61 protein-coding genes and 2 pseudogenes (2 of these 63 only partly in view) are annotated in these 56,390 nt (G+C 39.2%); 52 read left to right on the top strand and 11 right to left on the bottom strand.

The features are described from left to right. The 6 genes from AC27EF_RS01145 to AC27EF_RS01120 form a co-directional block, all read left to right on the top strand. On the top strand, positions 1-1,157 hold the 3' portion of the coding sequence (locus AC27EF_RS01145) for a single-stranded-DNA-specific exonuclease RecJ (RefSeq protein ID WP_487108332.1). Its footprint begins 328 nt before the window's first position; 1,157 of the gene's 1,485 nt are visible here — the last part of the coding sequence; the start codon falls outside the window, past its left edge; it ends in the stop codon at positions 1,155-1,157. A 131-nt stretch (positions 1,158-1,288) separates the two neighbouring features. After that, complete coding sequence (locus AC27EF_RS01140) at positions 1,289-1,426, top strand: hypothetical protein (RefSeq protein ID WP_487108331.1); 138 nt, start codon at positions 1,289-1,291, stop codon at positions 1,424-1,426. Positions 1,427-1,480: 54 nt separating this feature from the next. Then, positions 1,481-2,218, top strand: coding sequence for a hypothetical protein (locus tag AC27EF_RS01135; protein ID WP_487108330.1), 738 nt, complete (start codon positions 1,481-1,483; stop codon positions 2,216-2,218). A 59-nt stretch (positions 2,219-2,277) separates the two neighbouring features. Continuing rightward, positions 2,278-3,684, top strand: a complete 1,407-nt coding sequence (locus AC27EF_RS01130; RefSeq protein ID WP_487108329.1) for a CAP domain-containing protein — start codon at positions 2,278-2,280, stop codon at positions 3,682-3,684. A gap of 176 nt (positions 3,685-3,860) precedes the next feature. Next, complete coding sequence (locus tag AC27EF_RS01125) at positions 3,861-4,127, top strand: hypothetical protein (protein ID WP_487108328.1); 267 nt, start codon at positions 3,861-3,863, stop codon at positions 4,125-4,127. Next, positions 4,124-4,582, top strand: coding sequence for a hypothetical protein (locus tag AC27EF_RS01120; protein ID WP_487108327.1), 459 nt, complete (start codon positions 4,124-4,126; stop codon positions 4,580-4,582). The genes AC27EF_RS01125 and AC27EF_RS01120 overlap by 4 nt, the downstream gene beginning before the upstream one ends. 33 nt (positions 4,583-4,615) lie before the next feature. Here AC27EF_RS01120 and AC27EF_RS01115 read toward each other — a convergent pair whose 3' ends face one another. Further along, positions 4,616-4,936: a hypothetical protein gene (locus tag AC27EF_RS01115; protein WP_487108326.1), complete on the bottom strand. Its 321-nt coding sequence runs from the start codon at positions 4,934-4,936 to the stop codon at positions 4,616-4,618. 122 nt (positions 4,937-5,058) lie between these two features. Between AC27EF_RS01115 and AC27EF_RS01110 the strand changes: the two genes are divergently transcribed. The 5 genes from AC27EF_RS01110 to AC27EF_RS01090 all read left to right on the top strand — a co-directional run bounded on the left by AC27EF_RS01110 (position 5,059) and on the right by AC27EF_RS01090 (position 12,336). Beyond that, the gene (locus tag AC27EF_RS01110; protein WP_487108325.1) at positions 5,059-8,361 is read left to right on the top strand and encodes a hypothetical protein; all 3,303 of its coding nucleotides are present in this window, start codon (positions 5,059-5,061) and stop codon (positions 8,359-8,361) included. A gap of 109 nt (positions 8,362-8,470) precedes the next feature. Then, positions 8,471-9,727, top strand: a complete 1,257-nt coding sequence (locus tag AC27EF_RS01105) for a preprotein translocase subunit SecY (RefSeq protein ID WP_487108324.1) — start codon at positions 8,471-8,473, stop codon at positions 9,725-9,727. Between the two features lie 18 nt (positions 9,728-9,745). Continuing rightward, positions 9,746-9,904 carry a hypothetical protein gene (locus AC27EF_RS01100; RefSeq protein ID WP_487108323.1) on the top strand — a complete coding sequence of 53 codons (159 nt, stop codon included), beginning with the start codon at positions 9,746-9,748 and terminating at the stop codon, positions 9,902-9,904. A 10-nt stretch (positions 9,905-9,914) separates the two neighbouring features. Further along, positions 9,915-12,077, top strand: a complete 2,163-nt coding sequence (gene secA / locus AC27EF_RS01095) for a preprotein translocase subunit SecA (RefSeq protein WP_487108322.1) — start codon at positions 9,915-9,917, stop codon at positions 12,075-12,077. Beyond that, positions 12,067-12,336, top strand: a complete 270-nt coding sequence (locus tag AC27EF_RS01090; protein WP_487108321.1) for a hypothetical protein — start codon at positions 12,067-12,069, stop codon at positions 12,334-12,336. Before secA ends, AC27EF_RS01090 begins: the two co-directional genes overlap by 11 nt. A 179-nt stretch (positions 12,337-12,515) precedes the next feature. On the opposite strand, the gene AC27EF_RS01085 is transcribed toward AC27EF_RS01090, so the two are convergent. Continuing rightward, the gene (locus AC27EF_RS01085; RefSeq protein WP_487108320.1) at positions 12,516-12,818 is read right to left on the bottom strand and encodes a type II toxin-antitoxin system RelE/ParE family toxin; all 303 of its coding nucleotides are present in this window, start codon (positions 12,816-12,818) and stop codon (positions 12,516-12,518) included. Between the two features lie 3 nt (positions 12,819-12,821). Beyond that, positions 12,822-13,070 (bottom strand): type II toxin-antitoxin system prevent-host-death family antitoxin, encoded by a 249-nt coding sequence (locus AC27EF_RS01080; protein WP_230399268.1) that lies wholly within the window; start codon positions 13,068-13,070, stop codon positions 12,822-12,824. A gap of 309 nt (positions 13,071-13,379) precedes the next feature. On the opposite strand from AC27EF_RS01080, the gene AC27EF_RS01075 reads away from it, so the two are divergent. The 6 genes from AC27EF_RS01075 to AC27EF_RS01050 all read left to right on the top strand — a co-directional run bounded on the left by AC27EF_RS01075 (position 13,380) and on the right by AC27EF_RS01050 (position 18,934). Further along, positions 13,380-15,554, top strand: a complete 2,175-nt coding sequence (locus AC27EF_RS01075) for a type IA DNA topoisomerase (protein ID WP_487108319.1) — start codon at positions 13,380-13,382, stop codon at positions 15,552-15,554. A gap of 40 nt (positions 15,555-15,594) precedes the next feature. Continuing rightward, complete coding sequence (locus AC27EF_RS01070; RefSeq protein ID WP_487108318.1) at positions 15,595-15,849, top strand: extracellular matrix/biofilm biosynthesis regulator RemA family protein; 255 nt, start codon at positions 15,595-15,597, stop codon at positions 15,847-15,849. Beyond that, positions 15,846-16,454 (top strand): hypothetical protein, encoded by a 609-nt coding sequence (locus AC27EF_RS01065; RefSeq protein ID WP_487108317.1) that lies wholly within the window; start codon positions 15,846-15,848, stop codon positions 16,452-16,454. The genes AC27EF_RS01070 and AC27EF_RS01065 overlap by 4 nt, the downstream gene beginning before the upstream one ends. 73 nt (positions 16,455-16,527) lie before the next feature. Continuing rightward, positions 16,528-17,025, top strand: coding sequence for a type II toxin-antitoxin system HicB family antitoxin (locus AC27EF_RS01060; protein WP_487108316.1), 498 nt, complete (start codon positions 16,528-16,530; stop codon positions 17,023-17,025). A gap of 116 nt (positions 17,026-17,141) precedes the next feature. Next, positions 17,142-18,605: a flotillin family protein gene (locus AC27EF_RS01055; protein ID WP_487108315.1), complete on the top strand. Its 1,464-nt coding sequence runs from the start codon at positions 17,142-17,144 to the stop codon at positions 18,603-18,605. 26 nt (positions 18,606-18,631) lie between these two features. Beyond that, the gene (locus tag AC27EF_RS01050) at positions 18,632-18,934 is read left to right on the top strand and encodes a hypothetical protein (RefSeq protein ID WP_487108314.1); all 303 of its coding nucleotides are present in this window, start codon (positions 18,632-18,634) and stop codon (positions 18,932-18,934) included. Between the two features lie 81 nt (positions 18,935-19,015). Here the strand turns inward: AC27EF_RS01050 and AC27EF_RS01045 are convergent, their stop codons facing one another. Beyond that, complete coding sequence (locus AC27EF_RS01045) at positions 19,016-19,300, bottom strand: hypothetical protein (RefSeq protein WP_487108313.1); 285 nt, start codon at positions 19,298-19,300, stop codon at positions 19,016-19,018. Between the two features lie 170 nt (positions 19,301-19,470). On the opposite strand from AC27EF_RS01045, the gene AC27EF_RS01040 reads away from it, so the two are divergent. The 4 genes from AC27EF_RS01040 to AC27EF_RS01025 all read left to right on the top strand — a co-directional run bounded on the left by AC27EF_RS01040 (position 19,471) and on the right by AC27EF_RS01025 (position 22,106). Further along, positions 19,471-20,235 carry a hypothetical protein gene (locus AC27EF_RS01040; RefSeq protein WP_487108312.1) on the top strand — a complete coding sequence of 255 codons (765 nt, stop codon included), beginning with the start codon at positions 19,471-19,473 and terminating at the stop codon, positions 20,233-20,235. A gap of 72 nt (positions 20,236-20,307) precedes the next feature. After that, a complete protein-coding gene (locus AC27EF_RS01035) occupies positions 20,308-20,430 on the top strand; it encodes a type II toxin-antitoxin system CcdA family antitoxin (protein WP_487108311.1) in 123 nt (40 codons plus the stop codon). Beyond that, positions 20,427-20,867, top strand: coding sequence for an AAA family ATPase (locus AC27EF_RS01030; RefSeq protein WP_487108505.1), 441 nt, complete (start codon positions 20,427-20,429; stop codon positions 20,865-20,867). Before AC27EF_RS01035 ends, AC27EF_RS01030 begins: the two co-directional genes overlap by 4 nt. Positions 20,868-21,059: 192 nt before the next feature. Beyond that, a complete protein-coding gene (locus AC27EF_RS01025; protein WP_487108310.1) occupies positions 21,060-22,106 on the top strand; it encodes a hypothetical protein in 1,047 nt (348 codons plus the stop codon). A gap of 353 nt (positions 22,107-22,459) precedes the next feature. On the opposite strand, the gene AC27EF_RS01020 is transcribed toward AC27EF_RS01025, so the two are convergent. Then, the gene (locus tag AC27EF_RS01020) at positions 22,460-23,053 is read right to left on the bottom strand and encodes a hypothetical protein (protein WP_487108309.1); all 594 of its coding nucleotides are present in this window, start codon (positions 23,051-23,053) and stop codon (positions 22,460-22,462) included. Between the two features lie 191 nt (positions 23,054-23,244). Here AC27EF_RS01020 and ku point away from each other — a divergent pair, with 191 nt between their 5' ends. The 13 genes from ku to AC27EF_RS00955 all read left to right on the top strand — a co-directional run bounded on the left by ku (position 23,245) and on the right by AC27EF_RS00955 (position 35,168). Next, positions 23,245-24,039, top strand: coding sequence for a non-homologous end joining protein Ku (ku, locus tag AC27EF_RS01015; RefSeq protein ID WP_487108308.1), 795 nt, complete (start codon positions 23,245-23,247; stop codon positions 24,037-24,039). Positions 24,040-24,068: 29 nt separating this feature from the next. Next, a complete protein-coding gene (locus tag AC27EF_RS01010) occupies positions 24,069-24,962 on the top strand; it encodes an ATP-dependent DNA ligase (protein WP_487108307.1) in 894 nt (297 codons plus the stop codon). 147 nt (positions 24,963-25,109) lie between these two features. Beyond that, a complete protein-coding gene (locus AC27EF_RS01005) occupies positions 25,110-25,373 on the top strand; it encodes an AbrB/MazE/SpoVT family DNA-binding domain-containing protein (protein ID WP_487108306.1) in 264 nt (87 codons plus the stop codon). A 371-nt stretch (positions 25,374-25,744) separates the two neighbouring features. Further along, positions 25,745-25,951, top strand: coding sequence for a hypothetical protein (locus tag AC27EF_RS01000; protein WP_487108305.1), 207 nt, complete (start codon positions 25,745-25,747; stop codon positions 25,949-25,951). 122 nt (positions 25,952-26,073) lie between these two features. Beyond that, positions 26,074-26,736: a thermonuclease family protein gene (locus AC27EF_RS00995; RefSeq protein WP_487108304.1), complete on the top strand. Its 663-nt coding sequence runs from the start codon at positions 26,074-26,076 to the stop codon at positions 26,734-26,736. Positions 26,737-26,832: 96 nt separating this feature from the next. Then, a complete protein-coding gene (locus tag AC27EF_RS00990; RefSeq protein ID WP_487108303.1) occupies positions 26,833-28,095 on the top strand; it encodes a hypothetical protein in 1,263 nt (420 codons plus the stop codon). After that, positions 28,095-28,277, top strand: coding sequence for a hypothetical protein (locus tag AC27EF_RS00985; protein ID WP_487108302.1), 183 nt, complete (start codon positions 28,095-28,097; stop codon positions 28,275-28,277). The genes AC27EF_RS00990 and AC27EF_RS00985 overlap by 1 nt, the downstream gene beginning before the upstream one ends. 247 nt (positions 28,278-28,524) lie before the next feature. Then, positions 28,525-30,213: an AAA family ATPase gene (locus tag AC27EF_RS00980; RefSeq protein ID WP_487108301.1), complete on the top strand. Its 1,689-nt coding sequence runs from the start codon at positions 28,525-28,527 to the stop codon at positions 30,211-30,213. A gap of 13 nt (positions 30,214-30,226) precedes the next feature. Next, positions 30,227-32,455 (top strand): cobaltochelatase CobT-related protein, encoded by a 2,229-nt coding sequence (locus AC27EF_RS00975; protein WP_487108300.1) that lies wholly within the window; start codon positions 30,227-30,229, stop codon positions 32,453-32,455. A gap of 13 nt (positions 32,456-32,468) precedes the next feature. Continuing rightward, positions 32,469-33,083: a hypothetical protein gene (locus tag AC27EF_RS00970; RefSeq protein ID WP_487108299.1), complete on the top strand. Its 615-nt coding sequence runs from the start codon at positions 32,469-32,471 to the stop codon at positions 33,081-33,083. A gap of 125 nt (positions 33,084-33,208) precedes the next feature. After that, positions 33,209-33,901 carry a DUF4046 domain-containing protein gene (locus AC27EF_RS00965; RefSeq protein WP_487108298.1) on the top strand — a complete coding sequence of 231 codons (693 nt, stop codon included), beginning with the start codon at positions 33,209-33,211 and terminating at the stop codon, positions 33,899-33,901. Then, positions 33,877-34,389: a hypothetical protein gene (locus AC27EF_RS00960; protein ID WP_487108297.1), complete on the top strand. Its 513-nt coding sequence runs from the start codon at positions 33,877-33,879 to the stop codon at positions 34,387-34,389. The genes AC27EF_RS00965 and AC27EF_RS00960 overlap by 25 nt, the downstream gene beginning before the upstream one ends. Beyond that, positions 34,386-35,168 (top strand): PP2C family protein-serine/threonine phosphatase, encoded by a 783-nt coding sequence (locus tag AC27EF_RS00955; RefSeq protein ID WP_487108296.1) that lies wholly within the window; start codon positions 34,386-34,388, stop codon positions 35,166-35,168. The genes AC27EF_RS00960 and AC27EF_RS00955 overlap by 4 nt, the downstream gene beginning before the upstream one ends. A gap of 9 nt (positions 35,169-35,177) precedes the next feature. Here AC27EF_RS00955 and AC27EF_RS00950 read toward each other — a convergent pair whose 3' ends face one another. Beyond that, on the bottom strand, positions 35,178-35,516 hold the full coding sequence (locus AC27EF_RS00950; RefSeq protein WP_487108295.1) for a hypothetical protein: 339 nt from the start codon (positions 35,514-35,516) through the stop codon (positions 35,178-35,180). Positions 35,517-35,632: 116 nt separating this feature from the next. Between AC27EF_RS00950 and AC27EF_RS00945 the strand changes: the two genes are divergently transcribed. From AC27EF_RS00945 to AC27EF_RS00930, 4 genes are all read left to right on the top strand, one after another. Then, complete coding sequence (locus tag AC27EF_RS00945; RefSeq protein ID WP_487108294.1) at positions 35,633-36,727, top strand: 5' nucleotidase, NT5C type; 1,095 nt, start codon at positions 35,633-35,635, stop codon at positions 36,725-36,727. Between the two features lies 1 nt (position 36,728). Beyond that, complete coding sequence (locus AC27EF_RS00940) at positions 36,729-37,721, top strand: RHS repeat domain-containing protein (protein WP_487108293.1); 993 nt, start codon at positions 36,729-36,731, stop codon at positions 37,719-37,721. A 35-nt stretch (positions 37,722-37,756) separates the two neighbouring features. Further along, entirely contained in the window at positions 37,757-38,179 is a 423-nt protein-coding gene (locus AC27EF_RS00935; protein WP_487108292.1) for a hypothetical protein, read from the top strand. A 113-nt stretch (positions 38,180-38,292) separates the two neighbouring features. After that, positions 38,293-39,207: a hypothetical protein gene (locus AC27EF_RS00930; protein ID WP_487108291.1), complete on the top strand. Its 915-nt coding sequence runs from the start codon at positions 38,293-38,295 to the stop codon at positions 39,205-39,207. A gap of 380 nt (positions 39,208-39,587) precedes the next feature. Here the strand turns inward: AC27EF_RS00930 and AC27EF_RS00925 are convergent, their stop codons facing one another. Next, entirely contained in the window at positions 39,588-40,244 is a 657-nt protein-coding gene (locus tag AC27EF_RS00925) for a tyrosine-type recombinase/integrase (protein ID WP_487108290.1), read from the bottom strand. A gap of 414 nt (positions 40,245-40,658) precedes the next feature. Here AC27EF_RS00925 and AC27EF_RS00920 point away from each other — a divergent pair, with 414 nt between their 5' ends. The 5 genes from AC27EF_RS00920 (at position 40,659) to trpS (ending at position 44,774) form a co-directional block, all read left to right on the top strand. Then, on the top strand, positions 40,659-41,066 hold the full coding sequence (locus tag AC27EF_RS00920) for a hypothetical protein (RefSeq protein WP_487108289.1): 408 nt from the start codon (positions 40,659-40,661) through the stop codon (positions 41,064-41,066). 175 nt (positions 41,067-41,241) lie between these two features. Next, entirely contained in the window at positions 41,242-41,760 is a 519-nt protein-coding gene (locus AC27EF_RS00915; protein ID WP_487108288.1) for a phosphatase PAP2 family protein, read from the top strand. A 61-nt stretch (positions 41,761-41,821) separates the two neighbouring features. After that, complete coding sequence (locus AC27EF_RS00910) at positions 41,822-42,040, top strand: DUF6465 family protein (RefSeq protein ID WP_487108287.1); 219 nt, start codon at positions 41,822-41,824, stop codon at positions 42,038-42,040. 190 nt (positions 42,041-42,230) lie between these two features. Continuing rightward, entirely contained in the window at positions 42,231-43,622 is a 1,392-nt protein-coding gene (locus AC27EF_RS00905) for an MATE family efflux transporter (RefSeq protein WP_487108504.1), read from the top strand. A gap of 90 nt (positions 43,623-43,712) precedes the next feature. Continuing rightward, on the top strand, positions 43,713-44,774 hold the full coding sequence (gene trpS / locus AC27EF_RS00900; RefSeq protein WP_487108286.1) for a tryptophan--tRNA ligase: 1,062 nt from the start codon (positions 43,713-43,715) through the stop codon (positions 44,772-44,774). Here the strand turns inward: trpS and truA are convergent. Beyond that, a complete protein-coding gene (gene truA / locus AC27EF_RS00895; RefSeq protein ID WP_487108285.1) occupies positions 44,766-45,530 on the bottom strand; it encodes a tRNA pseudouridine(38-40) synthase TruA in 765 nt (254 codons plus the stop codon). The two genes, trpS and truA, sit on opposite strands and share 9 nt — an antisense overlap. Before the next feature lie 157 nt (positions 45,531-45,687). On the opposite strand from truA, the gene AC27EF_RS00890 reads away from it, so the two are divergent. The 5 genes and pseudogenes from AC27EF_RS00890 to AC27EF_RS00870 all read left to right on the top strand — a co-directional run bounded on the left by AC27EF_RS00890 (position 45,688) and on the right by AC27EF_RS00870 (position 50,665). Then, positions 45,688-46,818, top strand: coding sequence for a DUF362 domain-containing protein (locus tag AC27EF_RS00890; protein WP_487108284.1), 1,131 nt, complete (start codon positions 45,688-45,690; stop codon positions 46,816-46,818). A gap of 494 nt (positions 46,819-47,312) precedes the next feature. Then, positions 47,313-47,399 (top strand): annotated as a pseudogene (locus tag AC27EF_RS00885) (DNA-binding response regulator); the annotation flags it as partial. Positions 47,400-47,593: 194 nt separating this feature from the next. Next, positions 47,594-48,967 (top strand): aldehyde dehydrogenase, encoded by a 1,374-nt coding sequence (locus tag AC27EF_RS00880; RefSeq protein WP_487108283.1) that lies wholly within the window; start codon positions 47,594-47,596, stop codon positions 48,965-48,967. A 14-nt stretch (positions 48,968-48,981) separates the two neighbouring features. Continuing rightward, a complete protein-coding gene (locus AC27EF_RS00875) occupies positions 48,982-49,236 on the top strand; it encodes a hypothetical protein (protein ID WP_487108282.1) in 255 nt (84 codons plus the stop codon). 28 nt (positions 49,237-49,264) lie between these two features. Continuing rightward, positions 49,265-50,665: a uracil-xanthine permease family protein gene (locus AC27EF_RS00870; protein ID WP_487108281.1), complete on the top strand. Its 1,401-nt coding sequence runs from the start codon at positions 49,265-49,267 to the stop codon at positions 50,663-50,665. Between the two features lie 24 nt (positions 50,666-50,689). On the opposite strand, the pseudogene AC27EF_RS00865 reads toward AC27EF_RS00870, so the two are convergent. Then, positions 50,690-50,929 (bottom strand): annotated as a pseudogene (locus AC27EF_RS00865) (metallophosphoesterase); the annotation flags it as partial. Positions 50,930-50,944: 15 nt separating this feature from the next. Here AC27EF_RS00865 and AC27EF_RS00860 point away from each other — a divergent pair. Then, the gene (locus tag AC27EF_RS00860; protein WP_487108280.1) at positions 50,945-53,059 is read left to right on the top strand and encodes a DNA topoisomerase III; all 2,115 of its coding nucleotides are present in this window, start codon (positions 50,945-50,947) and stop codon (positions 53,057-53,059) included. 90 nt (positions 53,060-53,149) lie between these two features. On the opposite strand, the gene AC27EF_RS00855 is transcribed toward AC27EF_RS00860, so the two are convergent. Further along, complete coding sequence (locus AC27EF_RS00855) at positions 53,150-53,719, bottom strand: TVP38/TMEM64 family protein (RefSeq protein WP_487108279.1); 570 nt, start codon at positions 53,717-53,719, stop codon at positions 53,150-53,152. 167 nt (positions 53,720-53,886) lie between these two features. Between AC27EF_RS00855 and AC27EF_RS00850 the strand changes: the two genes are divergently transcribed. Next, entirely contained in the window at positions 53,887-54,528 is a 642-nt protein-coding gene (locus AC27EF_RS00850) for a glycoside hydrolase family 25 protein (protein WP_487108278.1), read from the top strand. Positions 54,529-54,582: 54 nt separating this feature from the next. On the opposite strand, the gene AC27EF_RS00845 is transcribed toward AC27EF_RS00850, so the two are convergent. Continuing rightward, positions 54,583-54,903 (bottom strand): helix-turn-helix transcriptional regulator, encoded by a 321-nt coding sequence (locus tag AC27EF_RS00845; protein ID WP_487108277.1) that lies wholly within the window; start codon positions 54,901-54,903, stop codon positions 54,583-54,585. 153 nt (positions 54,904-55,056) lie between these two features. On the opposite strand from AC27EF_RS00845, the gene AC27EF_RS00840 reads away from it, so the two are divergent. Further along, positions 55,057-56,067 (top strand): GGDEF domain-containing protein, encoded by a 1,011-nt coding sequence (locus AC27EF_RS00840; protein WP_487108276.1) that lies wholly within the window; start codon positions 55,057-55,059, stop codon positions 56,065-56,067. Positions 56,068-56,228: 161 nt separating this feature from the next. Beyond that, a protein-coding gene (locus AC27EF_RS00835; protein WP_487108275.1) for a PRD domain-containing protein crosses the window boundary here: on the top strand, positions 56,229-56,390 show its 5' end (the start). The gene runs 1,926 nt beyond the window's last position; the window shows 162 of its 2,088 coding nt (coding positions 1-162); it begins with the start codon at positions 56,229-56,231; its stop codon lies beyond the right edge, outside the window.

The raw sequence follows: 56,390 nt of genomic DNA, 5'->3' as shown, positions 1-56,390 counted from the left end.
TTAACGATGGATTTTTGTTAACGGTTGACAATGGCATTGCGGCTTATGAAGCAATCAAAAAAGCAAAAGAAAAGGGCTTATCTGTTGGCATTATTGACCATCATTTGAGTCGTATAGGGGAAGACGGAAGCCTTCTTACTCCGCCTGCTGATGTTATTGTAGATCCAAATGCCGAAGGACTTGGAGGAGACTTCAATGGATATTGCGCATCCGGATTGATCTATAAGCTGGCCCAGCATATGGGCATCAGTGGTAAAACTCTTGAATATATCCTTTGTTATGCAGCCATTGGAACTGTCAGCGATGTCATGGATTTAGTCCAGGATAATCGTAAGATTGTCATTGATGGACTGTCTGTGATCAATGATTTTCATAAGCGGCCAATGGCACTAGGTGTCTTAATGCGGGAAATGTTTTGTAAAACTCTAACCGCACAGGATATCGGATTTAAGATCGGACCAGTCATCAATGCCTCTGGTCGTCTGTATGACGACGGAGCGAAACGAGTTCTTGATTACTTTATAAGTGAGGAAAAATTTCCGTCCCTGGTCGAGAAAGCGAAAGAATTAGTTGAGATTAACCAAGAAAGGAAAGCGCTTGTTCTCGAAACGATGAAGCAGGTATCAGAATACATCACTGATAACTGCATGTTTTATGAAAAACCAATGATTATCCAAATGGACGATATCAACGAAGGGATTGTTGGTATTATTGCTGGCAGACTGGCAGAAGAATGGAAGACACCGGCTTTCGTTCTTACGAAAAGCCGATCAGGAGAACTAAAAGGCAGTGGAAGGAGTTACGGAGGGGTCGATTTAAAAGACCTCATGGATCACTGTAAGAAAGCTTTATTAAGTTATGGTGGTCATAAGGCTGCTGGAGGAATTAAACTTGCAGATGAAAAACAGCTAAATCTGTTTAGAGAACTTAGTTCTAACTATCTGGCAGATAAAAATTTGGAAGAAGATATCGAGATTTATTATGATCTCGAACTTCATGATGATGATAATCTAAAAGAAATTTTAGAGGAACTAAAGAAATATGAACCTTTTGGACAGGGCAACCCGGCAATTACTGTCCTTATCAAAGAAGTTTCTCTAATTCCAGTGCACGGAAAATTTTATGAAGCCTTTGGGGATTCTAATGACCCTCTCTAATTCCAGTGCACGGAAAATTTTATGAAGCCTTTGGGGATTCTAATGACCCTCATTTAAAATGCAATGGAAAAAACATTTCCATATTAGGATTTCGGAAATTTAATCAATTTCAAGAGGAGGGATTTCCGCGCGTGATGAATGTATATGGACAGCTTTTGCCTTCTGCGAATGGAGGGCGATTTAAATTAGAGGATTTTGAAGCAGTGCACACAAAGAAAGAACAATCCGCTCTTTCTAAAGCACTTGCACAGCAACTTTTGAATTTTTAGCAGACCTACGACAAACTTCTTTATTTTTCTGCTACAAAAAATAAGGAGGAAAACATGCAGTATCCATCGCAGATTTATAAGAAAGTAAGCTCATTACCAAAATCGGAAGGCAGAGGAACCCGAATACTGGCTTTCGATGATAAACTGAAAACCTCAAACAGGGAAACACCTTTATCTTTTCATGATTCTTCATCAAGAATTGACATTACTGGAATTGTCAAAAGAGAAGAAAAAGATGAGGAAACCATGATTTTTTACTCCAACATTAAGGGAGATAACATTGGATTCTTTAAGGAATGCTGCCAGAATTCACTGGCATTCCAAATGAATCCAATATGTGATAAGTGCAGTACCTATGAGGTTTATCCAAGAATTCACAAAAAGAATGCAGATGGGACCTTCGGGGACATTTCAGACTTTCGTTACCGTTCAAAAGAAGAAGGGGGATTTGGAATACATAGAATTCATGATATCATGATTCTTTATAATAACTCTTCTTATGAATTCGTAATCCGTAACGGTTACGCAAAATTAATGAAAGATTCGGTTGGGAAAAAGGTTATTGACCCGGCAACGGTTACGGATTTAATGGAGTTTCGATTTCCGCTAAGCATAGCGGACTTTTGCAACATGGTAAACGATATATGCGATTATGTATTAGTTTTTAAAAACAACTTATACATAAAACAGAAGAAGATCGCAACAGATGCCTTAAGCAGAATCTTAAATGACAAAAAAGGCAGTCCGCCACTTGTGGGGGAACCACTTGTGGGGGAACCGCCAATTCATTAAAAAGAGCCTTCGGGCTCTTTTTTTCATACTATAAATGAAAAAGAAAAGGAGGGTTATTGGTGAAAAAAATAAGAATTCTATTTTACTGTCTTTTCCTGACCTTTGTGATCAGTTGGACGGTAAAAGCAAAAAACCCGGCAGACCGGCCGCAGGCATCGAACGCCGAGGAGCAAAAAGATAACTGGTATAATGCAAGTGGAACCATTCAGGCAGACTCTGAATACGTGCTTGATCATGAGATTCCGGAAAACTATGTGCCCGTTCCGGGAAAGAATGAAACTTATATGGTTGTAGACGAAAAGGGAAACATTACGAAATACCGGCAACGAACAAAACAGGCGGATGGGACATGGGTCTGGAAGGATGTAAATCCTGATATTCCTGATAATTATGAACTGGTCAAAGGAAAAAAGGATTTATATAAAGTAACAAACGAAGACGGCAGTGTTACTTATATGAAATACATCAGAAATGATGATGATACCTACGCTTTTGTTGAGTGCGATAAGAAAGGAACCCCTCTTGCAGATAAAAAAGTAAAAGGTGATAAGATTCCAGATAATTACATCCATATTCAACGAAATATCTATGCCGTATACAATGAACATGGAGTTGTAATTGGATATAAAGAGCGTAAGGAAAAAAACGGATCCTATTATTGGGTAAATGTCGAGAAACCAAAAGAAACAGCTGAAAAGGACCAGAACGTCGTAAATGGAAATTCCAAAAAAAGCAAGACATCTTCTCAAAACGGTTCTTCTCAAAACAGCAGGAATGGATCTGCTCCTTCTGTTACACAAACCAACGGGGGCAGCACAAAAAAGAAGAACAGCGATGGAGGATATACACAGACCGAGAGTTATACAGAAACGAAGACAAACGGAAAGTATAAAATTGTGTATAAAACAACCATAACAAAAAAATATGATTCTAAGGGGAATCTGCTTTCTACAAAAAAAGATGGACCGCATCAGATAAGTAAAACGAAGCTATCCGATGGCGGGGGTTCTAATACTCCGGATAAAAGTCTGGTAAAAGGCAGCCTAGATAAAGAGGCGGCACGTATGAGCGCAAAAGTTTCCTACCAGACATCCATGGAAGCGAAACTTCTAACGATGCTGAACGCTGAACGCCAAAGTGAAGGGGTTGGTACTTTGTCAAAAAGCTCCAATGCGTATAAGATTGCAAAATGCAGAGCTGCAGATATGGCTCTATATGATTATGCAGATTATGACAGCTATCTGTATGGCAGTCTTGATGCTATGCTAAAGAAGTATGGCATCCGCTATGAAAGTTCAGGAATGAATATCTGGAAGACAACCAGCAAAGATGTGGACAGTATCAACACAAGATTCCAGGCAGTCAGCGGATCAAGGAAAACAAGGATGTCTAAGAATGCATCCAGTGTTGGAATTGCCATTGTCAAAAAGAATGGATATTATTATGTCTGCGAAGTGTTTTTATGAAAAAGTATGAACTTTCTTCATACTATAAATGAACAAATAATTCATAGAAGATAAGAGAAAAACGAGAGGAGAATCTTATGGATATTATAATTAATGTTCCCAAAAAAGGGGAAGAGCAAAATCAATTTCTGACTGAACGGCAAATCGAAGCTTCAAAGAAGGTTACGGAGGAGTTAATGAAGAAAAATATTCCTTTTCATTTTGAGGCGATCAAAAAGGATTCCTTTTTCGCAGGAATCACCATTCGCGATATAAAAACCGGTGAATTTCTGACACTTAAAATGGATCCTGCTATGCAAAACGTGAGTGAAGTATCTGCTTCCTTGTTGTTAGAGAGGATATTAAGGGAATTTCTAATAAACAGGGGAATTAAAAACCCTTCACAAAAAGATATTGAGGAACATTTTTCAAGGGTCAGGCAGAGCAGAGGGGGGTACCGATGAAATATAAGATCTTTATGGGATTGATGCTTGTCTGCGTCACAGCATCAATGGTTGGATGCGAAAAATCAAAGGATCGTTTTGAAGATCAATCTGACATAAGGATATCTGCCGGTGACGAAGAAACTGACAGTAAAGCAAAAAGAAACATAAAAATGGAAGACGCGAATTCCACTCAGCAGAAAAAAGATGAAGCCGATTTAACTGCGGTTTACATCGCAACAAAAGAGGATGAATCTATGAAAGCGCTTCATGGAGTTGGAACGCTTGGTTTCATTTCCGGGAGTGAAGTGAAAATTGAAATGTCAGAAGGAGCGTATCAGACATTTGTTATAAAAAAATCTCTAAAGAAAAAGATCAAGAAAATGAAACAAGGCATGAAGGTTTCCTTTCAGTACAAATACCTGGAAGGAAGTGCTGCCATGCAGATTGTTTCTATCTCAAAGAAATCCTCTTAAGAAGAGCCAAGCCGCATATAAATGCGGCTTTTCTTATGAACTATGATTGTTGCGCCATTCTTGAATCGTGACATCTCCGTGTATTGTTCGAATATGGCTTTTGTCTGCTGTCAGGTAAACGACTCTTCCTATGAGTTCTTTCCCGGTTATCACGTCAATTCCCCGGACCTTCTGACCCATTGGATGGACTTTTTGTCGTGTTAGATTGCCGGTTACCCGAATCAGGTTCAAGTCCTGGATATCTTTTGCGTCTCTCTGGCGTTCCTTGGTACAGATGAACACATAATCGCCTGGATTTATGAAACTTCGTTTCTGGCAGTCAGGTGTCCGGTCTTTAAAATAGTCTTTTTCCATAGAATCCTCCTTTTAATCTAATCATAGATCAGGTGCGGTCTATTTGACAACCTTTCTTTATGAAAGATCTTTTCTTAACTTTTTGCATACTAATTATGAACGAGTTGAAAGGAGAATACTTTATGAAGAAATTAAAGCGCATTATGGCATTCATGCTTACGCTTTCCTTTTCTTTCCAGTCATGTCTTATAGGGGGAATCCCGGTCATGGCTAAGGAGGGGGAAGAGGGGGACAAGAATGGGACTGTGATTGTCCAGTATTTGGAAGAGGGGACAGATAAAGTTCTGCTGCAAGAATATGAAGAAACAGGAGAGGAAGGAGAGGCGTATAAGGGTCCCGATGGGGATGGGAACTTAAGCCATGTTTCTATTGATGGATATGACTTTGTAAAAACCCAGAAGCCAGAAGATCTGGCAGCCGGCGAAGACGGTGATCCCATTTGGGATGACGACACCTGTAACAGTAGATTTTTGGCCGGAAAAACACAGATCATTACTCACTATTATGAAAGCAATCAGGGAAGCATTAAAATCCGATTTGTTGATGCTGATACGAAGGAGGAAATTCCGGCGAAAGACAGTGATGCATGGACATCTTATCAGGAAACTGGAAAAGATGGAGATGCCTACAAAGGAAAGAATCATGACGGATATATGGGGAAGGTCTCCATTCCGGAGTATGTTTATTATCAAACAAAAAAACCAAATAAGATCGCAACAGATGAGGAAGGGAAGCCCATTTGGGAGGAAGATACCTGCAACAGTGTATTTATAAAAGGGGAAGAGCAGATCATTACCCATGAGTATGTAAAAAGAGATACTACCGTCACACATCATTTGGATTTTTCTAAAAACAGTGTAGGAAACGGCTGTGACATAACTTTAACCGCAGATATGAATTATCTTGGAAATGTTGATGCTGATTCCATTAAGATGGAAATTTCCATTCCAAAAGAAATGAAAGCAAGAAACTTAAAAATACCTGCCGCAAAAGAAGCCGAAGGTGTGCAGTTGAAAATCTCTTATGTAAAAGAAGGAGAGACCGTGGTCTTAAGGAAAGAACACGACGCCACAAAGCCTTTGGAAATTTCAATCCCATCAAAGGCCTCAAAACTAACATTCCAGTATAGTGGTAGCATTAAAAACGCTGGTTTCTACAGGGAAGAGCAAAGCAAGGCTTTTTCTGTCACCCAGATAGAGATCTTAGGGCAAGCAATCTATGAAGGAAAGAAAGAGTTAAAAGAAGAAAATGCAACGTCAATGGTGTTTGTAACGAAAGATGGTCAGGAAGATAAAAAAGGTGAAGAAACAAGCACTTTCCAGATCTTTGCCCCGTCATCCACTACTATGGAACTATTCGCTCCAGATTATGTACATCGGTATGACCAGACGCATGTTGATTTTGGTGATATCACATATCATGGACCGGCTATCCCTGCGTTTCAGGTTAGAATTTCATTTTCTGATGCAGATGTGATTTCTGTAGATCTTCCGTCTGTTGAAGAAACAAAAACAATTGACGCTAAAATAAGGACGAACCAAAGGACGCTTTCTTATGAGGGGTTAAAGGGCGGTGGCACTTTGGATCTCAAACGTCGTCTGGCTGCAGGAGAGAAGGTTACCGACATCATTCTTGAGTTTCAACATATGAAAAGCCTAACAACGACCAAAAGAGGGTCTGTGACCTTTCGTCCATCTTACCATTCAATGAAAGATGGTGACAAGGCAGTGATTAAGGCTTTTACAAGGGCATATACGACAAAAGAGGGGTACGATAGGGAACCGTATTATCGTTCTTCTGAAAACGCAGATGCCAAAGTCAAAGTCTCTAGTGCGAAGATTGCAGGAGCTAGCCTTTCTATGCCGGATAAGGTGCTAAGAGGGGAAGATTTTGTTCTTACAATGGGCGGGTTTCTAAACATGAGTACTGCTCATGTAGACGGAATGCAATCCACCGTTAAGTTTGGTGCACCGGTTGTCGTTGAATCCTTTGAAAAGGGGGAAAGCGGGCAATCTGACGGCACGACCTATGAATATTATGATGGGACATGGAAGATCTATGACGGAGGGAAGGTAAAAACAACTGGACTTCGTATCACCGCCGTAAATCCCGCCAAAGGCTTTTATGTTGAGCCGAAACTTACTCTTCGTCAGGCTGAAGAAGAAACCGACGCAATAGAGGCGACAGTGACCTCAAGTGTCTATGATAACAAAAAAACATATATGGAAGAGCGTGCAAATGCCAAAATCCATTTCTACGATATGGAGGGGACATTTTCCTTTTCCCAGGGAAAAGATACTTTAGTATCTGGGGAAACCAGGCAGACGTACCGTATGGCATTTCACAAGGACGATCATCCTTCTGCATTTTCTCAAGTAAAAATCAAAGTTTCTCTTGATGAAAAATTTCTTGCAGAGACTCTTGACCTCGGAACATGGTCTGGGTATAATGGGCCGCTTAACGTTATCTGCCGCATGAAGGATGGTTCAGAAAAAAAGATCGGGACTTATCATAAAGGAGATCGGGTTTCCTTAAAAAACTACAGTGAAACTTTAAAGGAAATTCAGATCAGGACAGGCGGAAATCTTGGAAATGAGTCATATGCAGAGAACATTACGATTACGGGAACGACACAGAAACGTCCAAAATCTCAAAAGGTCCTTGCAACAGCAACCTTTGATGCGGTTTATGGACCGTATCAAAAAAAGATTCATGATGAGAAGTCTCTGGAATCCAAAGTGTATTACTATACAATTACGGTTCCTGTTATGAAGATAAAAAGAGATGAACTATATTATGGGGATCAGACGATCATTACCCTTGGAAATGTTGCTACTTTAGGAAACTGCAGCGCAAAGAAACTTGATGCATCCATCCTGCTTCCGCAGAAGGTGTCCGTAGAAAAGATCCTGCTTCCAAGTTTTCAGGACTCTTCCAACGTAAAACTGGTCTTTGTCTTTGATAACCGATTATCAAAGACGGTAGCGGTGAATGACGATCATTACATTCCAAATAAGACAATGAAGAAATACATTCGGGAGATTCACTTTGTAAAAGATCAGGCCCCGGGAGGGACGAAGATGGAAAAGGGAGTTACCGTAGCAATTAAAAACGAAAGCAAAGTGAAAAGAGCGTTTTTAAGTAATGCCTCTCTTAAAGCTGAATTTGGAAATGGGTTAGAGATTTCTAAGAAGAGTGACATCTATAACGTCAAGCTTCTTGCAAAAAAGGAAGATATGGTTGTAAACAATGATCAGGTTCAAAAGGTACAGGAAATCGAGGACGCATCTGGTGCTGATGACAGGCCAACAAATAATCTTCCTTATCTTCTTGGTGCTATTGGACTTTGTTCCATCGGAGGCGGTATCGTATACTGGCTTCGTAAGAGAAGAAAAGAGAATCATAAGGAAATAAATCCATCATAGCTCAGACCGCCTGGGAAACCGGGCGGTTTTCTGCATTTAAACTCTATGAGGGAATTTAAAGCTTCCTCATACTATAATGAAAGATAAATTTTATATAAAGGAGGACTTTATGAGTAAGACAGATTTTTGGAAGAAACTTGGGATTACGATGGGGGCACTACTCCTGGTGAGGATCGTTGCGCACATTCCGGTGCCTGGGGTGCAGATTGATATGTACAAAATGGCCATTACACAGTATACGAATACAGCCTTTTCTTTGATGAACCAATTCACTGGAGGTGCATTATCAAATATGACCCTGTTGGGGATCGGGATCTCACCGTATATCAGTGCAAGCATCATTGTAGAACTTTTATGCGTTATATCAAACCGCTTAGGAGATTTAAGCAGGGAGGGATATTATGGACACAAGAGGATCGAAAGGATGAATGTCATGTTTGGGATCTTTTCCAGTGTCGTTGTTTCATCCGCTGCGGGCTTAGGATTATGGAAGCTTGGATTTTTACAGAAATCAACGCTGCTTTACGCTTTGCTTGCAGCAGGAAGTTTGTGCGTAGGAGCAATCTTTTTGATTGGCATGGGAAAACTGATTGATAAAAAGGGAATTGGAAACGGAATCTCTCTAATTCTTTTTGTCAACATTGTCAGTACCTTTCCTCAGGACATAGGAACCGTGATGACTTCAAAAAAGTATATCGCTATTCTTGCGGTTGTCATTACGGCAGTCATTCTCGGTATTGTATTGTTTATGGAACTTACTAAAAAAGAGATTAAGGTTCTTGGCAGCAAATACTTAGAAGACGTACCGCAGGCAAAGGGTTTATCAAATATTCCGATCAAACTTGCTATCTGTGGCGTTATGCCAATCATCTTCGTATCTTCGTTTCAGCAAATGGGAGGATTGATCAAAGCATTTGAATTAAACAAAGGAATACTTCGTCCTATCTGCCAGCTGCTTTCTTCGGATGCATGGTTTGTGAGCAGAAGCCCCTATGCGATCGCAGGGATTGTTCTGTATCTATTAACATTGACGGGATGCACATTTTTATACGCCGACATCGTGTTTAACCCAGTGAATGCAGCTATCGCATTAAAAGAAAAAGGAAGTTTCATTCCAAATGTACGGCCCGGGAATGAAACCGTAGCATTTCTACGAAAGGAACGCCGGTCTATGGTGATCGCCGATGCCGTTTTGCTGTCTATTATTTCTGTCACGCCGATTTTTTTGTCCAATATGTGGTCCCTTAAGCTCCTTCAATTAAGCGGTACGTCCATCGTTATCGCCGTGGGGGTTCTCATTGAAACCAGTCGAGAAATTAAGGCTGAATTTTCAGGGGTGCTTTATGACAAGAAAAATTGGTTTTAACTAAGAAAGGGAAAAGATATGAAAAGAAAGAAAAGAAATGAGTTTGTTAACATTGTCATGCCGCGTCCACTCCGTTATGCGGTATCTTATTTAACGACTGCGTTAACCCTTACGGCTGTTGGAGTGTTATATGAAATTAATCTTGCAATCGGAAAACTGGCGTCCATGTTATTTTAAGGAGGGAACCATGAAGAGCAAAGCAGTTCAAAACAAAACAGTTCAAAAGATATTGTCTTTTGAAAAGGAGATGGAGAATTTAAAGAATGAGGATTTTGCGCAAAAGACGCAGGAATTCAAACGGTGCTTAAAAAAAGGCAGAAAACTTTCCAGTATTTTACCAGAAGCGTTTGCCTTAGTCCGGGAAGCCACATGGAGGGTGCTTAAAATGAAGCATTATCCAGTACAAATTCTTGGCGGCATTTGTTTGTTTAAAGGCGGGGTTGCAGAATTGAAAACTGGGGAAGGCAAGACCATCGTTGCGCTGCTTCCTGCATACTTATATGCCCTAGAAGAAAAGGGAGTTCACGTTGTAACCGTCAATGACTATCTGGCCAAAAGAGATGCTGAATGGATGTCTCCAGTCTACCGGCTCTTGGGGCTTAGTGTCGGATCCATTACTTCAGATACAAACCAGAATGCGCGCAAGGAAGCTTATGACTGCGACATTACTTACATTACAAACAATGAGCTTGGCTTTGACTATCTGAGGGATCATCAGGCACTCTATATGGAGCAGAGAGTCCAACGAGGGTTTCATTATGCCATCGTAGATGAAGCTGATTCTGTCTTCATTGATGAAGCAAGAACCCCGCTGATTCTTGCTTATGAAAAGAACGACTCCGTAAAATTTCAATCGTTATGCGATAAATTCGTAAAGACCTTAAAAAAGAGTAAAAAGGAAAAAGAGATTCAGGCAAAGGATCTATACCTTGGAGAAATTCCGAAAACAGATGGGGATTACATTGTGAACCAAAAGAACAAAACGGTCACAATTACCGAAAACGGGCTGGCAAAAGCAGAAAAATACTTTGGAATCAAGAACATCGGAGAGAGCAGCAACAGAATCTATATCCATTATATCAATCTCGCACTTAAAGCGAATTATATAATGAAAAGGAACGTTGATTATATTGTCCGGAAAAAAGAAGTGCATATCGTTGATGAATTTACCGGAAGGGTAATGCCGGACCGCAGGTATTCCGACGGACTTCATCAGGCGATTGAAGCAAAAGAGAAGGTTCCCGTAAAGCAGGATACGGAAACGGCGGCCTCTATCACCTTTCAGAGTCTTTTTTCAAAATATGAAACGTTAAGCGGCATGACCGGTACGATTGCAACAGAAAGAAAGGAATTAAAAGAAATCTATGGACTAAAAGTCAGTGTGATTCCAACCAATCTTCCGGTTAAGAGGAAAGATCTTGAGGATCGTTTGTTTGCCACAAAGGAGGATAAATACTCCGCTATTACAAAAGAGGTTCTGGAGGCAAATCAGAAAGGCCAGCCCGTGTTGGTTGGAACCGCATCTATCGAAACGTCAGAAGAATTAAGCCGGATCTTTAAAAAGGCAGGAATTATTCATTGCGTTTTGAACGCTAAAAACAACGAAGAAGAAGCGGGGATCATAGCCAAGGCCGGATGCGCCAAGGCGGTGACCATTGCGACCAATATGGCGGGCAGAGGGACAGATATCCGGCTTGACCGTAAAGCGTTAGAATGCGGTGGTCTTTATGTCATAGGGACCGAACTTTACGAAGTAAGACGAATTGACAATCAGCTCAGGGGACGTTCTGGAAGGCAGGGAGATGTTGGAAAGAGCAGATTCTTTATCTCTTTAGAAGATCGTGTTTTGAGTCCTTATTTTTCGCCGCAGACAGTTGCATTTTGCAAAAAATCAGCAGATGTATTTGGTGAAATTAAGGCTCAAACAGGGAAAAGGGGTGTAAGAAAGGCACAAAAAAGGAAAGAGATTGAAAACTTTGGATTTCGAAAAAGAATCTATGAATATGATAAGGTGGATAATAAACAGATGGAGATCCTTTACAAAGAAAGGGATCGTATTTTAAAAGGAGAAATTACGGTTCTTTCCTCTTCAACGAAAAAGAATGAAAAAGAGGTTCAAATAAAATCTGTGGATGAAAAGATCTTTTTACTGAAAACACTGGACCGCTTTTGGATAACCCACTTAAGAGTGTTGGAAGAACTTAAGCAAAATGCTTCTTTCCAGAGCCTTGGACAGATTAACCCAATCCCGTCATATAAACTGGAAGCATATAACCTTTTTCAGCAAATGATCTGCGAAATAAAGGAATCTTGTCTAAGAGAATCTAAGGAGATTGGACATGAGGATTGATCTCAAGAATACAGAGATTCGAATGACCCAGAAAGAATTTGACGAGATCTGCGATATCATTTCATCTATGGAGTATCAGTGTGGAACATGGTACCCATCCATGGAGCGGACGAAAAAAATCATAAAACACCTGACTCCGGATGGAGTAGCCTTCTTGTTATGGATTTCTGATACTTCTGAAGATTCCTACGAGAAGGAAGGAAGGGAAGTTATCCAAATGATTCGGAGGTTCCTATATAAAAAACTAATCATCGAATAATCTGTGATCTGAGCACGCCGTTTCGGGCGTGCTCTTTTGTGAGAGAAAAGGAAATATCCCCACACTATAGTTAAAAAGATAATGCAAAACTAGCAAATCAGGTTCTGTCTGTTTGGGTAATTGTAAAAGTCGTAGCATAAGAAATTGCCATACCGCAATTCATCCAAATCTATCTAAATCTATCTAAATAATATATTCGTTATATCTTGGTATCTGTTAATCACACGATATATCTCCACGCAATCCTTTTTGATAAGATATAGTGTGATGTAATTCCCATGAACCAGATACTTATAATCTGTCTTGAAACTCACTCGTGTTGACAAACCGGCTCCCATCGTAGGAAACTGCTGTAAATTCTCAAAACTCTTGTAAATTTCGTCTACGGTCTTTCTGGCAGCTTCTGCATTGTCCTCTGCAATATAATCTTTAATCGCTTTTAGATCAGCTACTACAAGAGGGTTAATCCTTAATTTCATCAAGTATTATTCCTCCATAGCTGATTTCAATTCATCAAGGCTCAACCACCCTGTGCCGTCTGCAACGGCTTCTTCCGCTTCCTGCAGCTTTGCCAACAGCTTTTTCTCTGCTCGATCTTTCTCATAGTCCTCAATATCAAGCACTACAAACCTTCCTCTACCATTCTTAGTTAAAAAAACCGGTTCTCCAACTTGGCAGTTCTTGAGAACTTCATTATAATTTCTCAAATCAGATACTGGTAAGATACTAGACATATAATCAACTCCTTCTGATAATATTGTTTCTGTTTACTTCTCTATTTTACGCAAAAATGCTGTAAAATTCAACTTAAAATTTTACAGCATCCTTTATATTCATGAAAAAACCTCCTGCTGTGCATCGTGAGTACAGTGTCATTTTACTATAAAAATAATGCATACAAGAATTGAAAATTATGGACCTCTGTGGCTAACAAGTAGGGGGATGTTTTCTGTGCCTGCCACGGGAGATTTTTCTCGTGAGAGAAAAGGAAGTGTCTCCATACTATGGTTAGAAAGAAAAGTTACAGAAAGGAAGTAAAAATCATGATTGTTATATTTGCAGAAAAGCCAGATATGGGAAGCAAAATCGCCGCCGCATTGGATGCGATTCATTTAAACGGGGGAACGAATATCACGTTTACACAGCTTGAAACAAATGGAACTCTTCAGCGTCAGGTTGTAGCACAAAGGAGCAGAGACCTGTATCATAAGATCACTTATCAACAGGACGAATGTTACGTTATCTGGGGAGCCGGTCACCTCTGTAGTCTTAAGCAGGCCGTAGATTACGATCCCGCTTATAAGAATTGGAGTAAAATTCCTGTCCCATTCATCCCGGGATATGAAATCAAGGCGGAAAAAAGTACGATGAAATTGTATCAAAACGCAAAAGATTTTTTCCATAAAGCGAATCTTATTATCAATGCCACCGATGATGACCGGGAGGGAGAGTTGATTTTTCATTATGTTTATCAGCTAAGCGGGGCTAAAACACCGTTTCAACGAGTTATTCTGGATGAACAGACAGAATCTGGATTCCAAAATGCGTTTCTGCCTAGGAATCTTGTCGATGCGAAAGATGTTAAGAATATCGCTCTGGCTGGATGTGCCAGGGCAAATGTTGACGCTCTTTACGGGTGGAACCTTACCAAGGATATGACCCTAAAATTCGCCCCTTATAAAGAGGTCTATTCCGTCGGAAGGGTACAGACTGCGGCTCTTAATATCCTGGTTGAACGGGAAAAAGAGATATTAGGATTCAAACCGGAAGATTACTTTGTAATTGGCGCCACATTTACAACCCATCAGGGGAAGACTTATGAAGGAATTCATGAATCAAAGAAATTTGATAAGAAAAGTGATGCGCAGGCTGTCATAAGCAAGATTACGGGACACCGGGGAAACATTACCTCCGTTGTAACAAACGATACGCTTAGGGAAGTTCCTCTTCTTTATGATTTGTTGACCCTGCAGGGGGATGCCAATAGTCTGTATGGGTTTTCAGCGGCTAAAACCCAGCAGATTGTACAATCTCTCTATGATAAGGGATATTCCTCTTATCCGCGTACAGATTCCAGGTACTTAAGTAACGGCATGGAAAAATCTATGGATGCAGCTCTTGCTATGCTTCAAAGGCAGCCCAAATTTGCAAAGTTAGTATCCGGAGCAGTCAAAAAAGCAGGAGGGAGTCGATTCTTTGATTCTTCAAAGGTTACAAGCCATTATGCCATCGTTCCGACCGGTGCAGACATCTCCAAAGGAAAAGGAATGAGTGCAGACGAAGAAAAAATTTTCGAATTGATCGCTCATTCCGTTATTCGCATGGTATATGACCAAGCTGTCATTTCGAAGACCGAAATTTGTACGAATGTATGTGGAGAGAACTTTTATACAAAGGGACAGTCCATTAAATCAAAAGGCTGGATGGCTGTAGGAAATGTCGTTATGAAAGAAAAATTGATTCCATATGCCGTAAAAGGAGAGGACGTGGATGGAACTTATCGGATTGATGCAAAACAGACGAAACCTCCCAAAAGATATACTGAAAAAACAATGTTGGTTGCCATGCAAAATGCAGGAAGTCGATTTATTAAAGATGCGGGACTTAAGAAGATCATGAAGGATCTGGAGGTTCAGGGAATCGGGAGGTCTTCTTCCAGAGCGGGCGTCATCGAACGGATTATTCAGGTCGGATATGTAAAGCGGGCAAAGGGAATCTTAAAGCCCACAAGCCTTGGAATACATCTCATTGACATTCTCCCGGTAGATGATATTAAGTCCGTCGATATGACGGCTAAAATGGAAGCAAAACTTGATGGAATTGCAAAAGGATCCTATGGTTTTAATCAATTTATGAGGGAAGTGGAGGATCAAATTGCGATCTGGTCAAAGCAGATTCAAGGAATCTCTTACCAAAAACCTTCAAAAAAATCTACAGCAAAGACAACAGCATTTCTTTGTCCGGCTTGTGGGAAACCACTAAAAGAGTTTCAATGGGGGTATGGCTGCTCTGGATATCAGGATGGCTGCAGGTTTTCTATCAGCAAAAACATCGGGGGCCGGTTCCTTCGCCCATCTGAAGTGGAAGCTTTATTAAAGAATGGAGAGACAGAAAAACTTGACGGATTCTTTTCTTCCAAAACAAAAAAGAAGTATTCTGCAAAATTGGTTCTTAGGCAGGAGAATGGACAGTTTTCTGTAAAATTTTCATTCCATTAAGATCCCCATACTATTATCGAAACCAAAAAGGAGGAACAATATGCAATTAAACGTTTGTAAAGGAGTTTTCGTTAATACAGATAATGTCGATTTCATTTGCGCAGCAACTGGTTCACGGCCGCTTGTCAGAATGATCGAAGGCTATAAAAAGGAAGATGAACTTTTTAATCTATGTGGCGGAAAGGCCATTAAATCTTATGTTTTTTTGAAAAGCGGGCGAGTTTTATGCAGCGATGTAAATCCAGATACACTAAGAGCCCGTATGGAAAAAACAGAGAAAGGAGGTCCCTTATGAAACATTCAAAAATCATCATTTCACTTATCCTCGGAAGTTTTGTGATGCTGCCCTTTCATTTTACATGGGCGGCCACGGTTTCGGAGGAGACACCGGTCACAACGGAAGATATGCAAACTTCTCAATCCACCGAAACGCAGATAACGGGAGATACGCAGAGTGGTTTGTCTAATGAAGCATCTGATTGGCTGTCACAAAACCTCAAGGATCAAGATTACAGCTGTTTTGGAGTGGATACCAGCTATTTTACTCTTGCATCAAAGCCGGATGGCATTGGAGCCGTAAATCAGGAATATACGGCCTTATTAGAGCAATTTACAAAAGAGGGATACGGAGAGGCAGCAAAACTTGATGAAGCAAAACTAAGTGAATACACGAAAGATGCGCAAAGCATATTTACGGATACTTATGGGAATCTTGCGGAGAAAATGAAAATCACGACTCCAAAAATTCCTAAAAGCGTAAATTCATCTTCTTATTTAAAAAAAGCAAAGAAAGCAAGGGATAAGGCTTATAAAAAACAAAAGAAAAGCAGTACATATAAAAAGGTAAAGAAAGGAGTCAATTCTTCTGCTTCATTGAAAAAAGCAAAGAACAAAATATGACAGAAATCGACGCTCAAATATGATAAGATAAATGTGTGTTTTAAGTCCACCTGCAGAGAGAAGGGAAGTACAAATGATTTATTACCCAGCGATATTCGAACTGATGAAGGGGGATGGTTACCTGGTGTCATTTACGGACTTTGAATACGACACACAGACATTCACGGATTCGATTGAATATGCTATGAAAAGAGCAGGAGATGTCTTATCTATGCATATGTATCAATTAAGGCAGGATGGAGTAAGGATCCCCGCTCCTTTCGAAAACTCACCAATTGCTTTACGTGCTTCAAATGAAAAGAAACACTTTTATAGTGTCGTCCGGATTGACGAGGGAGTCGGGGAGAAAATTTTATCCCCTTCTGAATTCGAGATGGAGATAGACTTTTTTGAGGAAGACGAGCAGGAAGATGAGTACGAGGAAGAGCAGTATGCGATGCAGTTCGATGAAATGCTATATGAATTACTGGAAGAAGCTACGTGCAACGGGAAGGACATGAGCGGTTTGTCAATTAAAGCAGAGAATCTGGAGGAAATTTTCTGCAAGTTTGGTATCACAATCCAATATTAAAAAGAGTGCTGGCACCCCAAAAAGGAAAACTTTTTGGGGTTTCTCTTTTTTTGCCTGAAAAAATTCTGTTTATCATACTATGAATGTAACCATTCATTTTTAAAAGGAGGATATTTATGTACATTCCTATTGTTGTAGCATTTTTCATCATCATCGCCCTGACGGGGTATTTAAAGGCTTCACCGGATACTGCACTGATCATTTCAGGAGTTCGAAAGAAGCCAAGATTTTTAATTGGAAAAGCGGGAATCAAGATTCCTTTCTTCGAAAAGAAAGACGAACTTTGTTTGAAACTTGTCTCCGTTGATGTAAAAACATCCAGTCCGGTACCTACCGCGGATTATATCAATATCAATGTGGACTCAGCAGTCAATGTAAAAATCGGAGTATCGAATGAGATGCTGCAGAGGGCAGCGCAGAACTTCTTAAACTGTAAGACAGACAAAATCGGTGCAGTCGCCAGGGAAGTTCTGGAAGGCAATATGCGTGAGATCATTGGACAGATGGAATTAAAAGAGATGGTATCTGACCGCCAGAAGTTTGCGGAGAAGGTCAGGGACAATGCGGTTCCGGATCTTGCGGCCATGGGACTGGAGATCATTAGTTTTAATGTCCAGAACTTCATTGACAACAATGAGGTAATTGAGAATCTTGGTATCGATAACATTTCCAAGATCAAGAAAACGGCATCCATCGCAAGAGCAGAGTCAGAAAAAGAAGTAGCTATTGCAAAGGCTCAGGCGGACAAAGAGTCCAATGACGCCAGAGTCGCCTCTGAGACAGAGATCTCCATTAAGAATAATCAGCTGGAAATCCGAAAAGCAGAGCTGAAAAAAGAAGCAGACGCTAAAAAAGCCGAGGCAGATGTAACCTACCGGATCGCAGAACAGGAGCAGAGGAAGCAGTTGGAGATTACCAGTGCTAATGCTGATATCGCCAAACAGGAAAAAGAAGTTGAATTAAAAACCAAAGAGGTAGCAGTAAAAGAGAAGGCATTGGACGCAGAAGTCCGCAAGCAGGCGGAGGCGGATCGGTTTGCCAGGGAACAAAAGGCCCAGGCAGAATTGTTTGAACGCCAGAAAGAAGCGGAAGCGAAGGCATATGAAGCACTCCAGGAGGCAGATGCTTTAAAAGCCACCGCAGAAGCTGACCGGTACCAGGCGGAACAGGAAGCCTGCGGAATCAAGGCAAAGGGAGAAGCGGAGGCAGAAGCTATCAAGGCGAAGGCACTCGCAGAAGCGGCCGGTATTGAGAAGAAAGCGGAAGCTATGGCCAAGATGGGTGAGGCGGCAATCATGGAAATGTATTTCAAGGCATATCCAGAGGTCGCTAAGAGCATTGCAGAACCTTTGTCTAAGGTGGATTCCATTGTTATGTATGGGGAAGGCAATTCTGCCAAGTTAACAGAAGATATTGTAAAATCTGTAACACAGGTAGACGAAGGATTGCAAAAATCCATGGGAATTGATATCAAATCCCTGTTAGCCGGAGTGATCGGTGGTAAAGTGGCGGGAAACAGTGTAAGAAATAGTGAAAGAGACAGGATGGAATCAGATTCAGACGAAAAAGACAATGATTAAAGTAAAATGTGAAGGGAGTGAGGCTTTTGGAAAACATTGTTTATCAGGAAGCAGAATTCGTTATCATGGAAGTGGACAAGGGATATATCGTCGTAAACATCCGCCTGGGCTTTTCGAAAGGACATACCCACATTGATCATTATCAAACGGCAAAATACTTAATTCATTTGTCAGCAAAGAAAGCGCTTCCTCATGATCTTCCAAGGTATCTTCTGGTAAGCCTTAAAAGGATTTCCTCAGATGAGATTTATCGAAAAAAGATTTCTGAATTATTGTCCAATAAGCGAAAGAAGCTGGGGTATTATAATAAACGGAATTTTTATGCATAAGTTTTGTCTGAAGTAATCGCTTACCAATCATAAAGAAAGAAGGTGTCTTTCGAGTCGTAATTGACTTTAAGACACCTTCTTTTACTGCATAACAGGAAAAGGCAATGAAAATAATTCGTTGGCATGATCACTAATAAACCAGGAATCTTTTCCGTAGTAAAATCGGATGGCATAGGTACGGAATTGTCCGAACCGGTTAATTGGAATCCGGACTTTATATTCATCAAATTCCTGTTCTTTTCCAGAATGATCAGGGGAGCTTCCATGTCGAATAAATAAGATTTCGTTTATGCTATATTTTCGCAATCCATCTTTAAAACAAATCTGAAAACTCATTTTGTCAGCAGCCATATTGATTCGTTTCATTTCCTCACCCCCTTGTTTTTTTAGTATATCAAAAGAACGTATGTTTGTAAAGCTTGTGAATGTGGAAATAGAGAAGGGAAAATTTGTTATAAAATTTAATGTGAAATATAATGTTTTTTCATGGTGATCATACTATTTATGCAGGCAAAAAGTAAGGAAAGGAGAGAAGTATGTACGAAATGAAATCTGGATACAATGAGATACCCGTCATCCCGGCTAAAGCACCGTCTTTTGGAATCAATGTAATGAAACCATATGCCCTTTTTTTTGGTAAAGAAACTTATGATACAATAAAAGAAAAAAAAGGCACGGAGGAAAGCGAAATGTCATTTGTAGGTGCGCTGTGTACGGTAGATGGATTGATCGCCTTTGCCGATACAAAATCTACGATAAACAACCAGAACAAAATGTCAGAAGAAATCGGGCGGGAAGCAAAAAAGATATTCCCCTATCGGAATGGAATCCTATTGACGTATGGAAGCAACGAAGTTTTTGATCGAAAGAAGCGGCATTATTTTTTAGAAGAACTACTGGATGACTTTTTTGATCATTGGAAAGGGAGGGATCTTAAACATGAGCTTTTCCATTTTTTGCTTAAGAAAGGAGCGTTCTTTTTTCAGGAGCAAAGTTTTTACTTTATTGATCTGAAAAAGGAAAACGGAGCATACCGGCAGGAATCTTTTCGGATTGATGATGCTGGCCATCAATCTGATGTTTATCGCTATTTGCAGAGGAATCATATGTGCTTTGGAGGGGCCGACTGTTATAAACTGCTGTTTCAAACGATCGATGTTTCGAGAATTACAAATGGAGAAGACGGGTTGGAGGGAGCAGAGAATCGACTGCGACAATGTCTGGAGGATGCCATTTGGTTTTTTGATGAATGGTTAGAGTACAATCCAGTTGGAGGAAAAATCATAACCAGGCTATTGTGAAACAAACCACGGAAAGCGAGCAGGCGGCAGAATACTTAGCTTGTAAATGATTGATTTATACGCATAAAAAGAATGGTTAAGAAGAATTGTACTATTCCATATTGGTTGAATAAGGAAGCGAAAGAATGTGGAATAAACTTCTCTAAAACATTGCAGGAAGCACTAATGCAGAAAGTTGGGAAACCTACTAAATAGCTTTTTGGACTCTTAAAAGGTATTGCAATGATAATAATAAAGAGTTTAGCGCATTGGATGAGTTAGTGGTAAAACAAAAATTTAATAGAATATTTACAAGTATGAATGATGTTTGTGATGGTGAATTGTCAACAAATGAAGGGGGAACTTTTGTTTATAAAACAGATAAACTTAAAGGAAGTCTTGAAATGGTTAATTTGTCAACGGGTATGAAGAGCTTTGTCATTTTGAGAAAACTTTTGCAAAATGGAAGTATTGATGAAAATGGAGTTATTATTTTAGACGAACCCGAAATACATTTGCATCCAGAGTGGCAATTAAAATTTGCAGAGGTCATTGTATTAATTCAAAGAGAGTTTGGAACCAATGTTCTATTGAATACGCATAGTCCTTATTTTTTAAATGCTATAGAAGTATACTCCCAAAAAGATAAGTAGAAAGCCTGGATATTTTCTGGGGCTTTTGAAGATAAATCTATTTATAACCAATAATTGAATCTTATTATACATAAATGGAAAAAACATGATATAATGATGAAAAGGGCTATGAGAGAGAATGAAAGGGTCTGCATACTATGAACGAAAAGAAATAATAAAAGTCTCTCATTGGATTAAAGGAGGAGTATGATTATGAAAATGAAAACAAGATTTATGGCAGCAGCTATGGGAGCTGTCTTGTCAGTGGGTATGATTGGAGCAATGCCGGCAGACGTTCAGGCAGCCAAGAAAAAACTGACGGTGAACCGGGTGTATGAACAGAGCACAAGGATCAAGGGAAAAACAAAGAAAAAATACCGGGTTAAAGTAAAGATCGGTAAGAAAACGTATCAAGCTAAGGCAAGCAAAAAGGGGAAGTATTCAATCAAAGTTCCAAAACTTAAGACTGGAAAAAGCTATACCATAAAGGCTTACAAAGGAAAGAAGTATTACACAAAGAAAAAGTTCTATGTGATTGCAAAGAAATTAAAGCTAAATAAAATCACGGCAAACAGTAAGACGATCAGCGGTTATACCAGGCCGAACTATCGAGTTAGGGTTACGATCAATGGGAAGACCTATTCGGTGAAAGCATCTAAGACTTCAGGGTACTTTAAAGTGAAGTTAAAGAATAAGGCTGGTAGCAGTAAGGCGGCTATTAAGGTATACAATACCAAAGGAAAAAGCTTTACTGCCACGACTAAAATCCATAGCCATGTCTGGGAGAAGCAATACAAGACAGTGCATCACGATGCCGTGGGACATTATGAGACGGTGAAGGTTCCGGCTTGGAATGAAAAGGAAGAATGTTATCATAATGTCTGTAAAGTATGTGGTAAGGATTTGACTATGGATTATGTTAATAGTGTTAAAAATAAAACCTATCCGATTATTACAGATCAGGAAATTTTCGATGATTGGGGATATACTAAAGAGAATGGATGGCCAAGAGATGATTACGAAAAAAATATTTTGACAAATCATGGAGTTACTGTAGATAAAGAAGCACCACCTTTTGCTATGTATATGTCTATGGGTTGTTGGGACGGAAGTTGCTTTTATCATGCATACACTTCCAAACGTGTCTATCATACAGTCCACCACGAAGCAACCACAAAGCAGCAGTGGGTTGTAGACAAAAAAGCCTACGACGAAAAAGTAGTTACAGGATACAAATGCGACTGTGGAGCTACTAAATAGTTTGTAAAGTCTTAGATCTGTCTGAGACTTCACCTGGATTACTGCAAAAGATGGTGTAGGGGATTGACGGCCGTTCAATATATGTTAAAATAAATATATAGAAAATGTTTCATTAATAAATAAAGCGGTGTACCCTACCAGTAAAGTGGGAGCTAAAAAAGCGGTGTACCCTACCGGTAAGTGGGAGCTAAAAAGAGATAGAACTGGCTTATTCACCAGTTCTATTTTTTTAGGAGAAGTATATGAAAATTCTTTGGCCATACCAACTACCACCACCTAAAGGAAGTGGGTTTCCGCAACCGAATTGATTTTATGACCCAAGTTGAAAAAGAGTTTCACGCCGTAAAAAACATCTAATCCCTAATAAAAAATGATATAATTTTTATATAATCATAAAGAATATCTTTATATTTTACTTTTCGTGCAATACCAGTGATGATAAACAAATAAAGAATAAAAACCCCTACCATGATAAAATATGAAGATATTGTGGCGAACAACTTAATATTCCCTGCGGAATAAGTGGCCAATAAAATCTGGGCTATGATCGCACCGGCAACCCCCAACCCTTTTGAGAACCCATTCTTTGAATAATGATCATAATATGTATGTAATACAAACATTGTTTCCGCTATTTCGGCTTTAGAAGCATGGTTTTTTAATACATCTTTGTACTTTGCATACTGCGCTGTAATAGGTTCGCTGGAGGCATAAATGTTTTCCAGTTTCTTTAACAGAGCAGTGGCAGGAATCATATAAGGTAATTTTTTTGGATTCCAAGCTACCCAGCTGATTCCGATGATAACATAAAAGCCCACGAAAAAATAAACGATATTTTCCGGATAAATAAGATATAGTATTATCATTCCGACATATAAAAACGGCACATATAATACTGGTATATAGTGCTGATAAATTTTCTTATTATATTGAGATAAATAAGCCATGATACCTCCCAAGATATGTTTGTTTTCTTAATAGTAGTATAACATAAATGGAAGAAAGAACAAAAGTAAGGGATTTTACGGCAGGTTATAAAATTGTCCGAACATTATATCTACCTCCATATTTATCTATGTTTTCTTTGCATGAAAAAGTATTAGGGCGGAATACTAAATCTAAAAAGAGAGGTAGAAATATGGCAGTAGCGCACAAAGGAAGTATTTCCATGTATATGGTTCTGATACCAACGGATCTTTATAATACAACAGCGGATCATGCAATTCGTTTTAACCAGCTTGATAGAGAAAGCGGGGCTCGAATTAAGTATAAAAAATATTGTTCTCACTGCGGAAAGGAAGTTTCAACTGCAGACATTATAAAAGGCTACGAGTACGAGAAGGGCCGATATGTCACTATGACTGACGATGAACTTGAACTTCTAAAAACAAACAAAGATAGAACGATTCACTTGGAACAATGCTCGAAAATCAATCAAATTGACATGATCTATTATAATAAAAATTATTATGTAATTCCGAATAAGGGGGCTGAAAAAGCATTTGAATTGCTGCGGCAGTCACTGCTATCCCTGAAAATGGTAGGAATCGCCAAAACAGTGATTGGTCAATCAGAAAAGACGATAGTTCTGTATCCTCTTAAGGATGGAATGATTGCAAAAACGCTTTACTATTATGATGAAATTGTTGAAATTCCAAAGAAAATTCCCAAAATGCAACTTGATAAAAACGAATTGGAAATGACAAAGATGATCATTAAGAACATGGAAAAGCCTTTTGTAGCATCAGATTTCAAAGATGAATACCAGGAAAGACTAAAAGATGCCATCTGGCAAAAGATAAAAGGAAATAATATCATCTCTGTGGATCAAGGCGAACCAAATAATGTCATTGATTTAATGGAAGCATTGAAAGAAAGCCTTGAGCAGTCTGATAGGGAAAGTAAACAGCATAAGGGCAAGGCCGGGGCATGAGTTTATTCCAAGACAAGGGCATAAAACCAATGCTGATTAAAAATAGAATGCATCCCTTTAACGATTCAAATTGGATTTATGAACTAAAGCTGGATGGATGCAGGTGCATAGCTTATCTGGATTCTAAAGAGACAGACCTAAGGAATAAAAGAGACTTGGCACTGATTCCTAGATTTCCGGAATTAATAGATATTCATAAAACAATTCATAGGAGATGTATTTTAGACGGCGAACTTGTCGTATTAAAAAATGGGGTTCCAGACTTTTACGAATTACAGCGGCGGACAATTTTAACGGATCCCTTTAAGATTCGATTAGCTGCAGCACAATTACCAGCAAGCTTCGTGGCTTATGATTGTCTGTTTGTGGAAGATCAGGACATTACAAAATTACCGCTTATGGAAAGAAAAGAGTATCTTAACTCTTCTTTACGATTAGAGGATAGAAGAATTGCAATCTCAAGATATATTGAAACAAATGGAATTGGCCTCTACCAGCTGGTGGAAGAGAGACAACTGGAGGGGGTTGTTGCAAAACGAAAGGATAGTTTATATATTCAAGGAAAACGCTCTGGTAATTGGGTTAAGTTTAAGAGACTTGCTGATGAAGACTTTATCGTTGTTGGATATATCAAAAAAGGGGAACATTTATGCAGTTTAATTTTGGCCAAATATAAAAGTGGTAATTTTGTGTATAAAGGGCACGTGACCTCCGGCGTAACAACAGAAACCATTGGCTATTTGCCGGAGATTAAAAGATCATCACCGTTCACGCTGATCCCTGTTAATGAAAATGAAGGAGCTGTGTGGGTAGAACCGGTGGTATGCACAGTTGAATATATGCCAAATACAAAAGGGGTTCTTAGAGAAGCGATTTTTAAAGGAATAAGAACGGATATTGATATAAAAGAAATAGTAGAATAGGCATGCCCTGGCAGTAAAACGTCAGAATGCTTTGATATCGTGAAATCCGTTTTTAGTCTTTTCTTTTCAATTAATGAATTGACAAAAATTAGAAAAAGTGTTATATTTATATTATACAAAAACACTTGAAAGGAAAAGGTGAAGGGAATGAAGAGTACAGGTATTGTAAGGAAGCTTGATGAGCTGGGACGCATTACGCTGCCCATTGAATTAAGGCGGAATCTGGATGTAAATGAGAGGGATCCTCTTGAGATCTTCGTGGATGATGATACAATCTTACTAAAAAAATACAATCCGGCGGACATCTTTACTGGCGAAATGGATGATCTTGTTGAGTATAAAGGCAAAAAAGTTTCAAAAGCCTCAATTCTTGAATTGGTCAAAGCCGCAGGATTGTTAATTATGGAATAGAACAAATCACCCCAGGACTCTTTCGGGAGGGCACTGAAAAAGTCAATCTCTGACTCGATTTAATACAATATATAGATACTCTGCAAAAGTATATTTCTATATATTGTATTAAATCTTATATAATTTGAACTTTTTCAGTGCCCTCCTCTTTCGGTTCTGGGGATTTTTCATAAGGCGGTCATCGGTCTTATACAATGAATTCCTATAGTTTTACGCCCACTTTATTTATCATACTATATATGAAGAATTTTTTATCCATGACTTGGAGTTTTATAAAAGCTCTTATGTTATGGATATTTTTTCGTTCTAAGGATAACTTTTTTAATTTATTTACGAAAGGCTACACAGAAGTGTAGAAATGGGTGAGAAAAATGAGTGAAATTATTGTATTGGAAAACAGTAGAACGAAAGATAGTGCTATCTATCAAGTAAAAGGAATCGTTGGTGTTTGTGTTGAAGTAACAACTACCCATGATGGTTGGATGTGTCATAAAGGTCAAAAGCCGTATGACTACGAAGGGCATACCATCACGATAGATGAGTTATTAAATCATCGTGACTTTGCGTATGCTTATTAGGGTAAAAGTTTGCTTTTGGGAGCGGCATACGTGTCGTTCCCTGCTGTTGTTGAAGAGGGGTTGATGGAAAAAGGGAAGATATCCCTACAACTATATCCCTTCACTATGATAAGGAGAAAAACATGAACAAAAATGGATTCAACATTAATACTAAAACACTTCTGGGATTTTTAGGATTTAAGCTTATCAAAGCTATCGTCTCTATTATATTCGGAGTTATTTTTTTAGCCATCATTTTTAAAATGATGGGAATCATACCGGCTTTTAAAGAGGTTGATGAAAAGAAGGAACAGGCTCAAAAGATGTATAACACGAATTTAAAAGTAATTAGACAGCAAGAGGAAAAAGTGGCCAGTGCTCTAGCAGCTACGGATGATGATGTTTCAGATCTTAACGCAAAAGACACTGCCATCGTGACCAGAGTCATTGATGGCGATACGATCGTGGTAAGGTATAAAGACGGATCTAAAGAGAAAGTGCGGTTCATCGGGATAGACTGTCCGGAAGATACTACAAAAAAGGAATACTATGGTGATAAGGCAACTGACTACACCAAAATGCGCCTACTTAAGAAGGAAATTAATATGGAGTATGATACAGACCATACAGATCAATATGGACGTACTCTGGCTTATGTCTTCATAGATGGCGAGTTTTTTAATAAGACTCTAGTATCAAAAGGATATGCTAAATCGCTTGAAATAGAACCAAACAAGAAATATTCCTTTGATTTGAATTTTGCAAGTTCAAAGGCAAAATCTCAACAGATCGGGATGTGGAAATAAGAGCAGAAACGTATTTAAAAAGACTTGCCATGCAGGTCTTTTTTCTTTTGCTTGTTTTCTCATACTATTAATATAACAGAAAGGGGGAATATCACATTGAAACATACAGTAAGAGCTGCCGTAATGATTCTTGGAACCTTGTTCAGTATAACGGGAGCCGCTACTTCCGTTTTTGCGGATCAGGTGGGCGTAGGGGAAAGCGTTACCTATAACGCAGATTCTGTTGCCGGCTCAACAACGGGCAGCGGCAGCAGCCATAGTGGCAGCAATCAGGACGCATCGGTACAGGCAAACAACAGTTCTGTTTTTAATTCCATGTCAAAGACGTATGAGGATATTATGGGAAATGCGAATGGAGCTGTTGTAAATAACGGCAGCCAGGTTGTCACTTACAAAGAGACGCCGGTTTCTACAGCAGATCTGGAGAGTTTTATAAATCAAATATCCGGTCTTCAGGGAAAGAATCTGTCTACAGATTATACGGATCATAATGCAGCTCCCGTCCGGACGGATGCCAATGCACAGAAGATCATGAATGGATTAAAAAAAGACTATGGCATCAAATCTGCATCAATATCTAAGAAAGATTATAAACACGGAACAATGGGAGAAAAGTCCGGCGTAGGCAAAAATGGAGGACTCCCGCTGGATGGTGGATTTAGCACACATCCCAGACAGGGGTATATGCCCAACTTTAAAGCCCCAGACGGATATTACAGCTGGCCTGCTGACAGAAAAAAATGGGCAGACGAAATGAAGAAATGGGAGGAACAATGGAGAGATAACTTTAATAAAAAGAGAGAGGATTTAATCGCATCTGGATTGACTGACCAGACGACGCTTCCACAAAGACAGGAGGTTGTGAAAAAGTACCTGGACGAAAGAGTGACCGCAGGAGAAGACTCCGTAGATACTGCGGTAGTAAAAGAATTTAAAGTCACGAAGGAAGAAAAAAAAGCGATTAAATCAAAGATTGGGACAAGAAAGTGGTTTTGGATGATTTATGCAGACAAAAATCGGAGTAAATGCATCTACTCTACAACAACCACGGTTCCATATCTCTCCCTTGCCTATGATTCGGTAGGCACATATTATATTGATGTGTATCAGGATATTGCGTATACCTACGCAGACAACATGTCATATGATGTCAATGAATACTGGTACCTCCAGGACACACAGCAGGTCTTATGGCAGAAACATATCAGGAAAGATAAGTATCTAAACGAAAGGGATCCTGTCATCAAACAGGAAAAGGTTAATTCTTTCAGCCAGAAGGTTACGGAAGACATGGTTAATAACTGGATCGCCGGACGAGGAGGAGCCACCCAGAGTTTTGATACAGAAAGGATAAAATAATGGGATTATTTATCGTGACATGCTTCGTGACATGCGTCATCTGTCTCTTAGTGTTTCCAAAGCTGCCAAAGAAGAAAAAGCGGCTTAGTTTGAATTTAATTCATCCGGATTATATCCGTGAAGATGAAACTCGTAAAGAGACCCTGGATGCCGATCGAGACAAACAAAATTCTATTCATTAAAAGGTGGGTCCTATTGATGGGACCCGTTATTTTCGCAAATGCGATGGACTTGAAAATGAATATGCAATCCTGATCACTGGAATCGGGGTTGCTTTTTTATTCCCTGCGTAGTTTCAGCATACTATTTACGAATTAGTTGTTGATGAAAAGGAGAACAAAGTTCATACACTTTTCTTTACGACAAGAAAGGAGGATATTGCAAATTTACAATGCAGAAAAATGACGAATGGTTTATGGAGGTATTTAGATGAATCAGAGGGTAGATATTGCAAAAGAATTATTTCAGAAAACAGGTCCATGGGCAAGTGTACCCGCCCTTAACACAAATTATATATTAGGGATGAACGGTCCTTCTGGTGTTGCAACTTCACAGATGAGGAAAAGGACTAAGGCGACTTCGCAGGCGGCAAAGATAAATACAACCGCTTATGCGTTGGCATGGATTATTGAAAGAGAAGAAGGCGGCATCAATGCTGTCTATAATTACGATCATGACATTCTTTATCTGCGGGAACACGGGTTGAAATCAAACGACTTGGAATGTTACATGACAGCAGATAACCAAATTATCTGGCTGGACGATATGAAAGACGATGAAACGAATGGTATACCGTCATTTTTTCGGAAGCTGCTTCCGTGCATGTTGAAAGGAATCTTTCAGCTGTATGGTGCTGGGAATACGGAACTTGATGTTGTAAACGAAATCATCAATTTTTATGATTCAAAAAAATCAATAGATGAAAAACTTCTATTGTTTTGCGATTTGAATTACTTTGGATGGGCAAATCAAATGCTTGGACAGGAAATCATTTGTAAAGATGATCCCGAGGGGGTCTTCTTAAAAACATATGAAGCAAATGAGTTCATTCAGGCTATGCGTACCGGAAATTATACTGGGCTTGACGAGGTTGTTCCACAGTTAAAAAGCCGTCTAATCGACTTAAAGCTGACAAAATCATCAAAGCCGAAGGATTCTTCTTCAAAAGTTGGCCTACAGGTCACTTATGAAAAATGCCGTGCTGGTGAATATCTTTTAAACTTAGATTGGAAAGAGGCACAGTGTATGATTCCGGATCTTTCTTTTTTAAATGGATTTGTTCCGAATCAGGCTTTTTATAAGGCAGTAAGAAAGGTACATAGAAAATGTACCTCAATTATTGAACGAATGGATGCCGGTTTTTCGGGCCTGGATGCAATCGGGAGAGACTATGTAAATTCGTTGCTTGTTGGACGTCCGGGAACCGGAAAAACAACGATGGTAAAAGCTATCTGTGCAACACTTGGCATTCCCCTTTATACGGTTCCTCTTTCTAAGAATATAGAAGAGGATACATTCGAAGGAATGACAAAAGTCGTTGATGGGAAGCTTTCTTTCGTGGAAACAAACTTTCTTAAATGTTTTCAAAATGGCGGTATGGTCGTTTTGGAGGAAGTGAATTTAGCGGATCCTGGAATTATTATGGGATGTCTTGGACAGGCGATTGAAGCCCCGTTTATTTTAAACAAAAATGGATATGAAGAAGTCCACCGGCATCCTCTGTGCATTGTTTTTGCTACAATGAACACGGGAACCGCGGGTTCCAGACCTCTTTCTCAGGCTTTTAGCAGCCGTTTTAAAAATACCTACATCATAGACGATCCGAAGGAAACGGATTTTATCCGTGTTTTAAGCGATCAACATAATAATCAGACGGACTGCAAGAATGTATTCCGTTATTACAAAAGGATCGTTGAGGAACTTGTTGAGCATTATAATGTTCCTGAAATTGCATTGTCTTTATCTTTGCGCCAATGCATCGGAGCATTAGATGATATGGACGAAGGGTCAACATTAAAAGAGGCCTTGTATGATACGATGATCGGGAAGATCGCAGAAAGCGACTTGGAAATTGCAAACGAAATCTCGGAAAGCATCGTCGCTACCTGCGTTGATTAGAGGAGGAAAACTTATGAAGGAGAAAGACGAAAAGGAATTGAGGGCGCTTTGCCGCTCTCTTTCACGGATCGCACGAGGAATAACAGGACGCAGCATTCCGGTTGTAGATATCCAAAATGCACAATCAAGCGACATCGCGTATACCGATTGTCAGAAAAAGAATGCGAAGATCTATCTTAATAGTAAACATTCTATTGTTCAGGGAATAGAAAAGGAAAAACGTCCTTCTTTTTTAAAGGGCTTATTCTGCCACGAGCTGATGCATCAGCTCATTACAGATTCTCAACATGAAGAATATTGGGCACAAAAAAAATCATTAACAAGATCCGAAAAAAGGATCTTTCATACAGTCGTCAATATTATTGAGGATCCTAGAATTGAATTTTTTGCACCTCAATATATTGGGGGCACATTAATCAAATGTTTAAGATATATGATTTTTCGTATATATAAACTATCATCGCCACTGGAAGAATCGGGGAATGCATTGTCCCAATATTTTAATGCCCTGATTCAATATGGAGATGGAGGCTTTCTAAGGGGGGACTTTACATTTCCGGAAGCAAAAAAATGTTTCCAGGAAACGATTCTGGATGTTTCAAAGGCAATTGAAACACCTAAATTCAAGGATGCTCTGAGTTACATGATCAGAGTGTTCGAAAAGATCCGCCCTCTTTGGGAAGAGCAGGCGAAAAATGAACAAAAGCTAATGGATCTTTTGGATCAGTTTTTTAAGGAGGCCGGGAAAAGCGAAAAATCTGGACAAGGAAGTTTCGGCGAGAATACGCCAGAGGAAGGTGGCAGTGGATCATCTACGCAGCAGAAGCGTAAAATCACAATTCGAAGGATAACCAAGGAAGAACTTGAAGATGCCACACAGAATGGGGAGGCCGGTATGCCGGAAGAAACGCAGCAGCTCCCAGACGGAGCAGTTGTTTTGGTGACAGACGGAGATTCTAAAACAAAAGAACAAAAATCTCCAAACTCTGATTCGGTTCCCGGAGATTCATTAGATCAGCAAGAGAAGGCCGACACATCCAGCAAAAGCCAAGATGTTGAATTTGATTATGAAGAATCGGATGCGTATAGGGCGTCTGATCAAGAGGAATCCTCAATTTCGAGGAATGTGAATGAATCAGAAAATGAAAGTGAGAAACAATCTGAAGGAGAAAATGCGGGTCATTTACCGGATGCGCAGAGTTCTTCTAACTCTGAGTCCGAGCACAACGATAGTACATATCATTCTGATAAAGGGTACTATGAAAGCACGGAAGCAGAAATAACAGAAGAGGATCATGAATTAACGGAAAAGGATATTCAGGTAACGCAAGATGAAATGTGCCGGGAAAAGACGGCTATCCTTCAGGAGGAACGTGATGAATGCGTTTCGAATGAAGTCGAACTTGATCTCGATATTAAGTGCCCGGGATACGGAAAAATGACAGTAACAAACAAAAACATGCAGCTGTCTCCTATGAGCAAACTGCGATATGAGGATGATTATAACCTCATATTATCATCAATGAATGGAAAAATCCGCAATCTTACAAATCAGCTCCGCCGGCTTTTTATACAGGCGGCAGAAGAGAAAATGTTTCGGGGCAGCGGAAATTTAAACCTTAAAAGAGTCAGTGGAAGCAGGGTCACATCCAGGGTTTTTACCCGAAGAAGAGTCCCCAACAACTCTAATGTTGCAATTGGAATCGGAATTGATAACTCCGGATCCATGGGCGGAAGAAACATACAAGTTGCCAGACAGGTTGGTGTGGCGCTTTGTGAGACATTTCATCAACTTGGAATTCCAGTATATTTACTGGGATATAACGCCGGATCCGCTGACGCCAGCCAGATGCACTTTGTAAAGTGGAACAATACGAAAGCGGAACGAATGTCCATCCTTACGATGAATGCAAACGGATGTAATAACGACGCATATACAATCCGTTATCTGACGGAGCGTCTAAAAAAAAGATCAGAAGCGCATAAGCTTCTAATCATGATCAGCGACGGAATGCCAAGTCATACCGTAGGAACCGTAGACGGTGTACTCGACTGCAGAATTGCAGTCAAGCAGGCGGAGAAAAACTGTGAAGTCGTTGCCATAGGTATTGGTGACTGTGATCCTAAAAACCTAAGAACAATCTATGGCGTCACCTTCTTTCATGTAACAAAAATTGACGATCTTTTTTCCCAACTTGGAAAAACAATCAAAAACAAAGTTAAAACATGGAATGAGTTTTAAAAAGGAGGAAGTTATGCAGGATATAAAAATCTGGGAGGATGGAGAAAGAATCATCGTCTCATTTGAAGGTCTTGGAAAGGATCAAAAGCAGCTAGTCGTAGACTTTGTATCCAGTGTTTTATCTGGAAAGAAAGAAATCAAAAAAATCGAAGGACTGATGCCTGTTGCAGAGCGAGAACCAGAAAGTCCGCCAGTCGTTCCAAAAAACGCATCTTCTGTTCTAAAAGAAGAAAAAGAAACTCCTTTTCACTTTGGACCATATGCCGGGAAAACGGCAGCAGAGATCCTTATGCTGCCTCAAAAGGAAAGTGATCGTGGCTCCATCTGGCTGTTTTCTTTTGCAAACAAAATAACAAGAGAAAACTTAAAAACGGAATTGAAAAACAAATGCAAGGAATATTGGATTTCAATTTCAGATAGAGATGTCTCTCTTTATCAAAAAGAAGATGTCCTTGAATTTTTTAAGACATTTGAGCCTGTGATCAGAGAAGGCATTAAATATGGATTACAGAATTATGGATATGCAGATTATCGCATATTCATTGATCAGGCAGATATTGAAATGCAAAGGGAAAGTGTAAAGGACTTATTGAAGTATCTGAGAAAGAAAAGCTTGAATGCTAAATAACTTAAAGAGGGAATCCACCATCAAATTGTGGGTTTCCTTTTTTCTTGCTCTATGAGAGAAAAATAAGTGTTCCCATACTATTAATATAGAGTGTCATTAATTATATAAGACAGGAGTTGATGTTTATGGAAATAGAAGAAATACTTCGGATGGAATACGAAGAAATTTTGCTAGGGAAAAGGAGTAAATTCTCTTTATCACTATTTAATTATTCTAAAATGCAAAATGAGAAAAACGCAATTACGGTGATGAAGATCGCATTTTGTGATCATCTTAAATGTAATGAAGCAACCATTGATCATTATCTAACCAGTGAGATTATTGAAAAGATGAAGCTGAAGAATTTATTAAGACATATCCAATGCCCTCCGGAGATTAAAATTAAAACAGATTTGTGGTTTTTGAAATGGAAAATTTACCCTGAAACAAGGAATATGTCGGATCGTCAGCTTACAATTCATACATATGAAAAAGTATTAGCAGAGGAAGACGACGGGCTTACGAAATTCCCTAAAGATTATTTCGTTGGGGTGCAGGGGATGCTTCGTTTTGGCGTTTGCCTTCACTATATGATAAGTCAATATATGCAGTTTCCTAATATCAAAACAGCGTATGAGTCGTTTGCAGATCAAATGATTAATCAAAAACTAAAACGGTATCGTCTTTATGGACCGTGTTACGACACATTCCCTTATCCAATTGATGCTCTCCATGCCATTCTTCCGGAAGGTCAGAGGGGCGAGGTGTTTTATCGTTTTTATAAATTTAGGATGCTTTATAGGGAGGAAAAGAAATGCAAAAAAAGAAAACATTCATAATTTTTAGTTTGGCGGTGTTTTGTATCGCTATCCTTTTGTTCTACTTAACGCAAAGAGTTCATGGGGTGAGCGGGAATCAATGGATTTTAAAACAAAAAGAACAGATCAATATTTTAACGGATTTTTCAGAAGATCTGGATGATGTTTATGCTCTTTATATCTCCGGGGCAATGGATAAGTCGTCTTTTTTGGATGAGTGGCAGCGACTGTCCGAAGCGTACAGTATTATAGAACTTCAAAGAAAACAGCAGAATGAAAAAAATACCGTAGCACCAGAAGAACACACCGAGATAAGTAAGAAAGGAGCGGAAGCCATTAATACGGTTTTCCTGGATTTTCGGCTTTTATTGAATGCTAGTGTAAAAGATGGAATTCCAGTCAAACGGACGGAACTTCTTTATAATCATATGGCGTATTCGAAACAGATTCAAGAGGAACTTGATATTTTTATAAAAGCATATAAAAAAGCAAAGGAGGCTGAATCTTGAAATATATTTACGGAGGAAAAAGCGATAAGGGCTTTTCAAGAACAAAAAATGAAGACTTTATCCAGGGAATTGAACTGGATGAAGAAAATGTAGTCTGTATTATTGCAGATGGAGCTGGATCACATGAAGGAGAACTACAGCCAGGACAAATTGTATGTAATGAGATTGAACTGCTTTTGCGACGACTATTTGAAAGAGATAAACGCGTTTTTTTAGATAATGCGGAGCTTATTATGAAAGAAAGTATCTTAATGGCCAATAGAGTTCTGGGAGGATTTAAAATGGGAAATGAAGAGCGGTTTGGTGGCTTTGCCGCAAGTCTCTCTATGATTTTAGCTGACGAAGAAGGATATCTAACATATGCTCATACCGGAAATACAAGAGTTTATTTGATGTGTCTTGATCATGGTGTTATGCGCTTGACGCAGCTTACAAAAGATCAGACTGCAGCCAGAAAACTCCTAGATGAAGGGAAAATTGATGAAGAGTCTTACTATGCCATACCAGAACGCTTAAAGGTGTATGGCGGCGTTGGGGTGGCATTGGAGCCGGAAATTGAAGTGGGATGCTTTCGTTTAGAGCAAAATGATATCGTTTTGCTCACAACGGATGGAATTCATTACGCAATTCGCCCAGAAGCTATGTCAGAATTATTTATTAATTCCTCAGACTGTGTAGAGGGTATTAACGTTTTAATCAGGGCATCTATTGAAGAACAGTATCCGGATAATGCCAGCGGAATTGCTATTTATTATCCGGCAGAATCAGAGACGGAATAAGAGTGCGCCTTAGCGCCTCTTATTTTTGTCTCTTCTTGTTTTGGATGATTTAGGAACTTTCCCTTTTTCTATCCTGCTTTGGATGCGGTTTCTGCGTTCCACGATCTCATGACGCTCCAGAGAATCATCTCCATTTAAAAGCATTGCAAGTGATTCTGGGTCAATTGAGTTTAACAATTCGTTCGTTACTACATGCATAACGACGATTGATGTCCAATACAGTTTTGGGGCGATATGCTGCACAGATAATTTTCTAATATTCTCAAAATATTCTAATGCCATTTTCTTTGCAGTACTTACGTCTTTGCCATTTAGTTTAAAATCCTTACCCATAACGTATATTTTCATAAAATAACAACCTCCCTTGTGAATTAATTTCTTCAATTATAGTATGACAAATTTTCTTATCTAAAGTGTTTTGCATACTATTACTAGAACAGTACATTGACGAAAGGAGAAAAAATATGGGAAGAAAGAAACTCAAACCGTTGATTTCCCTGGATGCAGACGATGTTATATTTCAGTGTAATGAATATGCTGTAGATCTTGCAAACCGGGATTATCATCTTGACCCGCCTTTAAGTGTTCGAGAGATTCGACAATGGGGTGATAACGGACCAAGGGTGAATAAAATCAACAACTATTATAAGAAAAAAGAATTTTACAAGAATCAACCCGTCATGAATGGAGCGAAAGAATTTCTTTTAGAATTGCTAAAACTTGCGGATGTCGTTATCACAACAGCAGTTCCCGCAAATTGTATGGGAATCCGTACGGAACGAATTATGGAAGAATTTCCGTTTTTTCCACAGGAAAACATCATCATGGCAAGTCGAAAGGATGTCATAGACGCAGATATTGTATTAGATGATGGTCAGCATAACATTTTAAATTCCGGTGCAGCTTATCCAGTGTTATTTAGAAAGCCATGGAATCACAACATGACCGGCTTACTGTCAGTCACAAATTATCAGCAATTTCTAACATTAGTCAAAAATATTTTAAACATTCGAAATCCTATATATGATCCAAGAGATAATGGGGGAATCATTTACTGCGTAGTGGGGCCATCCGGAAGCGGAAAAACAGATTTTATACGGTATCTCACGAAACGGGGTATGCGTAGAATTCCATCCTTTACAACAAAAAAACCTGATTCTGATACAGGCTATATCTATGTATCAAAGGACGATTTTCATAACATGGAAGATTCAGGGCTTTTTGCTGAGACAACAGTTTATGCAAACGAGATGTACGGAACAGCTTCTTTAGGGGATGAAATGTTTTCCGGGGAAGACTTTGTTGCCCCATTGGATATTTGTGGAGCTGTAACGATGCAATCTAATCATCCAAGAAGAACCGCTCTTATCTATTTGAAGCGGCCAAAGGATGAGCTTCTCAAATCGTTACTTCATAAAAATATTGAAGAAGATGAAAAAATTCTTCGATTATTGTCGCTAAATGATGAGCTGCGAAATGAGCAACTATGCGACGTGACAATTGAGAACGATGGGAATTTCGAAAAAATGTACGAGAAAATGGTTGAAAGGAGAATTTGAGATGAATAATAAAAAGGTGAAATTAATCCATTACAAGAATAATAATGACTGCGAAAGATGGTATGAATATGACGAGAATGGAAATGTAATTCATTACAAAAGGTCAAACATTCACGGAAGCAGCGGTGAATATGATGAAAATGGGAATTTCATCTTGGATTTGAACGGCTTCGAAAGCTGGCATGAATATGATGAAAAAGGAAACCAAGTCCACTACAAGGATTCCAATGGAGACGAGTACTGGTATAAATATGAATATGAATATGATAAGAATGGGAATGAAATCTATGAAAAGAAAACTGTGATCTACTATAATTCCGATGGATATGAAGAACGGAAAGAATGCGATGAAAAATGGCGTGAATATGATGAAAAAGGAAACGAAGTCTACTACAAAGATTCCGATGGATTTGCAGAATGGAATGAATATGACGAAGATGGTAGCTTAATCTATTATAAGAATCTTGGTCGCGAAGAATGGTATGAAAATGGTAATGAAATCCATTCCAAAGATAAGAATTACGAAGAGTGGAGAGAGTACGACCAGAATAGAAATGTAATTCATTACAAAAGGTCGGATGGATACGAAGAATGGAATAAATATGATGAGAATGGAAATGAAGTCCATTCCAAAGATACGAGTGGCTGCGAAGAATCGAGAGAGTACAATGAAAGAGGAAAGTGTATTCATTATAAATATTCCGACAAAGATTCCAAATTTGAATTTTGGAAGGAATGTTATGGTAACGAAACCCATTACAAAGATACGAACGGGTACGAAGAATGGTATGAGTGTGATAAGTATGGAAATCGACTCCATTTTAAAGACTCCAGAGGATTCGAGTACTGGAGTGAATATGATGAAAACGGTAATGAAATTCATTATAAAGATTCCGATGGAAAAGAAGAATGGAATGAATATGACGAAGATGGTAACTTAATCCATTATAAGAATTCCGATGGATTTGCAGAATGGTATGAATATGCGAAATGAAATCCATTATTAAAAATCCAAAGGAGGGATTGTATATGTATCCATCATTTAGTGGAAACAATATTCCAGTTGCAGTTGTAGCGGGACTCATTAAAAAAAGTCCATTATATGTACGGTATTTAATTTCTAGCAAAATTCTTAATATCGGTGTATGTTATCATGTAAATGGGGATAGCAAATGTGATTACTATATAAGCCCCTTCCTCTTTTACAAGCAAACTGGAATCCTTGTTCATCAAGAGGATGCTTTTCAAGAAACAATGCCGGCTTTTTCAAAGGATATATTATCAATAGAAGAAGCGGCATGTGTTATGAAAAAAAATCCTGAGTTTATAAGGGCTGGATTAAGAGAAAAAGAATTACCATTTGGATTTGCTGCAAAGCCCGAGCATTCGGGACGATTTAATTATTACATATCAGCATATCGATTCTGGGAATACACAGGTTTCGTTATTTAATCCCTAAGAAGGACTGTCAAATCGGCAGTCCTTTTTCATTTATATAAAATAAAATTAATATATCTGTTTGTTTTTTTTGTGTTTTTACAATATACTAAAGTAGGAGGATATTTATGAAAGAGAAAAAAGAAATAATTTTAGCAAAAATTTGTGCCATTTTAGATAAACCAACTTTTATTCCTAAGAAAAATGGCGAAATGAAAAAATATTTAAAATGCTGTGGTTTATCCACAATGTATGATAATAATTCCGAATATCTTGAACCCTACTACTACAATAAGACATGGGAAAATCCACGAAGTGAGTATAGTGTTTTTATCGGATTAGATAATATCTTTACTGAATTATTAATCAAGAATGAGACAAAAAAGATTTCGGCCCTTCTTGTCGAGCTGGGGCAAAATATTCATCCTTTTATTGTTACGAAATATTATGAAGATGAAAATTACAAGAGATATGTTGATGAATTAATTAACTTATATCAGTTAATGGGATACGATCTACTGATGGGAAGTAACGGTTTTGATGTAATACCTTACACAGGTAATACAGAAAAAATGGTCGAGGTCTATGGACTGGAACAGTGGTTATTAGATACATATCCTGAAATATATGATTCTTATGAGGGTGCTATAGATGCTTTTGTAAGCGGAAACTTTGGGACAAGCATTGAAGCCTGCAGGACTACTTTGACGGGATTATTCTCAAAATATAAGGGGACTGAGTCGTTTGCCAAATGGTTTAGAGGGGCGGCAGATTTAGCCGGCGAATATGATGGAAACAATATGTTGGAAATAAAAAACTATATACAAGCTCAAGGGAAAACGGATCTTGCCGATTTCTTTGAAGAAAACGCAGCAGGAGACTACAAGAAAACAAGGGCTATTTATAGCATTTATTCAATGTTATCAGATTACGGAACGCATAGACAAGAAGGAACAAACGAAATTCCTTCAAAAGAAGATTCTTTGATGATGCTAAGAATGACGGAAGATATTATGATATGGATTTTTCAAAAAAAGAGATAAAAGTTGGTATGCTTTAAAAATGTTCTATTTGTAAAATGAACTATCCTTATGTAAAACATGTGTTGCCGGAAAGACAGGTTTACTTTCTCTATTTAAGTATCGACCAAACTTTTTAGGTTGGTGACAAGTTGGTGACAGCAGGGGTTAAAAATGGCTTAAATGGGGACTTTGTAGCTTCGATTGAGGAAGCCGCTAAAGAAGGAAAATTCTAAAAAACCGCATAAATACGTGGTTTTTAGGAACGATAAAAGTGGTAAAAAGCAGTGAAAAGTGATTTGTTACTACAACATTGCTACAATATTACTACAATTCGTTGCTACAAGTGAATACATAAAAAGAGTCAAGAATATATATCATATCTTGGCTCTTTTTTGCTTAAATTATTTAATTTTTAATATCTCTTCCATAAGCCACTCTCTTTTCCTTTTGGTATAAGTATTCTCTGTAATGTCTTTTATTTTATGTCCCATGATACGTTTTATGGCATATTCATTTACATTGGCGGCTTTTGCCATTGTTGCAAACTGGATACGTCCGTCATGAGCACGATGATCAGGATTTAATTCTAGCTGTTCAACAATCTTATCAATTCTGTGACGGTATTTATCGTATGTAAGTTTTAGATTGCTTCTGTGAGTCTTTGTATCAGTGCAATTGATTAAGTATTCACTTCCTAAAGATAAGGCTTCCTGGTAACGATGTTTTACTAAGGTGCGAATTTTGGGATGAACTGGAACTGCACGATCTTTTCCGGCATCGGTTTTCATACCGCCAGTAATAAACCAATTTTGTAAATCTACATTTTCTATTCTTAGCAAGCCTAACTCCTGCGGACGCCAACCGGAGTAGCATTGAATCAGCAACACATCTACATAGTCAACGTCATACAAATTATTCCATAATTTCTGCATTTCTTCATCTGTGAAGTCAATATGATCTTTCTTTTCTTTCTTGATATCTTTAATAATATCATCTGACAGTTTGAAAGTTCTAGCATAATTTTTATCAACAAGTTCATATTCTTCGGCATAACCCACATTAAATTGAATAGAGATTTTATTTTTGTTTTCGTAGTGGGAGATGGGTGCTTTTCTTTTCCATTAATTATGTAGGTTCCTTCTTCCATACAACCTTTAATGTGTCTTGCTCGTAGGTCTTTGGCACGCATGTTATAAATGGCAGAGCAGTAGTTCCAAGCAGATTTAATCGTTCGCTCGCTAGATGGATTACTCAAAGTTTCAAAATAACAGGCGATCTATTTTTCATAAAGCTGTTCAATAGTTAGATCAGAATCAAGATCGTAAGGATTTTTATGAAATTCAACCAGAGCAGCATATGCATCGTTGTAGGTTTCAAAAGAGGATTGAGGCTTCAGAGATTTATAAATTGGTCGATCATGGAAGTTTTTACCAACACAAACTTGTACACGGAATGGTCTCCAGAGATTTCTCATGGTCAATTTTACATCAAAAACCTATCAAATGAAACGGGAAATTTTAAATTTTTCCAATAAAATTTCCAGAATGCTTCCCAAACCCGAACGAAAGTTTATCGCTGACATGAATTATGGCATTCTTGCTTCCAACAGCAATCATCCAGTCAGTCTGTTTTCAAGAATCCATTCTTCAAATGAAAAAAATTTTACATCCATCAATAGCATTATCTTTTCGGCTATGGAGCGTGCAGCTGCATTATTCCAAAAAGTAACCTTTGTCATGGACCGGGGCAAGGCGTCAGGTTATGGTTCCGGACAAAACGTCCTGCATACCGTCAGCTCTGCCTTAAGCTGGTTGTTTAAGCAGAGGAAAAATACATCTCCCAAAGTCTGGTTTCAGCGGGGCTTATTAAAGTGCATCTAATCACAGAACTGCCATTCTGATTATTTCAAAAAGTCATCAGGTAGAGACTTTGGGAATACTTATTCATTTTTGAATTACAGTTTGCGGAAACTCAAGAATCTGTTGTATAGACGATGTTGAATCAGGTATGGTATAATGGCTGCAAAATACCAAACACAGAAAGGGTGAAAATTTTATGGGGATTGAATTAGAGATTTTGAACATGATTCAAAAGATACATCATCCGATCTTGGATTCTATTATGACGGGAATAACAAAACTGGGCGATGCGGGGATCATTTGGATTGTTCTTACCGCAATTTTGCTGATTCTTCCAAAGACAAGAAAGACAGGCTGGTATCTGTTGTTTGCGTTGGTAGTAGACGCAGTGTTATGCAATGTAATTTTGAAACCATTGGTTGCGAGAGTACGTCCTTATGATATCAATACAACCGTTACATTGTTGGTTCAGCCGTTAAAAGACTATTCGTTTCCTTCCGGTCACACGGCTGCATCGTTTGCCAGTGTGACAGCGCTTTATATAGCCGGGAATCGAAAATTATGGAAAGCGGCGCTGGTGCTGGCAGTATTGATTGCAGTTTCCAGACTGTATTTATACGTGCATTATCCAACCGATGTGCTGGGAGGAATTGTGATCGGAATTCTATCGGGAGTGATTGCAGGTCGTTTGGTACAAAATAAGATTACCAGTTGAATCTTAAAGAAATACAGTATATAATAGATAATGTAAACGATTTGAAGTGAAAGGGAGAATTATGAAAACAAAAATCGAGGTACAGTATCAGGAGCATAATGTTAATGTGAAAGATACAGAGAAGCTTGTAAAGGAAGAATTGAAGACGTTAGGGGTCAGGATGAATAAAATTTCCGAATTGAATATTTATTACAAGCCGGAGGATGGAAGTGTGTACTATGTTGCTGTAACAAAAGATAAAGAAGAGTTCAGCAATGAAGAGGCATTAATCATTCAGTAAACTTCTATAATTTTAGATAGCACTGAAAAAATGAAAACAAAACACAGAAAAGCCGGGATGTTTGATGATGCATTCCGGTTTTTTGTGATAGCGATGAGCTAAAGTCCGGGCTTGCCCGAGACCTTGGCAATTACTTACAATCCCGGAATGTGCCTTTTGGCGCTTCCGGTGATTTTCGGAAAGGTTTATGATGTTAAAGCAGCAGAAAGAGAAAAAATTAAATATTGATTGGAAAAGATTTTATAAAACGGTATTTGCGCTTGTGGTGCCTATGGCACTTCAAAATTTGATTAATGTAGGCGTCACGGCAGCAGATGTTGTAATGCTTGGAAAAGTTAGCGAGACGGTTTTGTCCGGAGCTTCACTTGCGGGTCAGATTCAGTATATTATGGTTTTATTTTTATTTGGATTGACTTCTGGAGCCACGGTGTTAACGGCACAATATTGGGGAAAGGGCGATCGGGAAGCTATCGAGAAGATTTTAGCCCTTGGAATTCGGTCGGCTGTGATGGTGACTGCTGTATTCACCTTAGCGGCATTGTTTGTTCCTGAATTGCTGTTGAGAATTTTTACAAATGACCCTCAGGTGATTGAGGAAGGAATAAAATATTTGAGGATTGTCGGATTTTCTTATATTGTCATGGGAATTACCAATGTATATCTCTATGTGATGCGAAGTATCGAGCGCGTGATTGTGGCAACGGTTGTGTATCTGGCATCGTTTGTATGTAATGTGATATTAAATGCAGTTTTTATTTTTGGTTTGTTGGGGTGTCCGGTGATGGGGATTCGGGGGGCTGCGCTTGCCACGCTGATCTCAAGATTTTTAGAACTGCTCCTTGTGTACGGATATGCAAAAATCTTCAATCGGGACGTAACCTTCAAAATGACATACTTTATACATTTGGATACTGTTTTGGTAAAGGATTTTCTTCGGTATTCTCTTCCGGTGGTGTTGAATGAGGTCATGTGGGGGCTTGGAACATCAGCGAATACAGCTATTTTAGGACATATGGGAAGTGCGGCAGTCGCGGCAAACTCTGTGGCGCAGGTGGCAAGACAACTGGCGACGGTCGTCTCTTTTGGTCTGGCAAGTGCGGCGGCGATCTATCTTGGAAAAACCATTGGAGAGAAAAAACTTCTTTATGCTAAGGCATATGCGAAAAGATTTCTTATATTAAGTGTTGCTATGGGGCTTACGGGAGGTGTTTTGATTCTTCTGGTTTCTCCGATTGCAACGACATTTCTTTCATTAACGGGAACGGCAAAATACTATCTGCAGATGATGTTTTTTGTGATGTCATATTTTGTGGTTGCGCAATCGTTTAATACAACGATGGTGGTAGGAGTATTTCGATCCGGAGGCGATACAAGGTTTGGACTGATCCTAGATGTGTGTACCATGTGGGGATGTTCTATTTTTCTCGGAGCAGTGGCAGCCTTTGTCTTACGATGGAGTGTTCCGGCAGTCTATGTGCTTTTGATGAGTGATGAGCTTTTGAAAATACCGATTACGGCCATTCGATACCGCAGTTTTAAATGGCTCAGAGATGTTACAAGAAGCCATAAAAAAGAAGATTGACACCGGCAAGATTTAAATTTACAATAAAAACCAGAGGTATTGGATGAAAAAATCAGTGCCGAAATGGAACGCTTGGAAAAGGAGAGAAGAATGAAACAGGTAATTTTAACAGGAGACCGCCCTACAGGACGCTTACATGTAGGACATTATGTAGGCTCATTGAAAGAAAGAGTAAGATTGCAAAATTCCAATCAATATGACGAGATCTATATTATGATTGCAGATGCCCAGGCACTGACGGATAATGCAGAACATCCGGAAAAGGTTCGTCAAAATATTATGCAGGTGGCTCTGGACTATTTGGCCTGTGGTTTGGATCCGGAAAAAAGTACGATTTTTATACAATCTATGGTTCCGGAGCTGACGGAATTGACATTTTACTATATGAATTTGGTGACGGTATCCCGTGTACAGCGGAATCCGACAGTGAAATCAGAAATTAAGATGCGCAATTTTGAAGCAAGTATTCCTGTGGGATTCTTTTGCTATCCAATTAGTCAGGCGGCGGATATTACAGCTTTTGGAGCGACGACAGTTCCGGTAGGAGAAGATCAGCTTCCGATGTTGGAGCAGTGCAAAGAGATTGTCCACAAATTTAATACTGTGTACGGAGAAACTTTGGTTGATCCGCAGATTATTCTTCCGGATAACGAAGCATGCCTGCGTCTTCCGGGAATTGACGGAAAGGCAAAGATGAGCAAATCTCTTGGGAATTGTATTTATTTATCCGATGAAGAGGAAGATATCAAGAAGAAGGTCATGTCCATGTTTACAGATCCGAATCATTTGAGGGTGCAGGATCCCGGACAAGTGGAAGGAAATCCTGTTTTTATTTATCTGGATGCATTTTGCAAACAGGAATACTTTGAAGAGTATCTTCCGGAATACAGCGGTCTTGAGGAACTGAAAGCACATTATCAGCGCGGAGGACTTGGTGATGTGAAGGTTAAGAAATTCTTAAATCAGGTAATTCAGGAAGAGCTGCGTCCGATTAGAGAGCGCCGAAAGATGTGGGAACAGCGTCTTCCGGAAGTTTATGAGATTTTAAAAGAAGGAAGCAGGAAAGCGAGAGAAAAAGCAGGACAGACACTTGGAAATGTCCGTCATGCTATGAAGATTGATTATTTTGACAATGATAATCTGTTAAGATAAGTGATCCTGTTCATATTCTACATGCATAAGAAATAATCCCTGAGGAGGTGCAGTCATTCCTGCATCTTCTCTTTTTTTGGTTTCAAAAACTTTTTGAAGTTGGGCAGGTTTCATTTTTCCGCATCCGATTTCTACGAGAGTTCCTGTAAGAATGCGGACCATATGGTGAAGAAAGCCGTTTCCAATATAAGTAATTTGGATTTCAGAAGAGGTTTTTCGGATGGATATTTCATAAAGCCTGCGTACAGTGGATTTTTTTGTTTTTTTGACAGAAGAAAATCCCTGAAAATCATGAACGCCAAGAAGCAGTGATGCGGCTTCCTGCATTTTTTCAAGGTTCAATGTTTCAGGAAAGTACCAAAGATATTTTCTTTGAAAGACATTTGGAACCTGCGGAAGAGAGATCCGATAGAGATAAGTCTTTTGTTTGGCATTCAATCGGCTGTGAAAGCGTTCTCCAACTTCAGAAACAGAGTGGATTCCAATATCGGAAGGAAGATACCGGGTAAGGTAGGCTTTGATTTCTTTACAGGAAAGGGTACAGTTTGTGTGAAAATTTGCTACCTGCCCACAGGCATGAACTCCGGCATCTGTTCGGCCAGATCCGATGACAGAGATGGTTTCTCCGGTCATTTCACAGAGAACAGCTTCAAGCTTTGCCTGAATTGTTTTGGCTTTGGAGCTTTCTCCCAGACGCTGCCAGCCCTGATAGCGGGAGCCGTCGTATTCGATGAGTAATCTGATATTGCGGTTCATGGAATATGTTCACCTTTCTTTTTTTCTTTATCATATCATAACAGGGGAATCTATGGAATACACTTCCATGCAAAGAAAGCCTTAGGAGGTGAAAAAAATATATAAAAAAGTAAAAAAACATGTTATGATAAAAGAAAAATAAAGATCGGAGGGCATTATGGAAAAATCAAAAGTTTATTTTACAGATTTTCGTACGAAACTTGGCGAGGGACTTCCGCTGAAATTAAAACGTCTTTTGAAAAAGGCAGGGATCGGCGAGATCGATATGGAGCAAAAGTTTGTAGCAATAAAAATGCATTTTGGGGAACTTGGAAATCTTGGTTTTCTCCGGCCCAACTATGCCAAAGCGGTGGCGGATGTGGTAAAAGAGCTGGGAGGCCGTCCGTTTTTGACGGACTGTAATACGCTGTATCCGGGAAGTCGTAAAAATGCATTGGAACATTTGCAGTGTGCATGGGAAAATGGGTTTACGCCATTAACTACCGGATGTCCTATTTTAATTGGCGATGGCTTGAAGGGGACAGACGATATTCTCGTGCCGGTAAAAAACGGAGAATATATAAAAGAAGCAAAAATCGGCCATGCAATTATGGACGCAGATATTTTTATTAGCCTTTCTCATTTTAAAGGTCATGAGATGACTGGATTCGGGGGAGCGATTAAAAATATTGGAATGGGCTGCGGTTCCAGAGCCGGGAAGAAGGATCAGCATTCCAATGGAACACCGAGTATTGATCCAGAGAAATGCAGAGGATGTAAGCGCTGTATGAGAGAATGTGCAAATCATGGATTGACTTTCAATGAAGAGACCGGGAAAATGTCAATACATAAAGATTTTTGTGTGGGCTGCGGCCGCTGTATCGGCGCATGTAATTTTGATGCCATTGCATTTGCAGAGTGGGCTGCTGTGAAAGATTTGAATTGCAGAATGGCAGAGTATACCAAGGCAGTGATTGACGGACGTCCGAATTTTCATATTTCTCTTGTAATGGATGTATCGCCGAACTGTGATTGTCACAGTGAGAATGATGCCCCGATTCTTCCGAACATTGGAATGTTTGCTTCTTTTGATCCTCTGGCATTGGACCAGGCGTGTGTGGATGCATGTCTGCAGTGTGAGCCTCTTCCCAACAGCCAGTTATCGGATCATATGAAACAAAGGGATTTTCATGATCATTATGATCATTTTAAGAACAGCACACCGGATTCTGAATACAAAACATGCTTGGAGCATGCAGAAAAAATAGGGATTGGGTTGAGAACCTATGAACTGATTGTTATAAAGTAGCAGAGACCGAAACTTGGAATTAAGCAGTTGATCCCGCGGAACATAAGGTTGGATTATCAAAACAAGAGGTTTTGCTGCGGAAACAGCGAGGAGAAGGCGGTTATGAGGCTCCTCAGATAACAAAAAGCACAGCGGCAATCTTTCGGGAAAATAAATGTACATTATTTAATTTTTTAAATCTTACGATTGCAGTTTTGCTTTTTGCAGCAGGTGCGTATACGAATCTTCTTTTTATTTTTATTATCCTTCTGAATATTATTATAGGAATTTCTCAGGAATTAAAGGCAAAAAGACTGATGAATGAGGTGAAAGAAGAAAAAAGGGTTCATTCGGAGTTGTTGGATTCCATGAAGAAAGTGACGAGATTTACCAGCATGTTGATTGTTCCTCTGGGAATTTTGTTATTTTGCGAAGCTGTTTTTCTTTGGAATGGTGAAATTGGAAATTCGATTGTATCTTCTTCGGCAGCGCTTCTTGGAATGTTGCCGAAGGGGCTTGGCGCAGATGACTATATTACAAAGCCCTTTGATCCGTCCCAGCTGGTTGCAAGAGTACGTTCTCACTTAAAGAGATACCAACGATTGACGAATAAGGGGAGAATACCAAAGGAGTTTCCCGGCAGATTGTGATTGATGATGTGACGGTCGAGCCGGAAACGTGGAGGGTGTGGAAAGGGCGGAGAATCCTGTGAACAGGATTTTTTTGCATTTTAAAATGATTGGCAATACTATAGAAAGAAGGATGTCGTAGTATATAGGAAGAAGGAGAATTGAATTTGAAAACAGAATTAATAATCACAAAGCAAAAGAGGTTTTATAATACGGGAAAAACACATTCCGATTCTTTTCGCATCAAAGCTTTATGCCGACTGGAAAATGCTGTGAAAAAATATGAAAAGCAGCTCATTCAGGCACTTCACCGTGATTTGCATAAATCCCCGTTTGAGTCTTATATGACAGAAATTGGAATGTTATATCGGGAAATCAAGTATTTAAAGAAACATCTGAGACAATGGATGCGCCCGGAGAGAGTATCAGCTCCCCTGGCGCAGTTTCCATCTAGGTGTTATCGAATCAAAGAACCCTATGGCACCGTACTTGTTATGGCTCCATGGAATTATCCGGTTCTATTATCTCTGGAGCCGTTGGCAGGCGCAATTGCTGCCGGAAACTGCTGTGTGCTAAAGCCGTCGGAATATGCTCCGCATACAGCCAAAGTGATTGAAACCGTGATCAAAGAAGCATTTATGGAATCCTATGTAACCGTTATTTTGGGCGGACGAAAGGAAAGCCGGCGACTTTTGGATCAGAATTTTGATTACATTTTTTTTACAGGCGGTGTTAAAGTGGGGAAACTTGTGATGGAAAAGGCATCGAAGAATCTGATTCCTGTGACCTTGGAACTTGGAGGAAAAAGCCCTTGTATTGTGGAACGGAGTGCGGATATTTCTTTGGCGGCAAAAAGAATTGTATTTGGAAAATTTTTAAATAGCGGTCAGACCTGTGTGGCGCCGGACTATATTCTGGCAGATAAGAAGATTGAGAAAGAACTAATTTTTTATCTTCGCTATTGGATTCAAAAGCTGATTGGAGAAAATCCGTTGTCAAATCCCGATTATCCTGCGATGATTCATAAGGAGCATTATTGCCGGGTAATGAAATTTATGAATCATGGAATCATTGCGGAAGGCGGATACGGAGACTGTAGGAGCAGAAAGATTGCACCAACAATTCTAACTGATATAAAGGAAGAGGATCCTGTCATGCAGGAAGAAATCTTTGGACCGGTTCTTCCAATTTTAACGTACAATGCACTTTCAGAAGCAAAAAAAATGATTCAGGCAAGACCCAAGCCTTTGGCATTGTATTTGTTTACGAAAGATGGTAAAGTAGAACGGGATGTTATGAATCGGTTGTCTTACGGCGGAGGATGCGTAAATGATACGGTGGTCCATCTTGCAGTCTCTTCTATGGGATTTGGAGGGGTCGGACAAAGTGGCATGGGCTCTTATCATGGAAAGGACAGTTTTGATACCTTTACACATAAAAAAAGTGTTTTAAAGAAAGTGGGACATCTGGATTTTCCGATTCGCTATATGCCGTACAGTAAGGGGAAAGAGCGGCTTATGAAATTATGTTTAAAATTTTAACAAAGGAGAATGACATGGAATTTAAAAGCGTTTTGCCGGGAGTCAAACTGATAAAAGAAGATATTGAAGGAAATCAAGAAGAAGTATTTATTTCTCAAAATGACCATGTAATTGTGTCAACACTGGATGGGAGAACAATTAAGGGTATTTTTATGCAGATTGAATTTGCACGATATACAGAAGAGGATGACATTGTTCATGTACATCGAGATGATGGTGAAAATGAGGGAATTCCCTTTGACTGCGTTGACGATATCATAAGAGCATAAGTGGAAAGGAAGAGAGAGGACAAAACAGATGAAAAATGCAAAAGAAGAAAAAGTAACAGAGGTTTATGTCGATAATATTTACAAACTCAATGGACGTGTGCCCCTTGCAAAAGCGATTCCTTTTGGGCTTCAGCATGTGCTGGCAATGTTTGTTGCGAATCTGGCGCCGGTTTTGATTGTGTGCAGCGCGGCATTGGTCAGAGGAACCGACAGTCATTTAAGTTCTGCTGAAATTACGCAATTGCTGCAATGTGCGATGTTTGCGGCAGGAATCGGGACCTGCCTACAGCTTTATCCTATTTGGAAAATCGGATCAAAGCTACCCATTGTAATGGGGGTCAGTTTTACTTTCCTTGGAAGCCTACTGATTATCTGCACCAATCCGAAGCTTGGGTATGAAGGGATGATTGGCGCAGTGATTGCAGGAGGTATTTTTGAAGGGCTGGTTGGATTGAGTGCTCGCTATTGGAAACGATTTCTGACTCCGGTTGTATCTGCATGTGTTGTAATTGCCATTGGTCTTTCGCTTCTTTCGGTAGGGATGGATTCCTGGGGCGGAGGAAGTGGAGCACAAGATTTTGGGGCGTGGTATCATCTTTTGGTGGGTGCGTTTACTTTAATTGTGTGTCTGGTTTCGCGGTATCTTTTAAGAGGAGTATATAAGAATCTGAATATTTTAGTTGGATTGATTTTCGGATATTTATTATCTGTGGTTTTTACTGTGACGAAAGTTGCGCCGATGATTAATTTCTCCGGAATTTCTAAAACCATTCAAGAGGTGGGAGTGTTCAGTCTTCCGAAACTGGTATTTTTTACAAGTCATAAGCCGGTATTTGATCTTGGAGCGTTTTTCACCATTGCCATTGTGTTTTTAGTTTCTGCGGCTGAGACAACCGGAGCTACAACGGCGGTCTGTACCGGAGCTTTGGATCGGGATATTAAAATGGAAGAATTACAGGGGTCTTTGGCGGTGGATGGTTTCTCCAGTGCAATTTCAGGATGTTTTGGATGTCTTCCGCTGACATCGTTCAGCCAGAATGTGGGGCTTGTGACAATGACAAGAGTGATTAACCGTTTTACGATTTTCATGGGAGCGCTGATTTTAATTTTAGCATCGCTGTTCCCTCCTTTGGGAGCTTTTTTTAATTCGCTTCCTCAGGCTGTGTTGGGCGGATGTACGGTCATGATGTTTGGTTCGATTATGTATGAAGGAATTAAGATGTTAAAGCAGTGTAAATTTGATGACCGCACAATGATTATTGTATCTCTTGCATTTTGTATTGGTGTGGGTCTGACACAGACTTCCGGCAATTTCTTCTCCGCCTTTCCAAAAGAAGTAGGCGATGTATTTAACGGGAACGCGGTTGCAGGTGTGTTTGTTGTATCCTTAATTTTAAGTCTGGTGCTGCCCAAGAAAGAGGAACAGTAAAAAGTTTTCCTTATCGGAAATATTTAAAATCGGAAAGGATAAGACCATTTGATCGACCTTTGCATCACAATTGCCTCTGACGCAGAGGATGTGCTGACAATATTTATTTAGCTGTTGGATTACATCTTTTGGAAGATCATTTCTTGAACCGTGATAGAGGAGATCTCCCGGTAACAGAAGCTTCTGCGGGTTTTCTCTTTGGAAGGCGCGGAATAATTTTTGACAGTAGAATGTAATCGAATCGTATTTAAAAAGTATGTGCAGAAAGGACTATGAAAAATGAAACGATTGGTTTTAGCAGAAAAACCTTCGGTTGGAAGAGATCTGGCAAGAGTTCTCGGATGTGAAAAGAAAGCGCATAGCTATATCGAAGGCAAAGAATATATTGTAACATGGGCAATGGGGCATCTGGTATCTCTTGCAGATCCGGAACAATATGGAAAAGAATATAAAGAGTGGGATCTTGAGGTACTTCCAATGATGCCAAAACAATGGAAACTTACAGTTCTTCGGCAAACGTCCAAACAATTTCAGAGTGTAAAGAAATTAATCGGGCGAAGTGATGTCAAAGATATTATCATTGCAACAGATGCAGGAAGAGAGGGGGAGCTTGTAGCCAGATGGATTTTGCAGATGTGCGGTAGCAAGAAACCGCTCTATCGGCTGTGGATATCTTCCGTGACAGATAAAGCTATTAAAGATGGATTTGCACATTTAAGACCGGGAAAAGAATATGAAAATCTGTTTCGGGCAGCCCGCTCAAGGGCGGAGGCAGACTGGCTGGTCGGAATCAATGCCACAAGAGCGCTGACCTGTAAATACAATGCGCAGCTTTCGTGCGGAAGAGTACAGACTCCGACATTGGCAATGATTTGGGAGCGAGAGGAAGAAAGAAAAAATTTTAAGGCACAAAAGTACTACGGATGGAAAGTGTTTGCTGCAGGAATCAATTTTGTGTGGGAAAATGCGAAAGGAAATCAAAGGATTTTTGATCGGGAGTGGGCAGAAGCGTTGGGAAAACAGATACGCGGACAGCAGATTCTTATAAAAAGAGTCTTCAGGAAAGAGAAAAAAACCTATGCGCCGGAGCTCTATGATTTGACAACGCTGCAAAAAGATGCAAGCAAACGCTATGGATTTTCACCGAAGCAAACATTGAATTTGATGCAGAGTTTATATGAACATCATAAAATTCTAACATATCCAAGAACCGATTCTAAATATTTAACCAGCGATATGACGGATACTTTGAGAGACCGTATCAAAGCATGTCAGACCGGGAATTACAAAAAAACGGCGGCTGCGCTGCTGCGCAAAAATATCTTGCCAAGCAAAAGATTTATAAACGATCAAAAAGTTTCAGATCATCATGCGATTATTCCCACAGAGCAATATGCTTCTCTGACATCGTTAAATGCACAAGAGCGGAAAATATATGATATGGTCGTCGGGCGGTTTTTGGCTGTTTTGTCGGAACCGGCAGTTTTAGAGCAAATACAGATTCAGGCACAGATTGCTGAGGAATCTTTTCGGGCTTGTGCTGTTGTATTAAAACATCCGGGCTGGAGAGCAGTTTGTCAGGAGACGGAGGATTCGCAAGAAAATCTAAGATCAAAACTTCCTGTAATACCGGAAGAAGGAAAAACATATCCAATTGATTCCGTTGCAAGGACAGAGGGAGAGACGCATCCGTCCAGCCGATATACGGAAGGGACCTTAATTGGGCAGATGGATAAAAAAGGACTTGGAACCGTTGCTACGCGAGCAGATATTATGGACAAATTGTTTAAAAGCGCTCTGATTGAAAAGAAAGAAAATGAGATTTTTATTACTTCCAAAGGAATTCAGCTTCTTGAATTAGTGCCGCAAGACTTGAAACAAGCAGATTTAACGGCAGACTGGGAGAAAAAATTAGCAGATATTTCCAAAGGAAAACAGAGTGAACAAGTTTTTATGGATGAAATTCGTCAGTATACGAATTGTTTGATAAAGGATATAAAAACATCCGATGGAAAATTTCGTCATGAAAATTTGACTCGTCATAAATGCCCGGAGTGTGGAAAGTTTTTGCTTGCGGTCAATGGCAGGCATGGCAAACGTCTGGTATGTCAGGACCGCAACTGTGGGTATAAAAAAACCATATCAAGGTTTACCAACGCCAGATGCCCTGTCTGTCATAAAAAGATGGAGATGGTTGGAGAAGGAGAGCAGCAAAAATTTGTATGTGTCTGCGGGCATAAAGAAAAATTATCGGCTTTTAAAGAAAGAAAGCAAAAGCAGGGAGTCGGTATGAGCAAAAAAGAAGTGGCACGCTATTTGAAAAAACAGCAAAAAGAGGCGAATGAGCCAGTCAATCAGGGATTTGCCGAGGCTTTGGCAAAAATTAAATTATAAATTGAAAAAAGCGCTGCATATTGAACCGATCTCCCAATCGTTAGATTTTGGGTCTAATTTGGGGGCACCTCAATACGCAGCGCTTTTCTTTTAGACAAAATATCCGGTGATACTATAAAAAATTAAGGATGCAGGTCGTCCGACCAAGAGAATGACCGCAAACTTAAAGAAAGACATTCGGGTGAGACCTGCAAGCAGACATAGAACATCATCGGGTGCACATGGAAGAATAATTGCTGCCGCAAAGAAAATATCAAATTTTTTGCCGCTGTTTAGTTTGTCCATATATTTTTCATAGACGTCAGGTGCGACAATTTTTTTTACAAACGTTTTGCCGTAACGTCTTGCCAGATAAAAGTTTGTAAAAGATCCGGCAATGATGCCCAGATAACTGTATAGAAAGCCCCAGAACGGACCGAACATGAAGACGCCGGCGAGACAGGTAACTCCTCCGGGAACAATTGGAAATACCACCTGAAGAAACTGAATTAGGATAAAAAGAGCCGGTCCCCAGTATCCGGCGCTGGAAATCAGTAACTGAAGCTGTTCTTTATTAGTAAATAATCCGGTTTGTATCCCGTAAATTGCAAAGAGAATCATAGTACTAAGAAAGAATACGGTGGTTCCGTTGGTGATATATTTGATTGTTTTACTGTTCATAAATCCTACCATCCTTTGTGAATTATTGTTTCTGAATTTATTGTACTATAGTTTTATTTCAGATTCCATAGATATTCCTTACAGCTTTCTTACATTTGTGTCACAATAAACAATAATTTTTAAGATGCATCGGAGCGGCAGCTTAAAAATTTTCATGGACGAAAAAGATGAACTTGAATAAAGTAGATAAAAAGGAGTTTTCTATGCGAATCAAAGGAATTGATGTAAGCTATGCGGATGGAACCATTCACTGGGGAAAGGTGAAAAAGGATGGAATTCATTTTGCTATGATTCGGGCAGGGTTTGGAAGAGATCATATAGATCAGGAATTTGAAAGAAATATAAAAGAATGCAACCATTACCGGATTCCGGCAGGAGCTTACTGGTTTAGCTATGCCTACACAAAAGAAATGGCAAGACAGGAAGCAAGAGATTGTCTTCGGATGATAAAACGGCATCGGATCGAATATCCGGTAGCCTTTGATTTTGAAGAGGATTCTGTTCGCTATGCGAAAGAACAAGGGGTAGAAGTCACAAAAGAACTTGTAACAGATTTAACAGAAGAATTTTTAAAGGAGATTAAAAAGGCAGGATATCATGCTATGTACTATGCGGATCTTTCAGATTTGGATGAATATTATGACAGAGAGCGATTGAAAGAATATGAATTCTGGCTGGCAAGATATGCACATACCAAAGGAGCTGCAGACGTGCAAATGTGGCAGCATACGGATCGGGGAAGAGTTCGGGGAATTCGAGGATATGTAGATTTAAACTATAGCTATAAAAACTATGAAATGAGAGAGTAGCCTCTTACACCCCCGCAAAACTAAAAAGTTTTGCGGGGGTGTATTTTGAAAAGATCATTTCGTCTCGTCTGCTGCAAGTCGATGAATCAGGCCAATCAGAAGCATAAGATCATCATCGCTTAGTTTTCTCATGCCATTCATTGCCTTTCTCAAGAGTTGAGGATTGACGGCATCGGAATCAAAAAATTCCAGAGGAGTGATCTCAAAATAATCACAGATTTTTAAAAATTGGACCATAGAAGGCAAGGCTCTGCCGGAGGAGATTGCCTGAATGTAGCTTCGGTTTTGTCCAAGATCTAAACTCATCTGATATTCAGAGATGTTCTTCTTAAGCCTCAGCTCAGTAATCCGATTACGGATAAATTCTTTGTCCATATGATCGTTCCTCCTATGATATAGAATATCAAAATCATTTTCTGGACAGTGCGGATATAATATGTTATAATTTTGAAAAAATCAAATATAATGCATATTATTTGCGTTATTTCATCTTATAATACGTAATATTTGCGATTGTGGAGGAACGGTATGGGGTATTACAGATCGGAAATAACAGATGAGGATATTGTGTTTCAGAAGCTGAATGAAATTTTATTCTCATATTTTATAGAAAATGATTTTCAGAAAATTCTTCCCCAAATAACAGATAATTTTTTTGCGGTTGGCATGGTCCGCGAAAACGTGATACAGGGCAAGAAAGAAGCAGCGCAAAGGAGTCTGTCGAAAGAAGAAGTTTTTGGGATGGTAACAGATTATGAAATAAAAAATTTTACAGCGGTCTGCCGACAAGAAACGTTTATAGAATGCTTTGGGACCATATGGATTCATAAAAAGAGTGCGGGGAGGTGCGATGGTCCATATTGCATCAATGTTACTGCAGGGTTTTTCAAAGAGGAAGAACAATACCGGCTTTCTCTCTTATTTTTATCAGAGGCATATTTGCCGGAAGAATTCTTTGATAAAATTTTTCGGGAATATAAAAATAATTCCTATGAACTGGATCAGCCAGGGTATGAGGCGCAGGATGTATTTCTGACAATGTTAAATGATGCGGTTAGGGACCCGCTCACAGGGGTTTACAATCGCAGAAGTGGAGAAGCTTTGATTCAAAAGGCTTTGGATGATGAAACGTCCTATGTGTTTTTAGTGCTGGATATAGATCATTTTAAAGAGATCAATGATATATATGGACATCAAGAGGGCGATAAGGTTTTACAGTACACAGTACAGCTTATGAGAAATTCTTTCCGGGGATCGGATATTATATTTCGTCTGGGTGGAGATGAGTTTGTGATTTTTGCGTATCCATGCAATGATCTTAGAATTATGGAAGAAAAACTACAAAAGATGAATGCTGAGTATGAAAAGGAGATTGAGACGTATTATACAAAAAGTCAGTCTTCTCTATCATTTGGAGGAGTTTTTGGATCGGGAAGGATTTCCTTTCAGAAGCTATATAAGAAAGCAGACCAGGTGTTATATGGAGTAAAACATTCACAGGATCAAAATCAGATGATAAGAAAAATTGAAACGATTTGAGTATAAAGAAGTCCAGGAAAGGACTTCTTTGTTTTTGTGGAGACAAGAAAGCGCCGTCGTGATACAATGGTGTCACTATTTTATGCCGACAAAACTAAGATATATACGTATTGTTTTTATAAAAATCAATGTATATAATAATAAATGAAAGGGATGAAAATATGTCGAAAAAATCCGGATTAACAAGTAGACAGAAATCAATCATTAAAATGTTGACACAGTTTAGCGTGGACAATCCAATTACGATACAGGCGATTTCGGAAAAGCTCAAATTAAGCTCCAGGACCATTCTCCGGGAGATGCCGATGATTAATCAATGGTTT

Source organism: Anaerostipes stercorihominis (assembly GCF_057535655.1).
The sequence above is the reverse complement of the archived record's forward strand: the minus strand, read 5'-3'. Positions and strand labels throughout refer to the sequence as shown.

What these genes read in the sequence shown, in the direction of transcription:
- AC27EF_RS01135 (WP_487108330.1), top strand. Translation starts at nt 1,481, where the DNA reads ATGCAGTATCCATCGCAGATTTATAAGAAAGTAAGCTCATTACCAAAA.
- AC27EF_RS01125 (WP_487108328.1), top strand. Translation starts at nt 3,861, where the DNA reads ATGAAGAAAAATATTCCTTTTCATTTTGAGGCGATCAAAAAGGATTCC.
- AC27EF_RS01120 (WP_487108327.1), top strand. Translation starts at nt 4,124, where the DNA reads ATGAAATATAAGATCTTTATGGGATTGATGCTTGTCTGCGTCACAGCA.
- AC27EF_RS01115 (WP_487108326.1), bottom strand. Translation starts at nt 4,936, where the DNA reads ATGGAAAAAGACTATTTTAAAGACCGGACACCTGACTGCCAGAAACGA.
- AC27EF_RS01110 (WP_487108325.1), top strand. Translation starts at nt 5,059, where the DNA reads ATGAAGAAATTAAAGCGCATTATGGCATTCATGCTTACGCTTTCCTTT.
- AC27EF_RS01105 (WP_487108324.1), top strand. Translation starts at nt 8,471, where the DNA reads ATGAGTAAGACAGATTTTTGGAAGAAACTTGGGATTACGATGGGGGCA.
- AC27EF_RS01100 (WP_487108323.1), top strand. Translation starts at nt 9,746, where the DNA reads ATGAAAAGAAAGAAAAGAAATGAGTTTGTTAACATTGTCATGCCGCGT.
- secA (WP_487108322.1), top strand. Translation starts at nt 9,915, where the DNA reads ATGAAGAGCAAAGCAGTTCAAAACAAAACAGTTCAAAAGATATTGTCT.
- AC27EF_RS01090 (WP_487108321.1), top strand. Translation starts at nt 12,067, where the DNA reads ATGAGGATTGATCTCAAGAATACAGAGATTCGAATGACCCAGAAAGAA.
- AC27EF_RS01080 (WP_230399268.1), bottom strand. Translation starts at nt 13,070, where the DNA reads ATGTCTAGTATCTTACCAGTATCTGATTTGAGAAATTATAATGAAGTT.
- AC27EF_RS01075 (WP_487108319.1), top strand. Translation starts at nt 13,380, where the DNA reads ATGATTGTTATATTTGCAGAAAAGCCAGATATGGGAAGCAAAATCGCC.
- AC27EF_RS01070 (WP_487108318.1), top strand. Translation starts at nt 15,595, where the DNA reads ATGCAATTAAACGTTTGTAAAGGAGTTTTCGTTAATACAGATAATGTC.
- AC27EF_RS01065 (WP_487108317.1), top strand. Translation starts at nt 15,846, where the DNA reads ATGAAACATTCAAAAATCATCATTTCACTTATCCTCGGAAGTTTTGTG.
- AC27EF_RS01060 (WP_487108316.1), top strand. Translation starts at nt 16,528, where the DNA reads ATGATTTATTACCCAGCGATATTCGAACTGATGAAGGGGGATGGTTAC.
- AC27EF_RS01055 (WP_487108315.1), top strand. Translation starts at nt 17,142, where the DNA reads ATGTACATTCCTATTGTTGTAGCATTTTTCATCATCATCGCCCTGACG.
- AC27EF_RS01045 (WP_487108313.1), bottom strand. Translation starts at nt 19,300, where the DNA reads ATGAAACGAATCAATATGGCTGCTGACAAAATGAGTTTTCAGATTTGT.
- AC27EF_RS01040 (WP_487108312.1), top strand. Translation starts at nt 19,471, where the DNA reads ATGTACGAAATGAAATCTGGATACAATGAGATACCCGTCATCCCGGCT.
- AC27EF_RS01035 (WP_487108311.1), top strand. Translation starts at nt 20,308, where the DNA reads ATGGTTAAGAAGAATTGTACTATTCCATATTGGTTGAATAAGGAAGCG.
- AC27EF_RS01025 (WP_487108310.1), top strand. Translation starts at nt 21,060, where the DNA reads ATGAAAATGAAAACAAGATTTATGGCAGCAGCTATGGGAGCTGTCTTG.
- AC27EF_RS01020 (WP_487108309.1), bottom strand. Translation starts at nt 23,053, where the DNA reads ATGGCTTATTTATCTCAATATAATAAGAAAATTTATCAGCACTATATA.
- ku (WP_487108308.1), top strand. Translation starts at nt 23,245, where the DNA reads ATGGCAGTAGCGCACAAAGGAAGTATTTCCATGTATATGGTTCTGATA.
- AC27EF_RS01010 (WP_487108307.1), top strand. Translation starts at nt 24,069, where the DNA reads ATGCTGATTAAAAATAGAATGCATCCCTTTAACGATTCAAATTGGATT.
- AC27EF_RS01005 (WP_487108306.1), top strand. Translation starts at nt 25,110, where the DNA reads ATGAAGAGTACAGGTATTGTAAGGAAGCTTGATGAGCTGGGACGCATT.
- AC27EF_RS01000 (WP_487108305.1), top strand. Translation starts at nt 25,745, where the DNA reads ATGAGTGAAATTATTGTATTGGAAAACAGTAGAACGAAAGATAGTGCT.
- AC27EF_RS00995 (WP_487108304.1), top strand. Translation starts at nt 26,074, where the DNA reads ATGAACAAAAATGGATTCAACATTAATACTAAAACACTTCTGGGATTT.
- AC27EF_RS00985 (WP_487108302.1), top strand. Translation starts at nt 28,095, where the DNA reads ATGGGATTATTTATCGTGACATGCTTCGTGACATGCGTCATCTGTCTC.
- AC27EF_RS00980 (WP_487108301.1), top strand. Translation starts at nt 28,525, where the DNA reads ATGAATCAGAGGGTAGATATTGCAAAAGAATTATTTCAGAAAACAGGT.
- AC27EF_RS00975 (WP_487108300.1), top strand. Translation starts at nt 30,227, where the DNA reads ATGAAGGAGAAAGACGAAAAGGAATTGAGGGCGCTTTGCCGCTCTCTT.
- AC27EF_RS00970 (WP_487108299.1), top strand. Translation starts at nt 32,469, where the DNA reads ATGCAGGATATAAAAATCTGGGAGGATGGAGAAAGAATCATCGTCTCA.
- AC27EF_RS00965 (WP_487108298.1), top strand. Translation starts at nt 33,209, where the DNA reads ATGGAAATAGAAGAAATACTTCGGATGGAATACGAAGAAATTTTGCTA.
- AC27EF_RS00960 (WP_487108297.1), top strand. Translation starts at nt 33,877, where the DNA reads ATGCAAAAAAAGAAAACATTCATAATTTTTAGTTTGGCGGTGTTTTGT.
- AC27EF_RS00950 (WP_487108295.1), bottom strand. Translation starts at nt 35,516, where the DNA reads ATGAAAATATACGTTATGGGTAAGGATTTTAAACTAAATGGCAAAGAC.
- AC27EF_RS00945 (WP_487108294.1), top strand. Translation starts at nt 35,633, where the DNA reads ATGGGAAGAAAGAAACTCAAACCGTTGATTTCCCTGGATGCAGACGAT.
- AC27EF_RS00940 (WP_487108293.1), top strand. Translation starts at nt 36,729, where the DNA reads ATGAATAATAAAAAGGTGAAATTAATCCATTACAAGAATAATAATGAC.
- AC27EF_RS00935 (WP_487108292.1), top strand. Translation starts at nt 37,757, where the DNA reads ATGTATCCATCATTTAGTGGAAACAATATTCCAGTTGCAGTTGTAGCG.
- AC27EF_RS00930 (WP_487108291.1), top strand. Translation starts at nt 38,293, where the DNA reads ATGAAAGAGAAAAAAGAAATAATTTTAGCAAAAATTTGTGCCATTTTA.
- AC27EF_RS00920 (WP_487108289.1), top strand. Translation starts at nt 40,659, where the DNA reads ATGGTCAATTTTACATCAAAAACCTATCAAATGAAACGGGAAATTTTA.
- AC27EF_RS00915 (WP_487108288.1), top strand. Translation starts at nt 41,242, where the DNA reads ATGGGGATTGAATTAGAGATTTTGAACATGATTCAAAAGATACATCAT.
- AC27EF_RS00910 (WP_487108287.1), top strand. Translation starts at nt 41,822, where the DNA reads ATGAAAACAAAAATCGAGGTACAGTATCAGGAGCATAATGTTAATGTG.
- AC27EF_RS00905 (WP_487108504.1), top strand. Translation starts at nt 42,231, where the DNA reads ATGTTAAAGCAGCAGAAAGAGAAAAAATTAAATATTGATTGGAAAAGA.
- trpS (WP_487108286.1), top strand. Translation starts at nt 43,713, where the DNA reads ATGAAACAGGTAATTTTAACAGGAGACCGCCCTACAGGACGCTTACAT.
- truA (WP_487108285.1), bottom strand. Translation starts at nt 45,530, where the DNA reads ATGAACCGCAATATCAGATTACTCATCGAATACGACGGCTCCCGCTAT.
- AC27EF_RS00890 (WP_487108284.1), top strand. Translation starts at nt 45,688, where the DNA reads ATGGAAAAATCAAAAGTTTATTTTACAGATTTTCGTACGAAACTTGGC.
- AC27EF_RS00875 (WP_487108282.1), top strand. Translation starts at nt 48,982, where the DNA reads ATGGAATTTAAAAGCGTTTTGCCGGGAGTCAAACTGATAAAAGAAGAT.
- AC27EF_RS00870 (WP_487108281.1), top strand. Translation starts at nt 49,265, where the DNA reads ATGAAAAATGCAAAAGAAGAAAAAGTAACAGAGGTTTATGTCGATAAT.
- AC27EF_RS00860 (WP_487108280.1), top strand. Translation starts at nt 50,945, where the DNA reads ATGAAACGATTGGTTTTAGCAGAAAAACCTTCGGTTGGAAGAGATCTG.
- AC27EF_RS00855 (WP_487108279.1), bottom strand. Translation starts at nt 53,719, where the DNA reads ATGAACAGTAAAACAATCAAATATATCACCAACGGAACCACCGTATTC.
- AC27EF_RS00850 (WP_487108278.1), top strand. Translation starts at nt 53,887, where the DNA reads ATGAACTTGAATAAAGTAGATAAAAAGGAGTTTTCTATGCGAATCAAA.
- AC27EF_RS00845 (WP_487108277.1), bottom strand. Translation starts at nt 54,903, where the DNA reads ATGGACAAAGAATTTATCCGTAATCGGATTACTGAGCTGAGGCTTAAG.
- AC27EF_RS00840 (WP_487108276.1), top strand. Translation starts at nt 55,057, where the DNA reads ATGGGGTATTACAGATCGGAAATAACAGATGAGGATATTGTGTTTCAG.